We start from the raw sequence: 43,167 nt of genomic DNA on the forward strand, positions 1-43,167 counted from the left end.
GATCCTAAAAGGAAAAATGGCACGCCAAAATTCTACCGATTCAATTGTTAAAGATCAGGGCCACTTTCCGGGTGAAAAGCCACCAGGTTGAGGCCATCAAATTCGACTGGGATTCGACGGTTTTGACCCAAGGTCTGGAACTCATAGCCCGACTCAGCGGGGCTGGCCCAGGCCATGACGACGCTGCCGTCTTCATACCCTGCTACCAACTGTTCCCAGATCATCTCTCGGGTGCGGCGCGATACGTCGCCGATGTACACGCCGGCGCGCACCTCCAGCAGCCAGATGGCCAAGCGGCCACGCAAGCGAGGCGGCACGTTTTCAGTGACCACGGTCAGGAAGGCCATGCGCCTTTTCAGCCCTGAACGCGATGGCCAGCCTCGCCCAGGCCGGTGGGGTTGGGGATGGCGGGGGGCACAGACTCCACCGGGGCTTCGGGCGGCGCCACACCCCCGGCAGCCAGCACATCTTCAATGGTGGGGATGATCTTGCCCAACAGCTTGCTGCTGCGAAACAGGTCGCGGCAGCCCAGGCGAACCATGCGCTCCGGAAACTCCGGCGCCTGGGCCGCGATCTTGAAGGCCAGGGGCACCACGGTATCGAACTTGAACAAGTCGGCCACGTCGTACACAAACGACAAGGGCTTGCCGGTGTGGATGAAGCCCACGGCAGGCGCATAGCCGGCCGCCAGCACCGCCGCCTCGGTGATGCCATACAGGCAAGAGGTGGCCGCAGACAGGCAGCGGTTGGGGATGTCGGCCGCGTCCCAGGCCTGTTGGTCGTAGTCACGGGCTCGCCAGCTCACGCCGTATTGCCGCGCCAGCAGCTTGTAGGTCTCGCGCACGCGAGCCCCTTCGATGCCACGCAGTTGCTCCACGCTGCGCCGGGCTGGGGGCTCTTCCTGAAAGCGCAGCGCGTACATTTTTCGGACCACCTTCAAGCGAAGTTCGTCGTCCAGTGCCAGCTTGGCCTGGTACAGCAGGCGGTCGGCCCGCGCACCGCCGGGCTGGCCGCTGGCATACAGGCGCACGCCCGATTCACCCACCCACACCAGCAAGGTGCCCACGGTCGAGGCCAGGTGCACGGCCGCGTGCGACACCCGGGTGCCGGGCTCGAGCATGAGGCAGGCCACCGACCCCACCGGGATGTGGGTGCGCACCCCGGTTTTGTCGATGACCACAAACGCGCCATCCAAGACGTCGATCTGCCCGTACTGGACGAAGATCATCGACACCCTGTCTTTCATGGGCAGGGGTTTGAGGGGTGGGAGCAAATTGGCCAAAGGGCGGCACCCTCAATCGCGCAGCGGCTTGACCAACAGCAGGCCGCAACCGAAAGCCTTGCTGTGCCCCAGGCCCTGGAGCAGTGCCGACTGCAGCCGATCAGGGTCTTGCACCTGGGCCAGGCCCTGGTAGTCGATGGACGAGAAGGCCACGCCCCCTTTTCTGCGGTTCAAGCGCTGGGGCTGGTAGTTGTCTTGCCTCACGCTGTCGGGCTGCACCAGCAGCCCGGCGCTTTCGGCACGCTGCAGCAGCCAGCCCAGGGCGGCCTTCTCCATGGCTTGCGGCAAAGGCTCGTCCGCAGGTGGGTGGCGCTTGACGTCCATCAGCACATCATGCCGGCGCGACTTTTGCCCGGCTTCGCCTCGGTTGACGGTGGGGTTGGCGCGCAAATCAAATTGCAGCCAGGTGCCCGCGGGCAGATGGGGCTGGTAGGGTTTGGTGGCCACCTCGAAGACCGCAGGGTCCACCACGGGGGGGCGGGCCGAGACCACATAGAACGACAGCCCGCGCTGCTCATCGCCCAGGCGCCGGAACACAAAGTCGCGTGGAAGGCCATCGCCCGGGAACAGCCGCCAGACCAGCGCGTGGTCACGGTAGGCATCGCCATGCTGCAAGGCTTCGTGCCACCAAGGGCTGCGGCTGGCGGGCTCACGCACCCGCACTTTCGAGAAGTAATGCGGTGTTGTTGTCGTCATGTGGCCTCACCCCCCACCAGATGAACCCACTCACGTCGGGGTGCGAACTGCCAGCGCTTGCGCGACTGGGGTTGGTCGTGGCGCAAGGTGTCAAAGCTGGCGCTCATGCCAGCCTCCATGCCGTCTTCCCAGTAATAGCGGGCGGCTTGGGGCTTGGGCTGGAAGGCCTTTTGGTCATCGCGGTTCGGCCAGGGCTGCACGGGCTGCAGCGCGTCGGTCAAGGCCAACAGCGATTGGGGCAAGGCCTGGTCCAAGGCCTCGCGCACCGAGGCGGCCTGGACGATCTGGGGCGCCAAGGGCAAGGCAGGCGGGCACGACTTGCGGCCCAGGTAGAGCGGGAACGAAGGGGTGCGCAAGGCCTGCGCCAAGCTGGGCAGGCTGTGGGGCGCGTTGGGCTGGGCTTGCAGTGCCACCACAGCCAGGCTGTCGCAGCGGTATTCGCGGCTGGACAGCAACGTGCCCTCTCGCTCGGGATTGGCCAGCTCTTGCCGCCGGGTTCGAAACACTTCCTTGCGCAGTGGCTGCCCCACGCCCATGGTGTGAAAGTCGCGCAGCGGCGAGCCGGCGCATACCAGCTTGATGCCAAAGCGATAGCCCTGGGCCATGGCCTGCTGGCCCGCTTCGTCGCTGCGCTCCACGCCCACAGCCGCCGCCAGCAAGCCAATGAGCGCCGATTTGGAGGGATGCATCGCCGAGTGCCTCGACTCGCCCACCGCAATTTCGCCCCAGCTGGCCAGAGGGCCATACAGGCGCATCAGCAGATAGTCGGTCATGGGCACTCACTCCGCCGTCACAAAATCAATCAGCTCGGCCACACGGCCTTGGCCCTGCAGCACATCGATCTCGCTGCGGCTGTCCGCGCAGGGGCCGTAGACCTTGTCCATGTTGTCGCGCACACGCTGCAGGGCCCCGATGGCTTCTTGCGCATAGTCGACGCCTTGCACCGGCTTGACATAGGCCAGGGTCAGGGCCCGGGGCTGCTGCGCGCCTTTTTCTGCCAAGGCGTAGTGGGCATAGGCCCGGCTGGCATAGCTGTTTTGCTTGCCGCTGGGGCCCACTTTAAGGGCGGCTTCGGTCAGGGCACGCAGGGCTTTTTGGGTCAGGGCCTCGTCGTTGCCGAGGTTCTGTTTGAGCCGGTCGCGGTCAATGCACACGTACTGGTAGAACACGGCTGCGGCAAACCCACTGTCGCCAATGTGGGCTGCCCCCGGATCGCTGAGGTTGAGGTCATCCACCGCAGTGAAGTAGTCGTCCTCAATCGCAGACGCGTGCACCCCGATGGCATGGGCCACCTGCACGGCGGCGTCACTGTTGTGCTCGGTCTTGGCCGCGAGCATGCGACCAAACATGGCGATGTCCACCGCGCTTTGGATGTGCAGCAAGGCGTCCAGTTCTTCATCTGTGGGCGCGCGCTTTTCCTGGGCCAGGGTGTTCACCAGGGCCTTCAGAGAGCCGAGTTCTTCAGGCGCCACATGCACCAGTTGCTCGATCTCCAGGGGTTTGTCTTTCTTGACCGCGCCATACACCTTGGCGATCTGGCCCGCCCAGTCTTTGGCCTGCTTGTCGGCCACACCTGCGGCCAGCAGTTGCTCATAGGCTGTGACCCCCAGCAGCTTGGTGCGCGAGCCGATCGAGCCGGCCAACTGCTGCTGAAAAATCTCGGACGTGCGCCAGGCCCGCTTCAGGCTTTGCGAAGACACCCGCAAACGCTCCACCCCGCCCAGCCGGGCCGTCTTGGGCTGCCCGGAGTCGTCTCGGTTGAGGTTGGCCGGGGGGTAGGAGATCAGCAGGTGCAGTTGAACAAAACGGGTCATGGCGAAGGCCTCCTTGAAATGATTCGAATTGATGGGACTCGGATGAGGTGATGAGGTGGGCCAGCTCAGCCCTGGGTATCGCTCGGGTCGTTGGCCAGGTCGTCGGCCACCGCGGCCCGGTCGCGTGCCGGCAGGAAGTAGTCGTGCGCCCAGTGAAAACGCACCCCATGCGCCACGCGAAGGTTGGCCTCGCCCTGCTCGCGCTGCCAGGCCAGCAGGTCGTCGGCGAGTTGCACCACATCGGCCTGGCCATTGAGCAACTTGACGGCGCGTCGCCACTGCGTCAGCAGTTCATCGGCCCCCTGGCTGCGTTGCAGGCGGGTGAAGCGCAAGGCGCTCATGCGGCGCCGATCGGGACTGATTTTTTCGCCCAAGTCCACCGCAAGGGTGTGGCGCTCGGCAGGCTCTGATTTCACCAGGGCCAACACACCAGCCACCAGCGCGATCTGCTCATAGGTGGCCGGCACATCGGGCAGCAGCCAGGCTTGCTGTTCACCACGATCTCGGATCAGACGGTGGGCCAGCACATGCACCGCAGGTTCCAGCAAGAGCTCATCCACACCTGGGCACCGGCGCAGGCTGGCCCGTGCCCCCCGCCCCAGCCCCCACAGGTCGGGCGGCAAGGGTTGGGGCTGATCTGCACTCTGAGGCTGCAATGCCTGCCACCACAGCTTCACGGATTGTTGTTGAGCCGGGTTCAGGCTCAGGGTTCTGGGTTTCATGTCCTCTCCTGGTTCACCGGGATGTCTGCCAGCCGGGCAAGCTCCCAGAGTTTTTTCATGGGCTTGGCGTTGTTCAGGTCTTTGAGCAGCTTGGTGCGCGCCTGCACAGCGGGCTCATGGCAAAGTGCATCCTCCGAGCCCACCCAGAAATCAAACAGATTCAAGGCGCTGCGGCGGGTCAGCAACAGCCATTGGCGCGCCAGCGGCGCAACGCCCAGGTCCACATCCTCGGGCTCCAGCGACGCCGAAATCAACACGGCCACCAGCTCGGCCAGCACCGCATAAAAGCCCGCCTCGGTGCCCTGCCAGAAGCTTTGCTGCACCGCCGGATCTGTGGCCGCATCAGCCGGGCGTTTGAAGCGTGCGGCCTTGACCTGGGCGCTGAGGGCCTTGGCCGACTCGGTGGCCACCTCCAGAAACTGATTCAGATGGCGCTCCAGCGCATTCTGCTGCTCAGGCAGCACCGCATGCAGGGGCAAGAGGCTGTCGTACCAGCAGCGGGCCTTCATGTTGTCCATGTCGTAGCCCTGGCACCACAAGCGCAGCGGCAGCGTCAAGGACCGCTTGCGATAGGCCGCGACGACCTTTGCCGCCTCGGGCTGGCCACCATCGCGCCCCAGGGCCAGCCCCAGCCAATGCCTGTAGCCGATGCCACCGCGCTGGCCTTTGACAGCCAGAGGAGGCTTCTCGTGCTTAGGGTCGAGGTTGTAGGGCGAGAGCGGATGCTGCCAGGCGCCGGTGTAGTTGGTGCCACCATGGCGGGTTCGGTAGTGCTGAAACAGGCGCACCCCTGAAGCGCCACACACCGAGCAGTCACCCTGGGTGCAGGTGCTGGCATCCAGCCGCAGGCGCCGGGGCATGCCCCAATAGGCTTGCAAGGGGTGGGCCTTTTCGGGCGGGGTGTCGCCCACGCCCTGGGCATCGCTGGTGCGGGTGGGCAGCAACCAGGGCAGCACATCGCCCCATTGATCGGGCTCGGGATAGCTCAGTTCGTCGCTGGGCAAGACATTGAGCCAAAGCCTTTGCCATAGCGTGGCATCCTCTTGCGCCGGCACCAGCAAGGTGGTGAGCGGGCCGCCGCCCCGCACCGAGGTGCGGATGCCCCGCCCACCAGGCGGCGCATTGAGTTGCAGGGTGAGCACGGCCAGGGCGGCGCAGTCCTCACAAAGGCCCGGCTGGGCCTGGGCTTTGTTGAAGTGCCGGTTGCTGTCCGAGCCCGCATCGATCAGCAGATCCAGCACCGGCATCTGATGGGCGTCAGCGGGCAGGGCCAGGTCTTGCAGAAACGCCGGCCCTTCGTTTTCAAGGGCAAAAGCGTCTTGGTAAGGGGCGAACGCCGCGGCCAGGGTTTCAGCGCTGGGTGCCTGATTCCAGCGCGTGCGCCACTCGCGCGCGCTGCTGGGCGCATAAAAGGTTTGGAGCAGGCCGATCAGAAACTGGTAGGCCGCGCTGCGGAAATCGGGGCGGGGGGCATGGAGATCCAGCAGCGCCGGATCACCAACCATGCAAGGTGAAATACGGCGGCTACCCTTGGAACGATCGTGCGCACCGATCCAATGCGCTGTGACCAAGCTGCTCATGATTCGACTCCCTGAGTGTCGTTTTATGATGAAGCCGCTTTCCGAGCAGGTCAGGCTTCAGTGGGTCATAGCTTAATGAAGATCTTGTTGATCGCATAGGTCTGCCCAAGCCAGATCGCACACTTCCTGACCTACGGCGAGTTGTGATCCCCCCTCTGTTGAGGGGATGAACCGTGTGCGATCTGGCTTGGGGTCGCCCAACCCGGTGGTTCCCAGCGCTCGCTGGGATTTTGGGGCTCCTGTCGGAGCCTTCAGGGCTTGGAGTTTTCGATAACACCGTGGTGCTAGGCACACAAGCCCAACACCGGGTCGTACCGCAACCGCTTGCGACGCCCCTGCGCATCGAGCACCCAGCCCTCCAGCACGCCATCGGCACCAGGGGCCAAGGGCAAGACGGTGGCATCGCCCTCCAGCAAGCGGTTTTGCGAACGCAAAGCGGCCAGCCCTGCTTCAAAGCGCTGCAGCCATTCAGGCGCCAGGGCCTGCAGGCCGGTGGCCCGCAGGCGCAGCGCTGACGACTCCCAGGCGTGGTGCTCATGAGCACGCAAAGGCTGCAACACAGCGGGGTCGCCGGCTTGGCCCATCACCGCCAGGTAAACCGTCAAGGTTTCATCGCCCAAGCGGGTGGGCAGCCGCGTGTCTTCATCCCAATGCCCGCTACTGTCAGTGCAATAGCCTTTGTCGAACTGCAGGGCATTGAACTGGGCCTGGCTTTGGTGGGCCAGGTCTTTGCCCTGCTGCTCACGCGAGGCGCGTTGCAGGGCCGAGGGAATGGCCACATCCTCCGCGCCATACACCGCCTCGACCAGGCTGCGCACGGCCCCCGCCTCGCCCACCTGGCCGGGGCTGACGATGGCGCCCGCCGCCCGCAAGGCGCGTGCACCTAACCAGAGCTGCCCCACATCGGGGTAAACGTAGCGCGCCTGGGGGAACAGCGCCGCATACCAGTCGGCCTCCGGCTCCGCCAGGTCCTCGGGCGCCAGCAGGTGCAGCACCGGAGCGGGCCGGTGCTCTTGCCCATCAGTGGCCAAACGCCCGTCCACTTCGCGGGCATGGCGCTGCAAGCGCCCCGCGCGCTGGATGACCAAGTCGATCGGAGCCAGATCGGTCACCATGGCATCGACATCAAAGTCGAGGGATTGCTCCAGCACCTGGGTGCCAATCAGCACCTGGCCTTGGCGGCTGGAGGCCTCCGCGGCTTTGCCGAAGATGGACAACACCCGGTCTTCAATATCGAGCCGGTCGCCCATGGCAAAGCGGCTGTGAAACAAATGCACGCTCAACTCGGGCGCTGCGGCGCACAAGGCCTGGTAGGCACGGCGTGCATCGCCCACGGTGTTGCGAATCCAGGCCACACAACGCCCCTGCCGCGCCGCTTGCACCAGCAGGGCCACCGCCTGCGCTTCGTCGTGCACAAATGCCACCTGAACCCGACGCACCAGTTGAGGCCGTGTGGCCACTGCCGCCACCGAGCAAGACCGCCCGACCTGGGTGACCAGGGGGTAACGGGCATCGGCAGGCCAGTCCTCTGCGGGCAGGCCCAGCCCGGCGCGGTAGGCGTTCATCAGCTCGCCGCGTGTCGAGGCCGGCAAGGTGGCCGACAGCAAGATCACGCTGCCACCTTGGCGGGCATGGGCCCGCAACAACCGCTTGAGCAGGGTCAGCATGTAGGGGTCATAGGCATGCACTTCGTCCACCAGCAGCACCTTGGCGCTCAGGCCCAGCAAGCGCAACGACTGGTGGCGCGCGGGCAGCACGGCCAGCAGGCATTGGTCCAGCGTACCGACGCCCACATCAGCCAGCAAGGCTTTCTTGCGATGATCTGCCAGCCATTGATTGCATTGCACCGACGCCGTGCTTTCCGAGTGCCCGTAGGCTTGGTCTCGGCCTTGCTCCGCTTCTTGCAAAAGGCTTTGCCGAAAATCGGCCATCAATTGTCGAGCCCCATGGGCAAGGATCAGCGAGGGCCGCGCCGTGGCCGCATACAGGCGCTGGTACACCTCACCTACCCGTCGGTACATCTGATTGGCGGTGGCCATGCTGGGCAAGGCGAAATACAAGCCCTGCGCCAGCCCCGCTTCCATCAGGCGCTGCGTGAGGATCAGGGCAGCCTCGGTTTTGCCTGCGCCGGTCACGTCCTCCAGCAAAAACATCTGCGGTCCGGGCTGCAAGGGCAGCTCGGCTGCGTGCCGCTGCAAGGGCGTCGGCGGGTTCAGGTAGGGGAAGAGCGCCAGAGGCTGCGCCGCCCAGTGGCGCACCACTTGCGCCTGCAAGCCTGCCTGTTGAACCGCCTGCTCAGCCTGGGGCAGGGCCTGTTCGCTCCAATACGAGTGCAGGTTTGGCGCAGCGCTGACATAAGGGAAGTGGGCCTGATTCGAGCCCAACCAATCCGCCAGCACCGCCACGCCCGCCAGACGCCAACTGTGGCGGCGCAGTGTCCGCTCCTGCGGGTCGGTGAATTCATCTCGCAGCAAGGCACTCAGATCTGCCGGCAACAACAGCGGCAGCAGGGCCTGCACAAAGGCCTGGGCGGCCCGCAAGTCTTCCTGCAAAAAGAAACGACGCCACTCCAGCGCCAACAGGCCACCAGCCTCGCTCTCCAGCGGCGGCTTGCCATGGTGGCCGACCACGGCCTTGACCCAGACCGACCAGAAGGCATCATCCGAAAAAGGCAGCGCCTGCTGCGGAAAATCAGACGCCAAGGCCTGCGACCACAACAGCCAACCCAGGGTATCGTGCCGCAGCTCATAGCGTTTGCGCGGGTCTGCGCTCACCAGCGCAGACGACAGCCCGGGCGCCAGCCCCTGAAAAGCCCTGGCGAATTTTCCAAGGTCATGCAAGGCCAGAAAGAACACCGCCAATCGTTCCACCGTCGGCAAAGGCCAGGCCAGATCGGCGGCCAGAGGGGCCAGTGAGAACTGAGGCAGTTGCATCAAATGATGGCCACACGCAGCCACATCGAGGCTGTGCAAGGCCAGCAGATGGAAGCGGTCAGGCCCCTCACGGGCGGGAGAGGCTTTGCCCCAATACGCGAAGAAGTCTGGCCCCATCAGACGCGCCCCCCTTGCGCCCGAGGCGCGGGCTCAACCCCAAATGCAGAGGCCTCTGGCAGCCCCAGGCAAAGCGTCACAAGCTGATCGCCCGCAAAAAACCATCTCATCTCAAGCGTCCTCCCTGCCCGTATCTTGCGCATCCGAGATGCCATGCAGCCCACGGGCACCTATTTTGAGCGAAGCCCGAGCCTCGACTCCCAAACTCACCGCCACCACAGAACCCAACCCGGCAAGAGCTGATCCAGGTTTCTCACTCAACGTCATCCACAGCGGGGCCCAGGGTGAATCTTGATGGCAACATGAGCCCGACCGACGAAGCAGCTTCACTCAGCGAGCCGATGCGCCCTTCAAAAGGCCATCGGCCTTTGCCTTTCACGCTCACAACGAGGCGCTTATGATGTGCAAAATTCTGTACAACACCTGAAGGAGCCGACCATGGCCATTTCTGCCGGTGACGTGATTCCACTGTCGCAAGCCAGGGCAAACCTGTCTGAGTTGGCCGACCAGGTGAAAGCGGGGGCCGAGAAGATCATCACCAAGAACGGTGAGAGCTATGTGGCCATCATCGACGCCCAACGGCTGGATTACTACCACCAGCTTGAACGCGAACGCATCCACCTGCTGTTGATTGACGACGCGAGCAAAGGCCTCTCAGACGTCGCAGCAGGAAAGACCAAGGATGCGCACAGCACGCTGCGTGCCATCAAGCAGCGCCGCGCGACCAAGGTGGCTGGATAAGAACGGCCTCGCTCAGTGACAGCCAGGCACACCGTCAAACTCACTGCCAACTTCGAGCGGAACCTCGATGTGCTTGAGGCCTTCTTGGTCGATGCCGGGGCTCCGCATGCCTTCGACGCGCTGCTGGACGAGCTGACGGATACCGTCATCCCGAATCTGGAACGCTTCCCCGGCATGGGGCGCTTGCTCCTGGAGAGGCCGACTCGCTCCGTCGAAGTTGCCAACGGTGTTGCTCGCCTGACAAAACAACTCGGCTCCCTCGCCAAGGACGGTGAGCTGCGCGAGTACGTGATGACGCACTACCTGCTGCTGTATGCGCGGATCAAGGGCACGGTCTACCTGCTCTCGATTCGCCACCAGCGACAACTTTCATTCGACTTCCAGGCACTTTGGCCTGGCGTCTGACCCTTCAGAGCCCAATGATCGCTGACGGCGGTACTGGGCAGCGGCATGAACAGCCTATCGGACAAGCAGCGCCCTATCGTCAATAGACGGGCAGCAGACAGCGGGCGATTCGTCAGCACATTGCTTTTGAATCAAGGACTTCTATCCCCCTGAAACCAGAAAAGCGGGTCGATGGAACGAGGCCCGTTTTCCGCATCAATGGCACGCCCCATGGCCAAGCGCTGTTGCCCCCCAGCAGATGGGCCCATCAAGCCCCGGCCCCTGGTTCAGGCTGACGCGCAGCCACATCCACAGCCCCCACCGCCGCCGCCAGCCCCGCCCCCGGGCTGCTGAGCGGCCGAGCCCCTGCCGTGACCAACGCAGCGGCCCCACTCATCGAGGCCTGGGCCAGCGCCACCACCGAGGCGCCCTGGGCATAGGCGCTGTCTGCGGCCTGGGCCAGGGTGTGCAGGTAACCCTCAATGTCACCCGCCTTGAACAAGGCCCAGGCGCCCGGCACCAGCTGCACCTCGACCGTGGCACCGGTGGCCTGGGCGGCCTGCTCGAAGAGGTGCGCCGTGGGGCCCAGGGTGGTCTCGACCGCGCAAAGGGCCACGATCTTGCCGCCGGCCTGGGCGGTGGTGGCGGCGGCTGCGGCCAAGGCGGCGTCTGTTCGCAGGATGGGGGTGGCGGCGTGGGCCAGGGCATCGACAGCAGGACCCAGTGTGGAGCAGGTGAGCAGCACGGCATCGGCCCCAGGCGCCAAGGCCAGCAAGGCCTGCTGGGTGGCTTGGGCGATCTCGTCACGGAGCCCGCCCGCGCGCTCGGCGGCGGCCAGCAGGTCGGCCCGCACCTCGTGGTGCAGAACCCCTGTGGGGATGCCCAGCGCCATGGCGGCGGCATCAAACACCGCCACATTGCTTTCAGCGGTGTGAAGACAGGCGATTTTCATGAAACGGTTTACCCCTGTTGTTGGTGGCTGAAGCTGTGGCCGCAGCTTAGCGGACCGGCCAACGCAGGGGCGAATCTGCTGCGCCGCCCCAAGCCCGATCAACGGCCAAGCGCCGCCCTCCAAGGGCTGGGGCCAACGGGGCCTGATCGCCAAGAATCTGGATCACCGGCCGAGGCACCCAGCCGCCCCCCTTCCACGCATCCTCCCCCCCGGCTTCAGCCATGACCCACACCACCCCCACCCGCCCCGCCACCCCCAGCGACCTGCCCGCCCTGGCCCACATCATCGGCACCGCCTTCGCCGACGACCCCGTGTCGCGTTGGGCCATGGGCTCGCCGGCCCTGGTGGCCGACACGTTCAAGGCGCTGATCGCCCATGTGTACCTGCCGCGGGGGCATTGCACGCTGCTGGGTGAGCAGGCGGCGGCGCTCTGGCTGGAGCCGGGGGGGCGCAAGCAGCTGCCGTTGGTGGCCACCCTGGGGTTGGGGCTGAGGCTGCTGGGGCAGGCCCACCCACGCCACAGTTGGCGCGCCTGGCAATTGGACCAGGCGCTGCAGGCCCGGCGGCCGGGGGTGCCGCACCTGTACCTGTTTGCGGTGGGGGTGCTGCCTGCGGCGCGGGGGCAGGGCCTGGGGCGCCAGCTGCTGGGCCACACGCTGCGGCAGTGCGATGCGCAAGGCCTGCCGGTGTTTCTGGAGAACACGCACCCGCGCAACCTGCCGCTGTATGCCAGCCTGGGGTTTGAAGCGCTGGAGACCTATGCGCCGGTGCGGGGCTGCCCGGTGGTGACGGCGATGTGGCGCCGGTAGGGCCTGTTGGCCCGAGGGGGTGCCGACATCAAGCCACGATGGAGCGCTGCAGCAGAAACTCGTCTTGCTGGTTGAACAGCACTTTGTCGACGCTGCGAAAGCCCAGTTGCATGTAGCCCAGCAGGTGCTTTTTGTCGCAGCTGGCCCACAGCAGGGTGATGCCCTTGGCACGCAGGATGGGCAGCACCGCCTCGACCAGGGCGGGCAACACAAAGCGCCGCCCCGCCAGCATGCGCGATGAGAACAGCACCAGCCCCTCGGCCGTCTGCCCCTGCACCTTGGGCACCGAAAAACCGTAGCGCTCGACCTGCAGGGTCACGCCCATGTCGAGGTTGAGCGCCACCGCGCCGATCAGCTCGGCGCCCACCTGGGCCACCACGATGCGCTGGCCCGCATAAGGCACCAGGATGCGGGCGCGCTCGTGTTCGGGGTCGAAGGCCCACAGGGTGTCGAAGGTGCCAGGGGGGTGCTTGCGAAAGGCCTGGTACAGGGCTTTTTCGTAGGCGGCGAGGCGCTCGGGGTCGTTCAGGTTCAGCTCGGTGATGCGCAGTTCGGACATGGTGGGGGTGAGGGATGAAGGGCTTGCCGGGGGCAGTATCGGCGCGCCCTTGGCACGCCCCGGGCTGGGCGGCCGGGCCGTCGATCACCGGCAGGGTTCGGGGGGCGCATGCCTGGCGGTCAACGGCGGGTGGCGGGCCCCCAGGCGGTCAGGGCGTCAGCAGCCCAGCGGGCCATCGGTTGGCCGGGCTGGCCCGGTCGATGACTGGCGGGTCACGGCCCCGTGATGGGGCAAACCGCCCATTAGAGTGAAACGATGACATCCATTGCCTACCTGATGCGCGCCGATGCAGGCCAATCGTTGACCCATGTCATTTTCAGCGGCCTGTTGATGCCGCACCCAGGCCCAGGCTTCGGCCCCCCTGTCGTGCCACGGCGCACGGCGCCGCCGGGCTGACGCCTGGCGGGTCACCCGCCCCCTTCTTGCCCCACCCCTGTGCAAACACCCTGCAGCGCCCGCTGCGGGGCGGGGTTTCTTTTGCCTTTTGCTTTGTCATCACACCAAGGGAGTTTTTTCATGCGTGAGATCGCGATTGTCGGAATCGGCTGCCACCTGCCAGGTGGCGTGCGCAGCCCTGCAGATCTGTGGCACCTGCTGCTCAGCCAGGGCGACGGCATGGTGGACATCCCGCCCGAGCGCTGGAGCCTGGAGCGCTTCTACGACCCCGACCCCGAGGTGCCCGGGCGCCTGTACACCCGCCGTGGCGGCTTTCTGCAGGCCTCGCTCGAAGAGTTCGACCCCGAGTTCTTCGGCATCTCCCCGCGTGAGGCGGCCATCATGGACCCACAGCAACGCCTGCTGCTGGAGGTGACGCAAGAGGCCCTGGACGACGCTGGCCACGCCAGCCGGGTGGGCGGGCGGGCGGTGGGGGTGTATGTGGGCGGCTTCACGGCCGACAACATGGCGGCGCGCCACAACGAGGCCACGCGCCGCGCCATCTCGATGCACACGCCCACCAGCAGCAGCTACACCATGCTGTCCAACCGCCTCTCGTTTGCCTTTGACCTGCGCGGGCCCAGCATGACACTCGACACGGCCTGTTCGTCATCACTGGTGGCCCTGCACCAGGCCGTGGCGGCCCTGCAGCGCGACGAGATCGAGATGGCCCTGGTGGGCGGCGTCAACGCCATGCTGCGGCCCGAGACCTTCATCTCGATGTGCAAGGGGCACTTTCTGGCGCCAGACGGGCGCTGCAAGACCTTTGACAAGGCCGCCGACGGCTATGCCCGTGGCGAGGGCGCAGCCATGCTGGTGCTGCGCCCGCTGCAGGCGGCGCAGGCCGATGGCGACCGCATCTATGCCGTGGTGCGGGCCACGGGCTGCAACCAGGACGGGCGCACCCCGGGCATCACCGTGCCCTGCGAGCAGGCCCAGGCCGAGCTGATCGGGCAGGTCACGGCGCGGGCCGGCCTGGCGCCGGCCGAGATCGGCTATGTCGAGGCGCATGGCACCGGCACCTCGGTGGGCGACCCGATCGAGATGGCGGCCATCGGCCGCGTGCTGGGGGCCGTGGCGGGGCGGCAGACGCCGTTGCGGGTGGGCTCGATCAAGTCGTCCATCGGGCACACCGAGGCGGCGGCGGGCGTGGCCAGCGTGATCAAGGCCGCCCTCACCCTGTACCACCGCACGGTGCCGCCGCAGGCGGGGCTGAACGAGCTGAACCCGGCCATCCCCTTTGACGACTACCGCCTGCAGGTGCCGCGTGCGGCCGAGCCCTTTCCGGCCGGCTATGCGCGCCCTGCGGCGTCGGTGAACGGCTTTGGCTATGGCGGCACCAATGCCCACGCGGTGCTGGTGGCCGCCCCCAACGCTCCCAGCACCGAGGCACTGACAACGCCCCCGTGCCGGGCCCGCTCGCCGCTGGCCCGCATCTGCCCCGTGTCGGGCCGCAACGAGCCCGGGGCCCGGGCCTATGCCCTGGCACTGGCCGAAGCCGTGGCGGCGCTGGGCAACACCGACGAGGTGGACGCCTGGGTGGACGCACTCTGGACGCGCCGCCTGCACCACCCCTGCCGCTTTGCCGTGCCCTACGCCGATCGCGACGAGTTGCTGGCGCGCCTGCGCGAGCTGGGCCAGGGCGGCGGCAAGGCGCCGGTGCGCGTGCTGCCGCAGCAAGATGGGCCGCCCGGGCTGGTGTTTGTGCTCAGCGGCATGGGCCCGCAGTGGTGGGGCATGGCGCGCGGCCTGTTGACTTCAGACGGCCCGTTTGCCCAGGTGGCGCGCGAGATCGACGCGATCTTTCGGCCGCTGGCGGGCTGGTCGCTGATCGACGAGCTGCTGCGCGACGAGGCCGAGTCGCGCGCCAGCAGCACCCGGGTGGCGCAGACCGGCAATTTTCTGGTGCAGGTGGGCCTGGCGGCCGAACTGGCCGCGCTGGGCATCCGGCCAACGGCCCTGGTGGGGCACAGCGTGGGCGAGGTGAGTGCGGCCTATCTGTCGGGCATGCTCAGCCTGCGTGAGGCGGTCACCGTGTCGTACCACCGGGCTCGCCTGCAGGCGCAACAGGCGGGCACGGGCAGCATGCTGGCCGTGGGCCTGCCCGAGGCGGTGGTGCAGGCCCGCATCACCCACCTGCTGGGGGTGGAGATCGCGGCCGTCAACAGCCCCACGGGCGTGACCCTGGCCGGGGCCACGGCGCCACTGCAGCAACTGGCCGCCGAGTTCGAGCAAGAGGGCGTGTTCAACCGCCTGCTGCAGGTCGAGGTGCCCTACCACAGCCACCTGATGGACCCGATCCTGCCGCCCCTGCGCGACGCCCTGGCCGGGCTGAATCCGCAGGCGCCGCACCTGCCGCTGTACTCCACCGTCACAGGCCAGCGAGTGAACGCCGATGCCGCCCCCGGCCTGTGGGACGCCGACTACTGGGCCGCCAACGTGCGACAGCCCGTGCATTTTGCCGCCGCCCTCGACTGCCTGGTGAGCGACGGCCACCGCGCCTTTCTGGAGCTGGGGCCGCATGCGGTGCTGTCGGGCAACGTCCGCGAGATGCTGAGCCGCCGCGGCGAGCCCGGCGCCAGCGTGCCCACCCTGGTGCGCCAGCAGGCCGACGACGCCAGCCTGCGCGCCACCCTGGCCGAGCTGTACGCCCTGGGCCTGCTGAGCGACAGCGCCCCACCCGGCGGGCTGCTGGGCCCGGTGCCGCAGCGCGAGCTGCCGGTGCACCGGTTTCAGCGCGTGCCTTTGTGGGCCGAGGTGCCCGACCTGCGGCGCGACCGCCTGGGCGACACGGGCGCGCCGGTGCTGCCCGGCCTGCGCACCCGGGCCAGCCAGCCCGAGTGGGAGTGCGATGTCAGCGTGGGCGCCCTGCCCTGGCTGCGTGAGCATGTGGTGGCCGGCCTGGTGCTGCTGCCCGGCGCCGCCTACCTGGACGCGGCATTGGCCGCCGCCGTGGCCATCACGGGGCGCGAGCACCCGGCCCTCGAAGACGTGGTGTTCGTCTCGCCCCTGATCGTGGGCGAGCACGAGGCGCCGGTGCTGCGCCTGTCGGTGGATGAGGACACGCGCCGCTTCACGGTGCGCAGCCGCCTGAACGACGACAGCGACTGGGTGGTGCACGCCCGCGGCCGCATCGTGGACGCCCGGGTCAACCCGCCGGAGGTGCACCCCGTCGCGGCCCCCGACCTGACCCCCGAAGCCGCACAGAACACCCGCCACATCGATGGCCCCCGGCTGTATGAGCAGCTCCAGGCGGCCGGGCTGAGCTACGGCCCGCAGTTCCAGCGCATCCAGCGGGCCACAGTGACTGGCGACTGCGTGGAGGCACAGGTGGACGGCCGGCTCAGCCAGCAGCGCCACCAGGCCCACCCCGCCGTGCTCGACTGCGCCTTGCAGTGCATGGCGGCCTGGGCCAGTGCCGCCCGCCAGACAAGCGATGCCGACACCGCCGCCGCCAGCGGCCCCCTGGTGCCGGCCGCGGTGCAGGCGGTGCGCCAGTACGGCCCCCTGCCCGAGCAGCTGCATGTGCGCGTGACGCGCCTGGCCCCCCGGCCCGACGAGGCCGCGCTGGTGGCCCACATCACCCTGAGCGGGCCCGACGGCCGCTGCGCGATGGAGCTGGCCCGGGTGCAGTGTCGACCCATCACGCCGCGCCAGGCGCTGCTGGACGAGCTGCAGCCGCACTGGTACGAATGGGTGGACACGCCCCTGGAGACGCCCCCGGATACCCCCGTGGACCGGGCGGCGGATGATGCCCCGGCACCGCAGCTGTTCATCGTCGGCCTGGGCCACGACAGCCGCAACTGGGTGCGTGCCCTGGAAGCCACCCACCCGGCCAACCGCTCGGTGACGGCGCAGGGCGGCGACCCCGAGGCGATTGCCGAAGCGGTGGCGCCCAGGCTGCGCAGCATGCTGAGCGAAACCACGGGCACCGTGACCGTGGTGGTGTGCGCCACCCCGGCCCCGAGGCCGGCCGGTGCGGCCGGAGCAGCAGATGGAGCAGATGGGGCTGCAGCCGACGGCTTTGACCTGGGCCTGGCCATGGCGGGCCCGGCCACGCTGGCCGGGGTGGCCATGGCCGTGCAAGAGGTGCTGGCCGAGCTGGAGGAAACCCAGGTGCACCTGCCCCTGGTGCAGGGCCTGGTGCTGACGCAAGACTGCCCCATGGCGGCCACCGCGCCCGGCAGCGTGCCGCCCCAACTCAGCCTGGCCACACTGGTGGGTGCGCGCCGCACGCTGCGCAACGAAAACTCGGCCCTGCGCTGGCGCTGGCTCGATGTGGACGCGCAGGCCACGCCTGCCAACGTGCTGGCCGCCCTGCACACGATGACGCAGGGCAGCACCGAGATCGATGAGCTGAAGCTGCACGCCGGCCAGGCACTGGCCCCGCAACTGCAGCGCACGCTGGCCCAGCGCCGCGCGCAGGGGGCGCAGGGGCGCGTGTTGCCCAGCCCCGAGGCCAACTTTGCGATCGAGCTGCCCGCCTCGCGGCTGCTGGCCGATCTGGCCCTGCGCGAGCTGCCACGGCGCGCCCCCGAGGCCGGTGAAGTGGAGCTGCGCCTGGAGGCCCTGGAGCTCAACTACAAAGACGCCATGAAGGCCATCGGCCTGCTGAGCGAGAAAGAGCTGGGCGGTACGTATTTCGGCATGAGCCTCGGCATGAGCGGGGTGGGTGTGGTGACCCGCGTCGGGGCTGGGGTGCAGCGGCTGCAGCTGGGCGACACCGTGGTGTTCGGCACGCGCGGCATGGCGCAGCGCTACGTGACCACGGGCTTGGACCACGGCTTTTTCATGGCCATTGCGGCCGGCACGCCGGTCACCGAACTGGGCGCCATGGTGCCCTTTCTCACGGCCCATTACAGCGTGGTCCATGCGGCCCGGGTGCAGGCCGGCGAGGTGGTGCTGGTGCACGGCGGCGCCGGTGGCGTGGGCATGGCGGCCATCCAGGCGGCACGGGCGGCCGGCGCCACCGTGATCGCCACGGCCAGCACGCCCGAGCGGCAGGCCGTGGCCAGGCAGATGGGGGCCGAGTTCACGCTCGACTCGCGCTCGCTCAACTTTGTGGAGCAGGTGCGCCAGCTCACCGGCGGGCGCGGCGCCGATGTGGTGATCAGCTCGGCCCCGGGCGAAATCCTGGCGGCCAATCTGCAGGTGGCGGCCGAGTTCGGCCGGGTGGTCGAAGTGGGCAAGCTCGACATCTTCACCAACCGACCACTGGCCCTGGCCGCCTTCGAGAAGAACCTGAGCCTGCACGCCATCGACATCGATCGCATGTCGGCCTTCCGACCCGGGCTGGTGCAGCAATTGCAGACCGAGGTGCTGGGGCAACTGGCCGCGGGCCACTACCGGCCCCTGCCGGGTGAGCTGATCCCGGTGTCGCGCATGGCCGAGGCCTTCGAGAAGGTGCAGCGCTCGGCCCATGTGGGCCGGGTGCTGCTGGGCTTTGACGACACCACCGCCCTGGTGCGCCCTGCCCTGCCCAGCACCCGCATCGAGGCCCAGGCCAGCTACCTGATCACCGGGGGCTTTGGCGCCTTTGGCCTGGCCACCGCACGCTGGCTGGCCGCCCGGGGCGCACGCCACCTGGTGCTGGTGGGGCGCAGCGGCGCCACGCTGCCCGCCCAGACCCAGGCCGTGGCCGCGCTGCAGGCGCAGGGGGTGGAGGTGATCAGCCGCCAGCTCGACATCACCCGCCCCGACGAGGTGCTGGCCTTGCTGCAGTCGATGCAGTCGGGTGAGGCCCGCCTGCCGCCGCTGCGCGGGGTGTTCCACACCGCGGGCGTGATCCAGGACGGCCCCTTCAGCACCTTGAGCGAGCAAGCCCTGCAGGCGGTGCTGGCGCCCAAGGCCCAGGGCGCCTTCAACCTGCACCGGGCATTGCAGCAGGCCGGCATCACGGTGGACTGGTTTGTGCTGTTCTCGTCGGTGGCGGCCATCACGGGCACCGTGCCGCAAACCGCGTATGCCGCGGCCAACGCCGCGCTGGACGCGCTGGCCCAGCACCGCCGATCGCTGGGCCTGGCGGCCACGGCCGTGAACTGGGGGGCCTTGAGCGGCGGCGGCATGGCCGAAGCCTCGGACGAGGTGGCGCGCTACCTGGCACTGATGGGCTTCAAGACCACGCCCATGGAACGCGCCTGCGAGTACCTGGACGCCGCCCTGGCGCTGCAGGCCACCCAGCCCGTGATCTGCGAGATCGACTGGGACAGCTGGGGCCGGGCCCACGCGGCCTCGGCCTCGGTGCGGCGCTTTGCCGAGCTGGTCAGCGCGGCGCGGGCCGGCAGCCGGGCCGGCAACGAGGTGATGGCGCAATTGGCCGCCCTGCCGGCCGAGGCCCGCGTGCAGGCCCTGAGCGAGCTGCTGGCCGGGCACATCGCCTCGGTGATGGGCATCCCGGCCGAGTCGGTGGACCGGCAGACGCCCCTGCCCGAGCTGGGCATGGATTCGCTGATGGCGGTGGAGCTGAACCTGCGCGTGACCACCGCGCTGGGGGTGGAGGTGCCGGCGCTGGAGTTCACCCGCGGCGGCGGCCTGAACGCCCTGGCGGCACGCCTGCTGCGCCGCATGGAAGAGGCGGCGGCGCGGGCGGGCTGAGGCGGGGGGACACAAGGCCCGAGGGGGCTGTGCCGTCGCGACAGCCCCTCTAGCCAACAACTTATCACATACATGATAATTATCAGGACGCAACCGGAATGCCATGGAAGCACAGCAGTGCACAAGCGCTGAAAAAGCTGGTCGGGGTGTATGCGCTCCCTGGCGGGTGCTGGGCGGTGCTGACGCTCCACCCCGCCCCCGCCAAGACAGAGGAGATGCGGCAGGCTTGCCCGGAGGGTTATGACTATGCGTTTGCCGTGCTGGCGCCCGGCATGCCACCAAAGCTGCGAGGACACAGGATGGCGGGAATCGACAACAGCGACGACAAGCATGTCAGGGCTCAAATCAACGCCAACCCACCCTCCTCAAGGCATCGAGCCCATCGACACCTTCCCGATTGGAAAAGGCTCAAGATGATTGGCCTGCAAGAGTGGCCCGAGGCGAGCCCCGGCGTTCAGTTGGCGTCTGCGCCACAGACGCCCCAGGCGTTCTGGCTGGCCTGCATGGACTGCCTGGAGCACACCCTCAGCAGCTTAGGTCTGGACATGCCCCCAGAAGAAGAGCTGATGCAAAGCCACCTGTCGGAAGACGATTTCCGACGGATGCAAGACAGCCTCGGTTCTGAGCCTGAACCGAGGCCGACCGGTTGAAGGTACTGGACAGAAAGGAACCCCTCATGAGCGCAAAGAATTCAACAAGACAACAAGACAGCGCGGTCCTGGCGTTCTTGTCGGGGCGAGGCCCCCCCCCCCTGCCCGGCAACAAAAGGGGCCCGGCTGGCCGCCGCCAAATGCAGTTTCTCGCGGGCGCCTCACAGGAAATCGCCGAGCAGGACAAGGCCAACCAGCGCTTGCCTCCGCCCAGCGTCGTCGACGACTTGATGGCGGTGATGCGCCTTCTTTCCGACAACCACGAGATGATTCAACTCATCCAAGGCCGCAAGGTGGCGACGGTGTCAGATTTGGCCACCGCGCTTGGACGCGAGCTGCCCAACGTGTCTCGCACGCTGTCCCGGATGGCGGCCTATGGTCTGGTCGGCTTCGATGGCAGCGCCCATGACGCTCGATCGAAGCGTCCCGTCTGGCTGCTGCACGAGGTGTCACCGGCCGGCGAAGACCTGGACTGGGTTCAGGCCTACTGCCTGGCCAGGGCCGTGAAGGCGCGGGCCAGCGGCGGAACCATCGGTGACCTGCCGACCCTGGAGAAAGCGGTCAGAGGCCTGGTCGAGTCAACAGCCAGGAAGCTGGAGCGGGCCGCTACCGCGCCCTGACAGCCTCCCCAGGCCGGTGGTCAAGCGAGAAAAAAGCCGGGGCCCGTCAGGGCCCCGGCTTCTCGTTGCAGGCGGAAAGATCAGGTCGATCAAGCCAACAGCGCGTTCACCCGCTTCACATAGGCCGCCGGGTCTTCCGGCAGGCCGCCTTCGGCCAGCAGGGCCTGGTCGAACAGGATGTGGGCCAGGTCGTTGAAGTGCACGCTGCCGTCAAGCTTCTTGACCAGGGGGTGTTCGGCGTTGACTTCGAGCACGGGCTTGGTCTCGGGGGCGCTTTGGCCGGCTTGCTTGAGCATGCGGGCCAGCTGGGTGCTCATGCCGCCGTCTTGCACCACCAGGCAGGCAGGCGAGTCGACCAGGCGGGTGGTCACGCGCACGTCTTCGGCCTTGTCTTTCAGGGCTTCCTTGAGCTTGGCGAGCAGGGGCTTGAAGGCTTCGGCGGCCTCTTCGGCGGCCTTCTTCTCGGCTTCGTCTTGCAGCTTGCCCAGGTCGACCGCGCCCTTGGCCACGCTTTGCAGCGGGGTGCCGTCAAAGTCGTGCAGGTAGTTGAGCGACCACTCGTCCACGCGGTCGGTCATCAGCAGCACTTCGATGCCCTTCTTCTTGAACACCTCCAGTTGCGGGCTGCTCTTGGCGGCGGCCAGGTTGTCGGCGGTGATGTAGTAGATGGCCTCCTGGCCTTCCTTCATGCGGGCCTTGTAGTCGGCCAGGCTCACGCTGACGGTGTCGCTCTGGGTGCTGGCGTAGCGCAGCAGCTTGGCCAGGCGATGGGTGTTGCCAAAGTCTTCGCCCAGGCCTTCTTTCAGCACGGCGCCAAACTCGGCGTAGAAGCGGGTGTACTTGCCCTCTTTGGCCTTGTCGTCGGCATCGACCACATCGGTCACACCGTCGGCGCCGGGGGTGGCGTCATGCTTGTCGTGCTTGGCCAGGTCTTCGAGCATGCTCAACACGCGCTTGGTCGAGCCTTCGCGGATGGCGCGCACGTCGCGGCTTTCCTGCAGCAACTCGCGGCTCACGTTCAGGGGCAGGTTGGCCGAGTCGATGATGCCCTTCACAAAGCGCAGGTAGGTGGGCATCAGGGCTTCGGCGTCGTCCATGATGAAGACGCGCTTCACGTACAGCTTGACGCCGGCCTTCTTGTCGCGGTTCCACAGGTCCATGGGGGCCTTGGCCGGGATGTACAGCAGCTGGGTGTACTCGGTGTTGCCTTCGACGCGGTTGTGCGACCAGGTGAGCGGGTCTTCAAAGTCGTGGCTGATGGCCTTGTAGAACTCGTTGTACTGCTCGGTGCTGATGTCTTTCTTGTTGCGCGTCCACAGGGCGCTGGCCTTGTTCACAGCCTCCCACTCGCCGGTGGGCACCATGCCGCCGGGCTGGTCGTTTTCGCCGTCTTTCCACTCTTCCTTTTCCATCAGGATGGGCAGGCTGATGTGGTCGGAGTACTTGTTGATGACCGACTTGAGCTTCCAGAGGTTGAGGTATTCCTCGGCGTCTTCGCGCAGGTGCAGGGTGATGCTGGTGCCGCGCTGGGCACGGGTGATGGTGTCCACCTCGAAGTCACCGGTGCCGCCGCTGACCCAGCGCACGCCTTCTTCGGCCTTCAGGCCGGCACGGCGCGATTCGACGGTGATCTTGTCGGCCACGATGAAGCCCGAGTAGAAGCCCACGCCAAACTGGCCGATGAGCTGGGCATCGGCCTTCTGGTCGCCGCTGAGCTTGCTGACAAAGTCTTTGGTGCCGCTCTTGGCGATGGTGCCCAGGTTGTCGATGGCTTCTTGCTGAGACAGGCCGATGCCGTTGTCGGTGATGGTGATGGTGCGGGCGGCCTTGTCGAAGGCCACGCGCACTTCGAGGTTGGGCGCGTCTTCGAACAGGGCGGCGTTGTTCAGGGCCTCGAAGCGCAGCTTGTCGCAGGCGTCGCTGGCGTTGGAGATCAGCTCACGCAGGAAGATCTCGGGGTTGGAGTACAGCGAGTGCGTGACAAGGTGCAGCAGTTGGGCCACTTCGGCCTGGAATGACAGGGTCTGTTTGCTCATGGTGTTTCTAGGGTGGGCTGTTGCAGTAGAAGATCTTCGGGGGTGGGCAGGCCACCCCGGCAGGCGTGAATTATGGGCGTTGCGCCGGCTTTCAAGAGGCAGCGGCAAAACACGGCAGAAAAGCAGGCAAATAGACTTCAAAGCCCGCCAAACTGCCGTCAACCCGTCATAAAAGCGCGGCCAGGCCCAGCCCCGCGGTACCGCTCAAATCGGCTGCAGCTGCACCTGGGGCAGCAGTTGCTGCACATCGTCGGGCCGGCACAGGGCCGTGCCGGGGTGCAGCAGGGCCGCGGCGCTGGCGGCCATGGCCTGGGCCAGGGCGCCGGGCCAGTCGACCGTGCCGCCGGTGCCGCCGGTGCCGACCGTACCGGCCTGCCCCGCCAGGGCAGCCACCAGGCCCCCCACAAAGCTGTCGCCGGCCCCGATGGTGCTGGCCACCGCCACCGGCAGCGGCGGGGCGCGCCAGGCCTGCTCAGGCGTGATCAGCAAGGCGCCCTGCTCGCCCAGGGTCAGGGCCACGGCCTGGGCCTGGCCGGCGGCCATGAGCTGGCGGGCGGCGCGCAACTGCTCGGCCTCGCCGGGCAGGGGCTGACCCACCAGCTCGGACAGCTCGCGCAGGCTGGGCTTGAACAGAAACACCCCGGCGCTCAGCGCGGCGCGCAGGGCCGGGCCGGAAGAATCGAGCACCAGGCGGGCGCCCTGGGCCTGGGCCTGCTGCGCCAGGCGCGCGTACAGATCATCGGGCACGCCAGGCGGCAGGCTGCCGCTGAGCACCCAGTAGCGCGCCCCGGCGCCATGGTGGGCCACGCCCAGCAGGGCCTGCTCGACCTCGGCGGGCTGCAGGCAGGGGCCGGGCAGCACAAAGCGGTAGTCCAGGCCGGTGCTGTTTTCGTGCACCGAGAAGCTTTCGCGGGTTTCGGCGGCAATGGGCAGGCCCTGGGCGGGCACGCCCTCCTGGGCCAGCAGGGTAGCCAGTTCGTGGCCGGTGACGCCGCCCTGGGTGTACAGGGCCAGGCAGTCGGCGCCCAGGCGGTGCAGCACCCGCGCCACATTGATGCCGCCACCGCCGGGGTGCATCACGGCCTCGCTGCAGCGCAGCTTGTGGGTGGGCTCCACCCGGTCGATGGCGCTGAGCACATCGAGGGCAGGGTTCAGGGTGAGGGTGAGGATGTCAGGCATGCGGTGGCCGGCCTGGGGCCGGGGCCTGGAACCGAGGTGGAGGGGGGGGTGGATGGGCGAGGCGCCTTGGGCACCCCGCCCGGTCCGGGGTCAGCCGTCGGCGTTGATGCGTTGCACCAGGGTCTTGAGCACCTCGTCGGCGCGGTCGTTGGCGATCTGGCAGGTGCCGGCCGCATTGTGGCCGCCGCCGCCGTATTCGAGCATCAGGTTGCCCACATGGGTCTTGCTGCTGCGGTCCAGGATCGACTTGCCGGTGGCCAGCACGGTGTTCTGCTTTTGCAGGCCCCACATCACGTGGATGGAGATGTTGGCGGTGGGGAACAGCGCGTAGATCATGAAGCGGTTCACCGCCCAGATGGTTTCCTCCTGGCGCAGGTCCAGCACCACCAGGTTGTCGATCTGGGTGGCGCAGCGCAGGATCTGCTCCTTGGCGCGGGCGGCGTGGTCAAAGTACAGGGTCACGCGCTCTTGCACGTCGGGCAGTTGCAGGATCTGCTCGATGGTGTGGTCGCGGCAGTACTTGATCAGGTCCATCATCAGCGTGTAGTTGCTGATGCGGAACTCGCGGAAGCGGCCCAGGCCGGTGCGCGAATCCATCAGGTAGTTCAGCAGCACCCAGCCCTTGGGGTCGAGGATGTCTTCGCGCGAGTACTGGGCCGAGTCGGCCTGGTCCACCGCGGCCATCATCTCGTCGGTGATGCGCGGGAAGGCGGCCTTGCCGCCGTAGTGGTTGAACACCACGCGGGCGGCCGAGGGGGCATGGGCCTCGATGATGTGGTTGGCGCGCTCACCGGTGTTGCGCACGGTTTCCGACTCGTGGTGGTCAAACACCAGGTGGGCGCCGGGCACGTAGGGCAGGTTGGTGGTGATGTCGCGCGAGCTGATGGCCACCTTGCCATCCTGCATGTCCTTGGGGTGAACAAAGGTGATCTCGTCGATCAGCTCCAGTTCGTTGAGCAGCACGGCGCACACCAGGCCATCAAAGTCGCTGCGGGTCACAAGACGGTATTTGTTCGAGCTCATCGGCATCTCCGGCAGATCGTTCAGGGCCCGGTTCGGGCCAGGGCCACATGTTACAGACTGTAGTCTGCGATTCAGTGCGCTGGCGCAAAAAATGCGCCCTCCCCGCCCCTCCCGCTTGCGCCCCACCCCTGGCGGGGTGGGTACCCGTGGCGTCAGAACTGCTCGCCGGGGCTCAGGTAGCGCCACTGCCCCACCGGCAGCTGGCCCAGCACCACGCGGCCGATGCGGATGCGCTTGAGGCCCACCACCTTCAGGCCCACTTGCTCGCACATGCGGCGAATCTGGCGCTTTTTGCCTTCTTTGAGCACAAAACGCAGCTGTTCGGGGTTTTGCCAGTCGACCTGGGCGGGGCGCAGGGGCTCGCCGTCCAGGCTCAGGCCGTGGCGCAGCAGATCGAGTTTCTCAGGGGGGAAGGCGGCCTGCACGTTGAGGGCCACGTCGCCGGTGACGGCGGCGTAGGTGACGCGCACCAGGTATTCCTTCTCGGTGTCGGAGTCTTCGCCGATCAGCTGGCGGGCCACGCGCCCGTCCTGGGTCAGCACCAGCAGGCCGACCGAGTCGATGTCGAGCCGGCCGGCCGGGGCCAGGCCGCGCAGCTGCGAGTGGTTGAAGCGGGTGCGGGCCGTGTCGCCATGCCAGTGGTTGGCCGCCTGCACCAGCACCACAGCGGGCTCGTGCCCGTCTTCGGCCTGGCCGCTCACGTAGCCCATGGGCTTGTGCAGCAGGATGGTGACCTGCTGCTCTTGCTGGCCCAGGGCCTCGGGGGCGATCTCGATGCGGTCGCTGTGCTTGACCTGCTGGCCCATCTCGGCCACCTCGCCGTTCACGCGCACCCAGCCTTTTTCGACCCAGTCGTCGGCCTCGCGGCGCGAGCACAGGCGCAGCTCGGCCATGCGCTTGTTCAGGCGCACGGTCTCGATGCCGCCTTCGGTGCGCGGGGCGCCTTCGGTGCGGGCGGGGCGTTCGCCACGGTCACCGCGCTCACCCCGGTCCGGGCGGCGCTCGGCACCCGGGGCCGGCAGCGGGCGCTTGACCGGGATGGGGGTGCGCTCGGCGGGCACGTTGTAGGTGCGGATGCCGGTGCGGGTGCTGAAGCGCTGGTCGTCCTGCGGGGCGCCGTCCTGGCGGTCGTCGCGGCGGGCACCGCGGGGGTCGTCACGTCGATCGTCACGACGGTCATCGCGCGGGCCGCCACGGGGCGCACCGCCGGTGCGGGGGCCGCCCGGGCCGCTGCGGGGGCCGGCCCCCGGGCCACGGCGGTCGCCCGCATCACGGTTGCCGCCAGGGGCGGGGCCACGGCGGCCGGCCGAGGGCGGGCGGGCCGCGCCGCCGCTGCGGGGGCTGGCGGCCTTGTCGCCTTCGGGGCGCGGTGCGCGCAGGGTGAGTCGGGGTTTGGAGTCGGACATGCTGATGAGGTGAAAGCCGCAGCGCCTGCGAAGCGTGCCAGGCGGCTGCGTGTTGGAACCGGGAATATCGGGAAACTCAGGCGGCGGGGGCTGTCACGGCCGTCTGCTGTGCGCACCAGGTCAGGAACGCCTCGGCCGGCAATGGCCGGCTGATGTGGTAGCCCTGGGCTTCGTCGCACTGGAGCTGGCCCAGCCGCTCCATGATGGCGGCGCTTTCGACGCCTTCAGCCACCACGCTGAGGCCCAGATTGTGCGCGAGGTCGATGGTCGATCGCACGATCTTGGCGTCGTCTTCGTCTTTTTCCATGCCCATGACGAAGGATTTGTCGATTTTCAGCTCGTCCACCGGCAGCCGTTTCAGGTAGGCCAGCGACGAATACCCGGTGCCGAAATCATCGATCGAGAGCTTGAATCCCTGCTCGGAGAGGCGGTTGAGCATGGTTTCGGCCCGCTGCGGGTCGTCCATGATGGCGCTCTCGGTGATCTCCAGACAAAAGCGTTCGGGCCGCACCTCGTGGCGCTGCAGCAGCGTGCCCAGGCGGGTGCTGAGTTCGGGGTCGAGCAGGTCGCGGGTCGAGAGGTTGATCGAGATGCGCAGCCCCGCCAGGGGCTCGGGCAGGCCGGCGATCAGGCGGGTGGCGGCCTCGAACATCCACAGGGTGAGCTGGCGCACAAAGCCGGTCTGCTCGGCAAAGGGGATGAAATCCATGGGCGGCACCAGGCCGCGCTGGGGGTGCTGCCAGCGCACCAGGGCCTCGGCGGCCAGCACCTGGCCACCGGGCAGGCTGACCTTGGGCTGCAGGAACAGGCGCAGCTCGTTGTGCTCCACCGCGCGGCGCATCTCGGTCAGCAGCGACAGCATCTGGCCGCTGGCCGAGTCGAAGGCAGCGTCGTACAGCAAGGCCCCGCTGAGCTTGCGCTTGGCGGTGTACATGGCGATCTCGGAGCGGCTCAGCAGCAGGTCGGCGTTGTCGGCATCGGCCGGCCAGCAGGCCACGCCCATGCCGGCGCTCAGGTCGATGGTCTGGTCGTCAAAGGCCAGGGGCACTTCAAAGGCGCGGGCGATGCGCTGGGTGAACTCCAGCGCCGCCTTGGCGTCGCAGCCCTGCAGCAGCACGGCAAATTCATTGCCGCCGCGGCGGGCCACCAGGTCGCCGGGCTCGGTGACCAGGTTCTGCAGCCGCCCGGCCACGGCCTGCAGCAGGCGGTCGCCAAAGGCATAGCCCAGCACATCGTTGACGTGCTTGAAGCGGTCCAGGTCCAGCGACACCACGGCCAGCGGGCGGGCCAGGGGGGTGTTGTCGCGGATGGCCTGCTCCAGCGCCTCGCGAAAACGTTCGCGGTTGGGCAGGCCGGTCAGCCGGTCCCAGTAGGCCAGGTGGCGGATCTCGCTTTGCTGATGATCGATGTCGACGCGCATGTGGTCGAAGGCGCGCGCCAGGTTGCCGATCTCGTCGCGCCGCTCCAGGTGGGCGATGGGGGTCTGGTACTCGCCAACGGCCAGGCGCTGGGTGGCCAGCAGCAGGTCGCGCAGCGGGGTGGTGATGCGCCGCGCCACCAGCGAGCTGCCCAGGGCCACCAGCAGCAGGCCGCCGCCGCTGATCAGCGCCAGCAGCCACTGCAGGCGCCGGTACGGGGCCAGCACCTCTTCGGCCGAGCGCAGCAGAATCGTCTCGACCTCACCGTTGCGGCTTTTCATGGGCACATGGCGGGCCAGCACCAGCTCGCTGCCGCCGCTGAGTTCGGCCCCCTCAGCCTGGGCCAGGGCGCGTTGGGTGACCTCGGGCGTGGTGGTGGAGAAGGCCAGCCGGCGCTGCCCTTCAGACTGGGTGACCAGCACCACATCCACCTGCAGCAGCAGGCCCATTTCCTTGCCCAGGTCCTGCGACACCGGGAAGCCCATCAGCACCCAGCCGATGATCAGCGGGGCGCGCATGGGCACCATCACGAACTGGTGGGGCACGCCCTGGATGACGATCAGCGGGGCGCCGGTGGGGTTGCGGCTCAAGTAGGCGGGCAAGTCGGCGATGAGGCGCTGGTCCAGCCCCATGTGCTCGTCGGCCAGGCTGGAGGCGGTGACCTTGAACTGCGGATCGAGAAAGGCCGTGACCGTGGCGCCGATGCGGCTGCCGTGGTTCTCCAGCACCGACTGCACAGTCTCCACATCGCCCGAATTGATGGCCGAACGAAAACCGTAGTCGGCCGCCAGCAGGGTGGCGCTGTCGCGCAGCTGCTCGACCTTTTGCGCCAGCATGCGCTCCCACACGTGCTCGGCAATGTCGAGCTCGCGGGCCACCTGGCGGCGGGCATTGGCCTCGATGCTCTGGCGCACCACGCCAAAGCCGGCGATCTGCACCACCAGCAAGAGCAACAGCGACAAGCCCACCAGCCGCGTGATCAGGCTGGCGGCGCCGCGTTTGAGGCGAGGGATCACGGTGTCAGCCCCGTCATGCGCACGCTGGCCGTGACGCTGCCACTGGCCGGCACCACCAGGGCCTGGTCGAGCGCGGCGGCGCCCACCGGCAGGCCGGGGTGCCAGCTGCGCAGGCGGTAATTGCCCGCCGGCACGTTGTCGAGGGTCAGGCGGCCGGCCTGGCTCAGGCCGTGGTAAGGGGTGTTGACCACCAGCACCCAGCCCACCATGGAGTCGTGGATGTTGCAGCCCAGCAGCACCACGCCCGGCTGGTCGAACAGCACCGGGTTGGCCGGCGTGCCCGCGTACAGCTTGAGTTCGAACTTCTTGGCCGGCGAAAAGGAATAGACGTGGTGGCGCACCTTGTCGCGGTTCGGAAAGGCCAGCTCGGTGCCCTTGGTCACCACCAACACCCGGGGCACGAATTCCTTGCCCTGTTGGGCCATCTCGGCGCCCTGCAAGGGTTTGACGGCCTTGGCCGCCTCGGGCGACTCGAGGAACACCACGGCGTCGGACAGGGGTTTGCCGGCCTCGTCGCGCAGCTCCAGCTGCACGCTGGCGGCCGAGCAGACCGTGCACACTGAAGCGGCCACGCCCGCCGCGATTCCGACCCAGATGCTGTTCATGGCCTTACCCCAGACAAATCAAGATGATGCACACCGCACGGTGCGCTTGTCATCAAATGTTACTTTGCCAATCCTACCCGCAAGCGTCGGGGCATGGGGCCTCCGGGCGGCGCGCCCCAGCAGGCGCCTCAGGCTTTGAGAAAGGCCTGCAGCCGGGCCTCTTCGGCCTGGCCCAGGGCCTGGAACTGAACGCCCACGCGGAACCCGCCTTCGCGCTGGCTCAACACGCTGTACACCACGGCGGCGCGCACGGCCAGCAGGGGTTGAGGTGTCTTGGCCGGCAGGGCGATGCGGATCAGGCAACGCCCACCGGGTTTGAGGTTCAAGGGGCTGGACAAGGCCACCCCGCCCTGCGAGATCTCGACCGTGCGCGCAGCCAAAGGGGCCGCGCCCTCCATCTCCAGCGTGGCGCTCAGTCGCACCAGTTTGCGGATACCGCTGCGCCGCTCGGGCTCGGATGTGGTCAGGGGGGCAGTCATGGGGGTGCGGGCCCCAGCCAGGTGAGGCGTTCAGATTGAGACAGGGGGGCGCGGACCGCCACCCCATTCAGCGCACGCATTATCGAGGCCGCCCGGGGCGGCCGGCGCACAGCCCACCAGGGCATGGGGTCTTGCCGCATTTCGGGCATTTTGGGCACTCAGGACGAACCGGCGGGCCGCCTCAGGCCCCGCCCTGCAGCGTGGAGCGCAGGCCCTCGGCCGACAGCACCCGCAGACCGCCGTACTCCACCCGGATGATCTGCTGGCGCTCCAGGTTGCGCAGCGCCTCGTTCACGCGCTGGCGCGACAGGCCCACCAGGTAGGCCAGTTCTTGCTGGGTGATGCGCAGCACCTCGCCCACACCAGGGTAGAGCACCGGGTTGAACAGCGCGGCCAGGCTGCGCGCCACGCGCACGTCAGGGTTGTTCATGCGGTCGATCTCGCGCGCCGCGATGAACTGGCCCAGGCGCTCGTTGAGCTGGTTCATGACAAAGCGGTTGAAGCCCAGCGAGTGGTCCAGCAGCCAGTGGAACTCTTCCAGCGGCAGGCCCGCCACCACGCTGCGGCGCAAGGCCTGGATGTTGTAGCGGTAGGGCTCGCGTTTCATGGCCGTGCCCTCGCCAAACCAGCCGCCCGGGGGCACGCCGGTGAAGGTGATGGGGTGGCCCTGGGCGCTGTCGGCGCTCATCTTCAGCAGGCCCTCGACCACGCCGAACCAATAGTTCACGGGCCGGCCCATGCGACAGATGTAGTCGCCCGGCAGGGCATCGCCCACCACCAGCATGGGCTCGATGCGTTCGCGCTCGATGGGCTGCAGGTGGTGCAGCCAGGGGATGCCGGCCATTTCCTCCGCCGTCGGGGGGCGACGACGCTGATACAACGCAGACTCGCTGGCCATGCAACACCTCCGGGACAGAACTGGGGAAAGTCCGAACAAGGGACAACCCGCAAATTGTCATTGCAACGACAACACGACGTCAAACCCCTGCATACGATTCGTTGCATACCGGCGGCGACCGCAGAGTCCGCCCCATCCAACTGGAGACAAGGAACCGTCATGCACACCACGTTTCCCCGCCTGCTGCAAAAGCATGCGAGCGAGCGCCCCCAGGCGCCAGCGATCCGAGAAAAGGAATACGGCATCTGGCAGACCCGCAGCTGGTCTGACCTGGCGCATCTGGTCGAGCACATTGCCTGCGGCCTGCACCAGGCCGGCCTGGTGCGCGGCGAGCACATGGTGGTGATCGGGGCCAACCGGCCGCGCCTGTACGCCACCATGCTGGCGGCGCAGTCGCTGGGCGCGATCCCGATCCCGCTGTACCAGGACGCGGCCGCCGCCGAGTGCGTGTTTCCGCTCAACAACGCCGAAGTGCGCTACTGCCTGGTGGAAGACCAGGAGCAGGTGGACAAGATGCTGGAGGTGCGCGAGCATTACCCCGCCCTGAGCCACATCTATTACGACGACCCGCGCGGCCTGCGCAACTACACCGACCCGGGCCTGGGCGCACTCGACGAATTGGTGGCCAGCGGCCAGGTGTTTGCCCAGAACCACCCCGACTTCTGGCGCGAAGAGGTCGAGAAGGCCCAGCCCGACGATGTGGCGGCCATGTTCTTCACCTCGGGCACCACGGGCAACCCCAAGGGCGTGGTGCACACCCACCGGGCGCTGATCGACCGCGCCCAGGCCGGCGCCAGCTTTGACAAGCTGAGCTCGGCCGAAGAGGTGCTGGCCTACCTGCCGCCGGCCTGGATCGGGCAGAACATCTTCAGCTACTCGCAGTGGCTGAGCTGTGGCTACGTGGTCAACTGCCCCGAATCGGGCGCCACCGTGGCCATCGACCTGCGTGAAGTGGGCCCCACCTATTACTTTGCCCCGCCGCGCGTGTTCGAAGGGCTGCTGACCAGCGTGATGATCCGCATGGAAGACGCGGGCTGGCTCAAGCGCACGCTGTTCCACAAGTGCATGGCGATTGCCAAGCGCTTCGGCCCCGACCGCATGGACGGCAAGCCGATTGGCGCGCTTGGTGCCCTGCAGTACGGCCTGGGCAACCTGTTGATCTACGGCCCGCTGCGCAACACCCTGGGCCTGTCGCGGGTGCGGGTGGCCTACACCGCGGGCGAGGCCATCGGGCCGGACCTGTTCACCTTCTACCGCTCGATCGGCATCAACCTCAAGCAGCTGTATGGCTCCACCGAGACTGCCGTGTTCGTGTGCCTGCAGCCCGACCACGAGGCCCGTGCCGACACCGTGGGCGTCCCTTGTCAAGGTGTGGAGATCAAGGTGGCCGACAACGGCGAGATCCTGGTCAAGTCGCCCGGCCTGCTCAAGGAGTACTACAAGAACCCCAAGGCCACGGCCGAGGTGCTCAGCGCAGACGGCTGGTACCACACCAGCGATGCGGGCTTCATCGACTCGCACGGCCACCTGAAGATCATCGACCGTGTGAAGGATGTGGGCCGCCTCAAGGGCGGGGCCAACGACGGCGCCATGTTTGCGCCCAAGTACGTGGAGAACAAGCTCAAGTTCTTCCCGCACATCAAGGAGGCCGTGGCCCTGGGCGACGGGCGCGACCGGGTGTGCGTGATGCTGAACATCGACTTCGACGCGGTGGGCAACTGGGCCGAGCGGCGCAACCTGCCCTACGCCGGCTACACCGACCTGGCGCAAAAGCCCCAGGTCTACCAGCTGATGCTCGAGTGCGTGGAAAAGGTCAATGCCGACCTGGCCGCCGACGCCCTGCTGGCGGGCTCGCAGATCAGCCGCTTCCTGGTGCTGCACAAGGAGCTGGACGCCGACGATGGCGAGCTGACCCGCACCAACAAGGTCCGCCGTGGCTACATCGGCGAGAAGTACGCGGTGCTGGTCGATGCCCTGTATGGCGGCGCCACCGAGCAGTACATCGAGACCCAGGTCAAGTTCGAGGACGGCCGCACCGGCAGCGTCAGCGCCACGCTGAAGCTGTCGGACGCCAAGACCTTTGCCCCGGTGAAGACCGCAGCCTGACCCACAGCGAAGCAACATGAGCACCAAAAAGATTGGCGACGTCATCCTCGACGTCAAGAACATCAGCCTGCGGTTTGGCGGCGTGAAGGCCCTGACCGACATCTCGTTCAATGTGCGCGAGCACGAGATCCGCTCGATCATCGGCCCCAACGGCGCCGGCAAGAGCTCGATGCTCAACTGCATCAACGGGGTGTACACCCCGTCGGAGGGATCGATCACCTTCCGCGGCAAGACCTTTGACCACATGAACTCGCGCCAGGTGGCCGAGATGGGCGTGGCCCGCACCTTCCAGAACCTGGCGCTGTTCAAGGGCATGAGCGTGCTCGACAACATCATGTCGGGCCGCAACCTGAAGATCAAAAGCAACCTGCTGCTGCAGGCCCTGCGCATCGGCCCGGCCGAGCGCGAGGAGATCCGGCACCGCGAGTTCGTGGAACGCATCATCGACTTCCTCGAGATCCAGGCCTTCCGCAAGACGCCCGTGGGCCAGCTGCCCTACGGCCTGCAAAAGCGGGTCGACCTGGGCCGCGCCCTGGCCATGGAGCCGCAGGTGCTGCTGCTGGACGAGCCCATGGCCGGCATGAACGTGGAAGAGAAGCAGGACATGTGCCGCTTCATCCTCGACGTGAACGACGAGTTCGGCACCACCATCGTGTTGATCGAGCACGACATGGGCGTGGTGATGGACATCTCGGACCGCGTGGTGGTGCTGGACTACGGCAAGAAGATCGGCGACGGCGCGCCCGACGAAGTTCGCAACAACGAAGACGTGATCCGCGCCTACCTCGGCGCCGGACATTGATCAAGAGAGGCAGGACATGGCATTTTTTCTAGAAACCCTGATTGGCGGCCTGATGGCCGGCATGCTGTACTCCTTGGTCGCGCTGGGCTTTGTGCTGATCTACAAGGCCTCGGGCGTGTTCAACTTTGCGCAGGGCGCGATGGTGCTGTTCGCGGCCCTGGCGATGGCGCGTTTTGCCGAGTGGATTCCGGCCTGGACGGGCATCGACAACGCCATCGTGGCCAATCTGCTGGCCTTTGTGGTGGCGGGCGTGGTGATGTTCGCGGTGGCCTGGGCCATCGAGTTTCTGGTGCTGCGCCACCTGGTCAACCAGGAGGGCGCCACCCTGCTGATGGCCACGCTGGGCATCACCTACTTCATGGAAGGCCTGGGCCAGTCGCTGTTCGGCAGCGACGTCTACAAGATCGACGTGGGCATGCCCAAAGACCCGATGTTCGCGCTCGAGTCGCTGTTCCAGGGCGGCATCCTGATCAACAAGGAAGACGTGATCGCCGCCGCCATCGCCGCAGCCCTGGTGGCCGCGCTCAGCGTGTTCTTCCAGAAGACCGCCACCGGCCGGGCCCTGCGCGCCGTGGCCGACGACCACCAGGCCGCGCAGTCGATCGGCATCCCGCTCAACCGCATCTGGGTGATCGTGTGGTGCGTGGCCGGCGTGGTGGCCCTGGTGGCCGGGATGATCTGGGGCAGCAAGCTGGGCGTGCAGTTCTCGCTGGCCACCGTGGCCCTGCGCGCCCTGCCGGTGGTGATCCTGGGCGGCCTGACCTCGGTGCCCGGCGCCATCATCGGCGGCCTGATCATCGGCGTGGGTGAAAAGCTCTCCGAGGTCTACCTCGGCCCCTTCGTGGGCGGCGGCATCGAGATCTGGTTCGCCTACGTCCTGGCCCTCGTCTTCCTGCTGTTCAGACCCCAAGGTTTGTTCGGCGAAAAGATCATCGATCGCGTATGAAATACGCGATGAATCCGAAGGATTCCGGGCCGGTCACGGCCAGCGATGAGCTTTCGGCGCAGGCTGACTTGCACCGCAAGTCAAGCGCAGCGGGCCGGAGCCAAAAGATCATCGATCCCGTCTAAGCCACAACAAGAACACCAGGAGACACACCATGCTCTACCGTGAGAACGGTCAGTTCAAGACCACCTACCGCGCCGACCAGCAGATCTTCCCGATCACGCAGGACCGCATCTTCATCCTCGCCCTGCTGGCCCTGGCCTTTGTGGTGGTGCCGCTGACGGCCAGCGACTACCTGTTCCGCGCCATCCTGATCCCGTTTGTGATCATGTCGCTGGCCGCGCTGGGGGTGAACATCCTGGTGGGTTACTGCGGCCAGATCTCGCTGGGCTCGGGCGCCTTCATGGCGGTGGGTGCCTACGGGGCCTACAACTTCTTTGCCCGCATCCCCGGCATGCCGCTGATCCCCACGCTGATCCTCGGCGGCCTGTGTGCCACGGCCTTCGGCATTCTGTTCGGCCTGCCCAGCCTGCGGGTGAAGGGGCTGTACCTGGCCGTGGCCACGCTGGCGGCACAGTTCTTTGCCGACTGGATGTTCCTGCGCATCAAGTGGTTCACGCTGGACAACTCCTCGGGCTCGGTGGCGGTGTCCAACCTGCAGGTGTTCGGCTTTGCGCTGGAGAGCGACGTGAGCAAGTACCTGTTCTGCCTGTGCGCCCTGGCGGTGATCGCCCTGGGGGCCAAGAACCTGGTGCGCGGCGCCATCGGCCGCGAGTGGATGGCCATCCGCGACATGGACGTGGCGGCGGCCGTGATCGGCATCCGCCCCATGTACGCCAAGCTCAGCGCCTTCGCGGTCAGCTCGTTCATCATCGGCGTGGCCGGTGCGCTGTGGGCCTTCTTCTACCTGGGCGCCTGGGAGCCGGGCGCCTTCTCGGTGGACCTGTCGTTCAAGCTGCTGTTCATGGTGATCATCGGCGGGCTGGGTTCGATCATGGGCAGCTTCTTCGGCGCCGCCTTCATCGTGATCCTGCCAATTGCGCTGAACCAGTTCCTGCCCTTCCTGGCCGGCCTGATCGGGCGCGACATCAGCACCACCGCGGCCTCGCATGCTGAGCTGATGATCTTTGGCGGCCTGATCGTGTGGTTCCTGATCGTCGAGCCGCATGGCCTGGCCAAGCTGTGGTCCACAGCAAAACAAAAGCTGCGCCTCTGGCCCTTCCCTCACTGAAGAACATGGCCCCCACGCTCCCTCACTTCGTGTGCTCGCACGTGCGACCGCGAGACGCGGACGCTCTTCGAGCCTGTCCAAGCCTGCGCAGGCAGGCTCGGAGCCGCAGGTCTCAGCCCCCCAAGGGGGCCCCAGCCGCCTTGGGGCGGCCCGGCGCCGGCTGGCTGACCCCCACGCTCCCTCACTTCGTGTGCTCGCTGCCCATTTTTTCCTGACCGTGCTTTTCCAACCTCAATAACGGAGACAACCATGAAGATTCGCAAACTGGCCCTCGCCGCCACCCTGCTTGCTGCAGGCGTTTCCTCCCTCGTCGGCACGTCGGCCTTCGCCCAGGCGAAGGAGCAGTACATGCCGGTGCTGTCGTACCGCACGGGCCCCTACGCGCCCAACGGCACGCCGATTGCCAACGGCATCGTCGACTACTACAAGCTCGTCAACGCGCGTGGCGGCATCAATGGCGTGAAGCTGCTGATCGAAGAGTGCGAGACCGGCTACGACACCGCGCGCAGCGTGGAGTGCTATGAGCGCCTCAAGGGCAACCATGGCGGTGCGGCCGTGATCCAGCCCTGGTCCACCGGCGCCACCTTTGCCATCACCGAAAAAGCCCCCACCGACAAGATCCCGCTGGTGACCCTGGGCTATGGCCGCAGCGAGAGCGCCGACGGCACGGTGTTCAAGTGGAACTTCCCCCTGGCCGGCAACTACTGGGTGGCGGGCGATGTGCTCGTGCAGGCCATCGGCAAGAAGGAAGGCGGGCTGGACAAGCTCAAGGGCAAGAAGATCGCCCTGGTCTACCACGACAGCCCCTTCGGCAAAGAGGCCCTGCCCATCATCCAGGAGCGCGCCAAGGCGCACGGCTTTGAGCTGCAGCTGCTGCCGGTGACGGCCCCGGGCGTGGAGCAGAAGGCCACCTGGCTGCAGATCCGCCAGTCGCGCCCCGACTACACGATTCTGTGGGGCTTCGGCGTGATGAACTCCACCGCCCTGAAGGAAGCCCAGGCCACCGGCTACCCGCGCGAGAAGATGTACGGCGTGTGGTGGTCGGGTGCCGAACCCGATGTGCGTGACGTGGGCGACGGCGCCAAGGGCTACAACTCGGTGGCGCTGCAGAACAGCTCCGACTTCGACGCCAAGCTGGTCAAGGAAACCCTGGCCACCCTGCATGCCAAGGGCCAGGGCACCGGTCCCAAGGAGGAAGTGGGCCAGGTGCTGTGGCTGCGCGGCGCGATGAGCGCCATGCTGACCGTCGAAGGCATCCGTGCCGCCCAGGAGCGCTTCGGCAAGGGCAAGGTCATGAACGGCGACCAGGTGCGTTGGGGCCTCGAAAACCTGAACCTGACCCAGGCCAAACTCGATGCGCTGGGCTTTGGCGGCGTGCTGCGCCCCATCAGCACCTCGTGCCAGGACCACATGGGCGCCTACTGGGCCCGCATGCACACCTGGGACGGCAAGGCCTGGAAGATCAGCAGTGACTGGATGCAGGGTGACGAACAGATCATCAAGCCCATGGTCAAGGCAGCGGCCGCCAAGTACGCCGCCGAGAAGAAGCTGACGCCCCGCACCCCGGCCGACTGCCAGTCGTGATGGACTGACGCAATGGTTCCGTGCCGGGCCAGCGCCCGGCACGCCCCGACCTCTCCACAAAGAAGTGCCATGGACAAACCCAACATCGTTCTCAACGTCAACGGCATCGAGGTGATCTACAACCACGTGATCCTCGTGCTCAAGGGCGTCTCTTTGCAGGTGCCCGAAGGCGGCATCGTGGCCATCCTGGGTGGCAACGGCGCCGGCAAGACGACCACGCTGCGCGCCATCTCCAACCTGCTCAAGGGCGAACGCGGCGAAGTCACCAAGGGCTCGATCGAGCTTCGGGGCGAGCGCATCGAGAACCTGTCGCCGGCCGACCTGGTCAAGCGCGGCGTGGTGCAGGTGATGGAGGGCCGACACTGCTTTGCCCACCTCACGATCGAAGAGAACCTGATGACCGGCTCGTACACCCGCGCCGACAAGGGCGAGGTGGCCGCCAACCTCGAGAAGGTCTACAACTACTTTCCGCGCCTGAAGACACGCCGCACCTCGCAGGCGGCCTACACCTCGGGCGGCGAGCAGCAGATGTGCGCCATCGGCCGCGCCCTGATGGCCAACCCCAGCATGGTGCTGCTCGACGAGCCCTCGATGGGCCTGGCGCCGCAGATCGTCGAAGAGGTGTTCAACATCGTGAAAGACCTCAACGCCAAGGAGAAGGTCACCTTCTTGCTGGCCGAGCAGAACACCAACATGGCCCTGAAGTACGCCGACTACGGCTACATCATGGAAAGCGGCCGCGTGGTGATGGACGGCGCCGCCAGCGACCTGGCCAGCAACGAAGACGTGAAAGAGTTCTACCTCGGCGTGGGCGGCGGCGAACGCAAGAGCTTCAAAGACGTGAAAAGTTACAAGCGCCGCAAGCGCTGGCTGGCATGACACCTTCTTTTCTGCGTCTGAACACCCCCTGCGCCTGGGCAAGACCCGAGGGCCTGCCCAGTGTCTGGCCAGGCGCGAGTCGCCCCTTGCAGGCGGCCAGCGCCTGGTCCGCATCAGCCGACCGGCCTGCCGCAAGCTGGGCTGCGACCCAGTTGGTGGCCACCGAATGGCCCCAAGCCCTGCCCGAGTCCACCCCTCACAGGAATTCACCATGACCTCAAGCTACGACGCGCTGGAAACGCGCACGCCGGCCGACCGCGAAGCGGCACTCATGGCCGCCCTGCCCACGCAAGTGGCCCATGCCCAGGCCCGCACCGCGGCCTTTGGCCAGGTGCTGGCCGGGGTGGAGGCGGCGCGCATCGACAGCCGCGCCGCCCTGGCCCAGTTGCCGGTGACGCGCAAGCACGAGCTGCTGGAGCGCCAGCAGGCGGCCCGCGCCGCCGGCGGCAATGTGTTCGGCGGCTTCAGTGCGCTGGCTTTTGGCGCGGCCATGCCACGCGTGTTTGCCAGCCCGGGCACGCTGTACGAGCCCGAGGGCACGCGCCGCGATTACTGGCGCATGGCGCGCGCCATCCATGCCGCGGGCTTTCGGCCCGGCGAGCTGATCCACAACAGCTTCAGCTACCACTTTGTGCCGGCCGGCTCGATGATGGAAAGCGGCGCCCATGCGCTGGGCTGCACCGTGTTCCCGGGCGGCACCGGCCAGACCGAGCAGCAGGTGCAGGCCATGGCCGAGCTGCAGCCGGCGGGCTACATCGGCACGCCCAGCTTTCTGAAGATCCTGGTCGAGAAGGCGACCGAGCTGGGCCTGCCCCTGCCCAGCCTGCGCAAGGCCCTGGTCAGCGGCGAGGCCTTTCCGCCCTCGTTGCGCGACTGGCTGAAGGAGCGTGGCGTGGACGGCTACCAGTGCTATGCCACGGCCGATCTGGGCCTGATCGCCTACGAAACCCCGGCCCGCGAGGGCCTGGTGCTGGACGAGGGCGTGATCGTCGAGATCGTGCGCCCGGGCACCGGCGACCCGGTGCCCGAGGGCGAGGTGGGCGAGCTGGTGGTGACCACGCTGAACCCCGACTACCCGCTGATCCGCTTCGGCACCGGCGACCTGTCGGCCGTGCTGCCAGGCCCCTGCCCCACGGGCCGCACCAACACCCGCATCAAGGGCTGGATGGGCCGGGCCGACCAGACCACCAAGGTGCGCGGCATGTTTGTGCACCCGGGCCAGGTGGCCGAGGTGGCGCGGCGTTTTCCGCAGGTGCGCAAGGCGCGCCTGGTGGTCAGCGGCGAGATGGCCAACGACCAGATGGTGCTGCGGGTGGAGACCACCGAGATGGCCGAGGGCCTGGCCGGCGCCATCGCCGAGGCCATCCGCGAGGTGACCAAGCTGCGCGGCGAGGTCGAGCTGGTCAACCCCGGCAGCCTGCCCAACGACGGCAAGGTGATCGAGGACGCGCGCAGCTACCAGTGAGCCCTGCAGGCCGCGGTGCGGCCTGCCGCCTGACACCCGCCTGACGCCTAGTTGACCTTCGAGCCTCTAAGCCCTTGATGGCAAAGGGTTTTCTCCCGGTCGGGTACGTAGTTCCCGGGATGCCGACCGCAGCGTGCAGTGGCTATCATCCTTCGCACCATCAAGAAGGAGACTCACATGACCAAGCTGCTGCCCCTGGTGGCCCTGATCGCTGCATCGTTCAGCGCCCTGGCCGCCGACTTCCCCCTCAAGGACAAGCCGATCACCCTGGTGGTGCCCTTCTCGGCCGGCGGCCCGACCGACCGCGTGGCCCGCGACCTGTCCGAAGCCCTGCGCAAGCAGCTCGGCACCTCGGTGGTGATCGAGAACGCAGCCGGCGCCGGCAGCTCCATCGGCGCCGCCAAGGTGGCCCGCGCCACGCCCGACGGCCACACGCTGCTGGTGAACCACATTGCCATGGCCACCATGCCGGCCCTGGTGCGCAACCTGCCGTTCAAGGTCGAGTCCGACTTCGAGTACCTGGGCATCATCAACGACGTGCCCATGACCCTGATCGCCAAGCCCAGCATGCCGGCCAGCAACTACAAGGAACTGGCCACCTGGATCGGCCAGAACAAGGGCAAGATCAACCTGGGCAACGCGGGCGTGGGCTCGGCCTCGCACCTGTGCGGCCTGCTGTACCAGAACGCCATCGAGACCGACATGACCACCGTGCCCTACAAGGGCACCGCCCCGGCCATCACCGACCTGATCGGCGGCCAGATCGATCTGCTGTGCGACCAGACCACCAACACCACCAGCCAGATCGAAGGCAAGAAGGTCAAGGCCTACGCCGTGACCACGGCCAAGCGCCTGAGCACCCCCTTGCTGAAAGACCTGCCCACCCTGGCCGAGTCGGGCGTGAAGGACTTCCAGATCACCATCTGGCACGGTCTGTACGCCCCCAAGGGCACGCCGGCCGACATCCAGGTCAAGATCAACACCGCGCTGAAGGCCGCCCTCAAAGACCCCGACTTCATCAAGAAGCAGGAAGGCCTGGGCGCCGTGGTGGCCACCGACCGCCGCGTCGAACCGGCCGAACACAAGAAGTTCGTGCAGGCCGAGATCGCCAAATGGACCCCCATCATCAAGGCCGCTGGCGTGTACGCCGACTGATGCACGCTGGGCAGGGCGCGTTCCGCTGAAGGCGCCCCCTTTTTTGCACGCCCCCAGACCGCCTGCCTCGTTCGCGAGCCAGGCGGTTTTTGTTGGGGCAAGCCAGGGAAAGCCCGGGGGGGCCGGCTTGGTAACGATCGTTACCATCGATCGAAACATCCTTCGGTCATACGGCTCACACCGCTCATCCCCCCATGAATTCGCCCGATGCCCCGTTGTTTTCCAAGCTGGTGCGCTTGATGAACCTCACGGTGCGCCCCTTTCATGACCAGGTCGGGCGCCAACACCAGCTGACCCTCAATGAATGGCGTGTGATGGCCTTGCTGGCAGTGCAGCCCGGCCTGTCGGCCGCCCGGCTGTCCGAGCTGACAGGGCTGGACAAGATGTCGATCAGCCGCGCGCTGGCGGGCCTGACAGCGCAGGACCGGCTGCAGCGAAGCCCCGATCCGCATGACCAACGTCGTCAGTGCCTGCAATTGAGCCCGCAGGGCCTGGCCCTGCACCAGCAGATCCAGCCCCTGGCAAATGAGCGCGAGGCAGAGCTGTTCCGGGGCCTGAACCCGGCGCGCCGCATGCGGCTCGAAAAAAGCCTGGACGATCTGATCGAGGTGCTTTCGCAGGAACAGGCCCTGCGCGGGCGCCCCCACTGATCCTGCCCCGGATCGCCCCAGCCCATCGATACCGGGCGGCCTGTGTTGCCGCCCACCTCACGGAGACAAGCATGACCCACCCCCGCCACACTGCCCGCACCACGGCCCTGCGCCGCCGCACCTGGCTGAGCCAAATGTCTGGTGGCCTGCTGGGTCTGACCCTGCTGCTGGGCCCCCTCGGTGCCCAGCAGGCCCTGGCCCAGAGCACCTGGCCCAACAAGCCTGTGCGCATCGTGGTGCCCTTTGCCCCGGGCGGCACCACCGACCTGCTGGCCCGCGCCATGGCCCCCGAGTTGCAGAAGGCCTTTGGCCAGGCATTTGTGATCGACAACCGAACCGGCGCCGGTGGCAACGTGGGCGCCGACATCGTGGCCAAGTCGCCCGCCGATGGCTACACCCTGCTGATGGGCACGGTGGGCACGCACGGCATCAACCGCGCGCTGTACGACAAGCTGCCCTACGACCCGATCAAGGACTTTGCGCCCATCACGCTGGTGGCCGCGGTGCCCAATGTGATGGTGGTGAACGCCGAGAAGGCGCGCGAGATGAACATCAACAACGTGCAGGATTTCATCCGCGTGGCCAAGGCCAGCCCGGGCAAGCTGAACATGGCGTCGAGCGGCAACGGCACCTCGATCCACCTGGCGGGCGAGCTGTTCAAGAGCATGACGGGCACCTACATGATCCACTTCCCCTACCGGGGCTCGGGCCCGGCCCTGATGGACCTGGTGGGCGGCAACATGGACGTGATGTTCGACAACCTTCCCTCGGCCATGCAGCAGATCAAGGCCGGCAAGCTCAAGGCCCTGGCCGTGACCAGCGCACAGCGCTCACCCGCCCTGCCCGACGTGCCCACCGTGGAACAGGCCGGCGGCCCCAGCCTGAAGGGCTTCGAAGCCAGCTCCTGGTTCGGCCTGCTGGCCCCGGCCGGCACGCCACCCGAGATCGTGAACCGCATCCAGCAGGAGGTGGCCAAGGCGTTGGCGGCCCCCGCCTTCAAGGAAAAGCTGCAGGCACAGGGGGCGATACCGAGTGGTATCACGCCGGCTGAGTTTGCGAAGTTGATCGACAGTGAGCACCGGAAGTGGGCGCAGGTGGTGAAGGCTTCTGGGGCGAAGGTGGATTGACGACTGCGGCGCAGTAAAGCGGCTTTGGGGGCACTCGGGTCACTCGTGGTGGCCGTGTGCTTTGTCCACTTGCTTGTGGCTTTGTTGCGCCGCTTCGCTCTGTTCGTTCTGTTCCTTGTTTGAGGTCGGAGGCCGGGATTGCGCCCCGGCGGGCGCCTCACTTTCTTTGTCTCGCCAAAGAAAGTAAGCAAAGAAAGGCGACCCGACGTGCACGCCCTGCTGCGCAGGGTCCGCTGCGCTGCTCAACTTGGGCGGGGTCTCGCTAAACTCGCTG

35 protein-coding genes are annotated in these 43,167 nt (G+C 67.3%); 16 read left to right on the top strand and 19 right to left on the bottom strand.

The annotated features are described in order from the left end of the window. Nucleotides 1–47: 47 nt before the first annotated feature. The 8 genes from cas2e to L880_RS0130845 all read right to left on the bottom strand — a co-directional run bounded on the left by cas2e (nt 48) and on the right by L880_RS0130845 (nt 9,144). Nucleotides 48–347 carry a type I-E CRISPR-associated endoribonuclease Cas2e gene (gene cas2e, locus L880_RS0130810; RefSeq protein WP_027478878.1) on the bottom strand — a complete coding sequence of 100 codons (300 nt, stop codon included), beginning with the start codon at nt 345–347 and terminating at the stop codon, nt 48–50. A gap of 8 nt (nt 348–355) precedes the next feature. Next, nucleotides 356–1,246 carry a type I-E CRISPR-associated endonuclease Cas1e gene (cas1e, locus tag L880_RS0130815; RefSeq protein WP_043331169.1) on the bottom strand — a complete coding sequence of 297 codons (891 nt, stop codon included), beginning with the start codon at nt 1,244–1,246 and terminating at the stop codon, nt 356–358. Nucleotides 1,247–1,294: 48 nt separating this feature from the next. Beyond that, entirely contained in the window at nt 1,295–1,978 is a 684-nt protein-coding gene (cas6e, locus tag L880_RS0130820) for a type I-E CRISPR-associated protein Cas6/Cse3/CasE (RefSeq protein ID WP_043331171.1), read from the bottom strand. Then, entirely contained in the window at nt 1,975–2,751 is a 777-nt protein-coding gene (gene cas5e, locus L880_RS0130825) for a type I-E CRISPR-associated protein Cas5/CasD (RefSeq protein WP_027478881.1), read from the bottom strand. Before cas5e ends, cas6e begins: the two co-directional genes overlap by 4 nt. Before the next feature lie 6 nt (nt 2,752–2,757). Next, a complete protein-coding gene (gene cas7e / locus L880_RS0130830; RefSeq protein ID WP_027478882.1) occupies nt 2,758–3,792 on the bottom strand; it encodes a type I-E CRISPR-associated protein Cas7/Cse4/CasC in 1,035 nt (344 codons plus the stop codon). 65 nt (nt 3,793–3,857) lie between these two features. Beyond that, complete coding sequence (gene casB / locus L880_RS34065; protein WP_051443722.1) at nt 3,858–4,514, bottom strand: type I-E CRISPR-associated protein Cse2/CasB; 657 nt, start codon at nt 4,512–4,514, stop codon at nt 3,858–3,860. Beyond that, on the bottom strand, nt 4,511–6,094 hold the full coding sequence (gene casA, locus L880_RS0130840; protein ID WP_084461796.1) for a type I-E CRISPR-associated protein Cse1/CasA: 1,584 nt from the start codon (nt 6,092–6,094) through the stop codon (nt 4,511–4,513). Before casA ends, casB begins: the two co-directional genes overlap by 4 nt. A gap of 284 nt (nt 6,095–6,378) precedes the next feature. Further along, nucleotides 6,379–9,144 carry a CRISPR-associated helicase/endonuclease Cas3 gene (locus L880_RS0130845; protein WP_043331176.1) on the bottom strand — a complete coding sequence of 922 codons (2,766 nt, stop codon included), beginning with the start codon at nt 9,142–9,144 and terminating at the stop codon, nt 6,379–6,381. A 438-nt stretch (nt 9,145–9,582) separates the two neighbouring features. Between L880_RS0130845 and L880_RS0130850 the strand changes: the two genes are divergently transcribed. Both L880_RS0130850 and L880_RS0130855 read left to right on the top strand, forming a co-directional pair. After that, nucleotides 9,583–9,885: a type II toxin-antitoxin system Phd/YefM family antitoxin gene (locus L880_RS0130850; protein WP_027478885.1), complete on the top strand. Its 303-nt coding sequence runs from the start codon at nt 9,583–9,585 to the stop codon at nt 9,883–9,885. 15 nt (nt 9,886–9,900) lie between these two features. After that, nucleotides 9,901–10,290 (top strand): type II toxin-antitoxin system RelE/ParE family toxin, encoded by a 390-nt coding sequence (locus tag L880_RS0130855; RefSeq protein ID WP_027478886.1) that lies wholly within the window; start codon nt 9,901–9,903, stop codon nt 10,288–10,290. A 247-nt stretch (nt 10,291–10,537) separates the two neighbouring features. On the opposite strand, the gene L880_RS0130860 is transcribed toward L880_RS0130855, so the two are convergent. Then, entirely contained in the window at nt 10,538–11,221 is a 684-nt protein-coding gene (locus L880_RS0130860) for an Asp/Glu racemase (protein ID WP_027478887.1), read from the bottom strand. 221 nt (nt 11,222–11,442) lie between these two features. Between L880_RS0130860 and L880_RS0130865 the strand changes: the two genes are divergently transcribed. Further along, nucleotides 11,443–12,030, top strand: coding sequence for a GNAT family N-acetyltransferase (locus L880_RS0130865; protein WP_027478888.1), 588 nt, complete (start codon nt 11,443–11,445; stop codon nt 12,028–12,030). A 28-nt stretch (nt 12,031–12,058) separates the two neighbouring features. Here L880_RS0130865 and L880_RS0130870 read toward each other — a convergent pair whose 3' ends face one another. Then, nucleotides 12,059–12,589, bottom strand: a complete 531-nt coding sequence (locus L880_RS0130870) for a hypothetical protein (RefSeq protein WP_027478889.1) — start codon at nt 12,587–12,589, stop codon at nt 12,059–12,061. A 516-nt stretch (nt 12,590–13,105) separates the two neighbouring features. Here L880_RS0130870 and L880_RS0130880 point away from each other — a divergent pair. From L880_RS0130880 to L880_RS34070, 3 genes are all read left to right on the top strand, one after another. After that, nucleotides 13,106–19,618, top strand: a complete 6,513-nt coding sequence (locus tag L880_RS0130880) for a type I polyketide synthase (protein WP_027478890.1) — start codon at nt 13,106–13,108, stop codon at nt 19,616–19,618. Between the two features lie 98 nt (nt 19,619–19,716). Continuing rightward, on the top strand, nt 19,717–20,268 hold the full coding sequence (locus L880_RS0130885; RefSeq protein ID WP_027478891.1) for a hypothetical protein: 552 nt from the start codon (nt 19,717–19,719) through the stop codon (nt 20,266–20,268). A 140-nt stretch (nt 20,269–20,408) separates the two neighbouring features. Further along, complete coding sequence (locus L880_RS34070; RefSeq protein WP_043331177.1) at nt 20,409–20,888, top strand: HVO_A0114 family putative DNA-binding protein; 480 nt, start codon at nt 20,409–20,411, stop codon at nt 20,886–20,888. Between the two features lie 89 nt (nt 20,889–20,977). On the opposite strand, the gene htpG is transcribed toward L880_RS34070, so the two are convergent. The 8 genes from htpG to L880_RS0130930 all read right to left on the bottom strand — a co-directional run bounded on the left by htpG (nt 20,978) and on the right by L880_RS0130930 (nt 30,948). Next, on the bottom strand, nt 20,978–22,924 hold the full coding sequence (gene htpG / locus L880_RS0130895) for a molecular chaperone HtpG (RefSeq protein ID WP_027478892.1): 1,947 nt from the start codon (nt 22,922–22,924) through the stop codon (nt 20,978–20,980). A 204-nt stretch (nt 22,925–23,128) separates the two neighbouring features. After that, nucleotides 23,129–24,103, bottom strand: coding sequence for a 1-phosphofructokinase family hexose kinase (locus tag L880_RS0130900; protein WP_027478893.1), 975 nt, complete (start codon nt 24,101–24,103; stop codon nt 23,129–23,131). Nucleotides 24,104–24,193: 90 nt separating this feature from the next. Beyond that, nucleotides 24,194–25,126: an exopolyphosphatase gene (locus L880_RS0130905; RefSeq protein ID WP_027478894.1), complete on the bottom strand. Its 933-nt coding sequence runs from the start codon at nt 25,124–25,126 to the stop codon at nt 24,194–24,196. A gap of 152 nt (nt 25,127–25,278) precedes the next feature. Beyond that, nucleotides 25,279–26,532, bottom strand: a complete 1,254-nt coding sequence (locus L880_RS0130910) for a pseudouridine synthase (RefSeq protein ID WP_084461798.1) — start codon at nt 26,530–26,532, stop codon at nt 25,279–25,281. 76 nt (nt 26,533–26,608) lie between these two features. Then, the gene (locus L880_RS0130915; protein WP_027478896.1) at nt 26,609–28,963 is read right to left on the bottom strand and encodes a bifunctional diguanylate cyclase/phosphodiesterase; all 2,355 of its coding nucleotides are present in this window, start codon (nt 28,961–28,963) and stop codon (nt 26,609–26,611) included. After that, nucleotides 28,963–29,571, bottom strand: a complete 609-nt coding sequence (locus tag L880_RS34075; RefSeq protein WP_245615454.1) for a methylamine utilization protein — start codon at nt 29,569–29,571, stop codon at nt 28,963–28,965. The genes L880_RS0130915 and L880_RS34075 overlap by 1 nt, the downstream gene beginning before the upstream one ends. Before the next feature lie 128 nt (nt 29,572–29,699). Beyond that, entirely contained in the window at nt 29,700–30,050 is a 351-nt protein-coding gene (locus L880_RS0130925) for a PilZ domain-containing protein (RefSeq protein WP_027478897.1), read from the bottom strand. 181 nt (nt 30,051–30,231) lie between these two features. Further along, on the bottom strand, nt 30,232–30,948 hold the full coding sequence (locus L880_RS0130930) for a Crp/Fnr family transcriptional regulator (protein ID WP_027478898.1): 717 nt from the start codon (nt 30,946–30,948) through the stop codon (nt 30,232–30,234). Between the two features lie 159 nt (nt 30,949–31,107). Between L880_RS0130930 and L880_RS0130935 the strand changes: the two genes are divergently transcribed. The 10 genes from L880_RS0130935 to L880_RS0130985 all read left to right on the top strand — a co-directional run bounded on the left by L880_RS0130935 (nt 31,108) and on the right by L880_RS0130985 (nt 42,893). Then, the gene (locus tag L880_RS0130935; protein ID WP_027478899.1) at nt 31,108–33,054 is read left to right on the top strand and encodes an AMP-dependent synthetase/ligase; all 1,947 of its coding nucleotides are present in this window, start codon (nt 31,108–31,110) and stop codon (nt 33,052–33,054) included. A gap of 16 nt (nt 33,055–33,070) precedes the next feature. Beyond that, the gene (locus L880_RS0130940; RefSeq protein WP_019577245.1) at nt 33,071–33,856 is read left to right on the top strand and encodes an ABC transporter ATP-binding protein; all 786 of its coding nucleotides are present in this window, start codon (nt 33,071–33,073) and stop codon (nt 33,854–33,856) included. A gap of 16 nt (nt 33,857–33,872) precedes the next feature. Further along, entirely contained in the window at nt 33,873–34,802 is a 930-nt protein-coding gene (locus L880_RS0130945; RefSeq protein WP_027478900.1) for a branched-chain amino acid ABC transporter permease, read from the top strand. Between the two features lie 154 nt (nt 34,803–34,956). Beyond that, nucleotides 34,957–36,033, top strand: a complete 1,077-nt coding sequence (locus tag L880_RS0130955) for a branched-chain amino acid ABC transporter permease (RefSeq protein ID WP_027478901.1) — start codon at nt 34,957–34,959, stop codon at nt 36,031–36,033. A gap of 249 nt (nt 36,034–36,282) precedes the next feature. Beyond that, a complete protein-coding gene (locus tag L880_RS0130960) occupies nt 36,283–37,617 on the top strand; it encodes an ABC transporter substrate-binding protein (protein WP_027478902.1) in 1,335 nt (444 codons plus the stop codon). 69 nt (nt 37,618–37,686) lie between these two features. After that, a complete protein-coding gene (locus L880_RS0130965) occupies nt 37,687–38,496 on the top strand; it encodes an ABC transporter ATP-binding protein (RefSeq protein ID WP_027478903.1) in 810 nt (269 codons plus the stop codon). Between the two features lie 211 nt (nt 38,497–38,707). After that, entirely contained in the window at nt 38,708–39,961 is a 1,254-nt protein-coding gene (locus L880_RS0130970) for a phenylacetate--CoA ligase family protein (RefSeq protein ID WP_027478904.1), read from the top strand. Nucleotides 39,962–40,138: 177 nt separating this feature from the next. Next, nucleotides 40,139–41,116: a tripartite tricarboxylate transporter substrate-binding protein gene (locus L880_RS0130975; RefSeq protein WP_027478905.1), complete on the top strand. Its 978-nt coding sequence runs from the start codon at nt 40,139–40,141 to the stop codon at nt 41,114–41,116. A gap of 194 nt (nt 41,117–41,310) precedes the next feature. Then, nucleotides 41,311–41,766 (top strand): MarR family winged helix-turn-helix transcriptional regulator, encoded by a 456-nt coding sequence (locus tag L880_RS0130980; protein WP_027478906.1) that lies wholly within the window; start codon nt 41,311–41,313, stop codon nt 41,764–41,766. Between the two features lie 134 nt (nt 41,767–41,900). Continuing rightward, a complete protein-coding gene (locus tag L880_RS0130985) occupies nt 41,901–42,893 on the top strand; it encodes a Bug family tripartite tricarboxylate transporter substrate binding protein (RefSeq protein WP_425389221.1) in 993 nt (330 codons plus the stop codon). 39 nt (nt 42,894–42,932) lie between these two features. Here L880_RS0130985 and L880_RS36195 read toward each other — a convergent pair. Beyond that, on the bottom strand, nt 42,933–43,167 hold a 235-nt coding region (locus tag L880_RS36195; protein WP_027478908.1), incomplete at its 5' end, for a hypothetical protein.

This window comes from Curvibacter gracilis ATCC BAA-807, from assembly GCF_000518645.1.
GTDB lineage: Bacteria > Pseudomonadota > Gammaproteobacteria > Burkholderiales > Burkholderiaceae_C > Curvibacter > Curvibacter gracilis.

What these genes read in the sequence shown, in the direction of transcription:
- cas7e (WP_027478882.1), bottom strand. Translation starts at nt 3,792, where the DNA reads ATGACCCGTTTTGTTCAACTGCACCTGCTGATCTCCTACCCCCCGGCC.
- L880_RS0130985 (WP_425389221.1), top strand. Translation starts at nt 41,901, where the DNA reads ATGTCTGGTGGCCTGCTGGGTCTGACCCTGCTGCTGGGCCCCCTCGGT.
- L880_RS0130935 (WP_027478899.1), top strand. Translation starts at nt 31,108, where the DNA reads ATGCACACCACGTTTCCCCGCCTGCTGCAAAAGCATGCGAGCGAGCGC.
- L880_RS0130880 (WP_027478890.1), top strand. Translation starts at nt 13,106, where the DNA reads ATGCGTGAGATCGCGATTGTCGGAATCGGCTGCCACCTGCCAGGTGGC.
- L880_RS0130885 (WP_027478891.1), top strand. Translation starts at nt 19,717, where the DNA reads ATGCCATGGAAGCACAGCAGTGCACAAGCGCTGAAAAAGCTGGTCGGG.
- L880_RS0130955 (WP_027478901.1), top strand. Translation starts at nt 34,957, where the DNA reads ATGCTCTACCGTGAGAACGGTCAGTTCAAGACCACCTACCGCGCCGAC.
- L880_RS0130975 (WP_027478905.1), top strand. Translation starts at nt 40,139, where the DNA reads ATGACCAAGCTGCTGCCCCTGGTGGCCCTGATCGCTGCATCGTTCAGC.
- htpG (WP_027478892.1), bottom strand. Translation starts at nt 22,924, where the DNA reads ATGAGCAAACAGACCCTGTCATTCCAGGCCGAAGTGGCCCAACTGCTG.
- casA (WP_084461796.1), bottom strand. Translation starts at nt 6,094, where the DNA reads ATGAGCAGCTTGGTCACAGCGCATTGGATCGGTGCGCACGATCGTTCC.
- L880_RS0130900 (WP_027478893.1), bottom strand. Translation starts at nt 24,103, where the DNA reads ATGCCTGACATCCTCACCCTCACCCTGAACCCTGCCCTCGATGTGCTC.
- L880_RS0130930 (WP_027478898.1), bottom strand. Translation starts at nt 30,948, where the DNA reads ATGGCCAGCGAGTCTGCGTTGTATCAGCGTCGTCGCCCCCCGACGGCG.
- L880_RS0130980 (WP_027478906.1), top strand. Translation starts at nt 41,311, where the DNA reads ATGAATTCGCCCGATGCCCCGTTGTTTTCCAAGCTGGTGCGCTTGATG.
- L880_RS0130970 (WP_027478904.1), top strand. Translation starts at nt 38,708, where the DNA reads ATGACCTCAAGCTACGACGCGCTGGAAACGCGCACGCCGGCCGACCGC.
- L880_RS0130910 (WP_084461798.1), bottom strand. Translation starts at nt 26,532, where the DNA reads ATGTCCGACTCCAAACCCCGACTCACCCTGCGCGCACCGCGCCCCGAA.
- L880_RS0130940 (WP_019577245.1), top strand. Translation starts at nt 33,071, where the DNA reads ATGAGCACCAAAAAGATTGGCGACGTCATCCTCGACGTCAAGAACATC.
- cas5e (WP_027478881.1), bottom strand. Translation starts at nt 2,751, where the DNA reads ATGACCGACTATCTGCTGATGCGCCTGTATGGCCCTCTGGCCAGCTGG.
- L880_RS0130925 (WP_027478897.1), bottom strand. Translation starts at nt 30,050, where the DNA reads ATGACTGCCCCCCTGACCACATCCGAGCCCGAGCGGCGCAGCGGTATC.
- L880_RS0130850 (WP_027478885.1), top strand. Translation starts at nt 9,583, where the DNA reads ATGGCCATTTCTGCCGGTGACGTGATTCCACTGTCGCAAGCCAGGGCA.
- cas2e (WP_027478878.1), bottom strand. Translation starts at nt 347, where the DNA reads ATGGCCTTCCTGACCGTGGTCACTGAAAACGTGCCGCCTCGCTTGCGT.
- L880_RS0130870 (WP_027478889.1), bottom strand. Translation starts at nt 12,589, where the DNA reads ATGTCCGAACTGCGCATCACCGAGCTGAACCTGAACGACCCCGAGCGC.
- L880_RS0130865 (WP_027478888.1), top strand. Translation starts at nt 11,443, where the DNA reads ATGACCCACACCACCCCCACCCGCCCCGCCACCCCCAGCGACCTGCCC.
- L880_RS0130960 (WP_027478902.1), top strand. Translation starts at nt 36,283, where the DNA reads ATGAAGATTCGCAAACTGGCCCTCGCCGCCACCCTGCTTGCTGCAGGC.
- L880_RS0130945 (WP_027478900.1), top strand. Translation starts at nt 33,873, where the DNA reads ATGGCATTTTTTCTAGAAACCCTGATTGGCGGCCTGATGGCCGGCATG.
- cas1e (WP_043331169.1), bottom strand. Translation starts at nt 1,246, where the DNA reads ATGAAAGACAGGGTGTCGATGATCTTCGTCCAGTACGGGCAGATCGAC.
- L880_RS34075 (WP_245615454.1), bottom strand. Translation starts at nt 29,571, where the DNA reads ATGAACAGCATCTGGGTCGGAATCGCGGCGGGCGTGGCCGCTTCAGTG.
- L880_RS0130905 (WP_027478894.1), bottom strand. Translation starts at nt 25,126, where the DNA reads ATGAGCTCGAACAAATACCGTCTTGTGACCCGCAGCGACTTTGATGGC.
- cas6e (WP_043331171.1), bottom strand. Translation starts at nt 1,978, where the DNA reads ATGACGACAACAACACCGCATTACTTCTCGAAAGTGCGGGTGCGTGAG.
- L880_RS0130860 (WP_027478887.1), bottom strand. Translation starts at nt 11,221, where the DNA reads ATGAAAATCGCCTGTCTTCACACCGCTGAAAGCAATGTGGCGGTGTTT.
- casB (WP_051443722.1), bottom strand. Translation starts at nt 4,514, where the DNA reads ATGAAACCCAGAACCCTGAGCCTGAACCCGGCTCAACAACAATCCGTG.
- L880_RS0130845 (WP_043331176.1), bottom strand. Translation starts at nt 9,144, where the DNA reads ATGGGGCCAGACTTCTTCGCGTATTGGGGCAAAGCCTCTCCCGCCCGT.
- L880_RS0130965 (WP_027478903.1), top strand. Translation starts at nt 37,687, where the DNA reads ATGGACAAACCCAACATCGTTCTCAACGTCAACGGCATCGAGGTGATC.
- L880_RS34070 (WP_043331177.1), top strand. Translation starts at nt 20,409, where the DNA reads ATGCAGTTTCTCGCGGGCGCCTCACAGGAAATCGCCGAGCAGGACAAG.